Origin of the sequence: Streptomyces mashuensis (assembly GCF_014654785.1) — a bacterium.
GTDB classification, from domain to species: domain Bacteria; phylum Actinomycetota; class Actinomycetes; order Streptomycetales; family Streptomycetaceae; genus Streptomyces; species Streptomyces mashuensis.
Genome location: NZ_BNBD01000005.1, coordinates 331,355 through 385,561, shown reverse-complemented (window position 1 = coordinate 385,561; position 54,207 = coordinate 331,355). Strand labels below are relative to the sequence as shown.

60 protein-coding genes (2 of these 60 only partly in view) are annotated in these 54,207 nt (G+C 73.1%); 20 read left to right on the top strand and 40 right to left on the bottom strand.

What is annotated here, in order from left to right:
- The 4 genes from IE305_RS16030 to IE305_RS16015 all read right to left on the bottom strand — a co-directional run.
- Positions 1-480 carry the 5' portion of a DUF4328 domain-containing protein gene (locus IE305_RS16030; protein ID WP_229891053.1) on the bottom strand. Its footprint begins 432 nt before the window's first position, so the window shows 480 of its 912 coding nt (coding positions 1-480); it begins with the start codon at positions 478-480; the stop codon falls past the left edge of the window.
- 374 nt (positions 481-854) lie between these two features.
- Complete coding sequence (locus IE305_RS16025; protein ID WP_190130233.1) at positions 855-1,475, bottom strand: hypothetical protein; 621 nt, start codon at positions 1,473-1,475, stop codon at positions 855-857.
- A 31-nt stretch (positions 1,476-1,506) separates the two neighbouring features.
- Entirely contained in the window at positions 1,507-3,639 is a 2,133-nt protein-coding gene (locus IE305_RS16020) for a glycosyltransferase (protein ID WP_229891023.1), read from the bottom strand.
- A gap of 106 nt (positions 3,640-3,745) precedes the next feature.
- Positions 3,746-5,311, bottom strand: coding sequence for a beta-N-acetylhexosaminidase (locus IE305_RS16015; protein ID WP_229891052.1), 1,566 nt, complete (start codon positions 5,309-5,311; stop codon positions 3,746-3,748).
- A gap of 526 nt (positions 5,312-5,837) precedes the next feature.
- On the opposite strand from IE305_RS16015, the gene sdhC reads away from it, so the two are divergent.
- From sdhC to IE305_RS15990, 5 genes are all read left to right on the top strand, one after another.
- Positions 5,838-6,218 (top strand): succinate dehydrogenase, cytochrome b556 subunit, encoded by a 381-nt coding sequence (gene sdhC, locus IE305_RS16010; protein ID WP_190130232.1) that lies wholly within the window; start codon positions 5,838-5,840, stop codon positions 6,216-6,218.
- Between the two features lie 7 nt (positions 6,219-6,225).
- Complete coding sequence (locus IE305_RS16005) at positions 6,226-6,714, top strand: succinate dehydrogenase hydrophobic membrane anchor subunit (RefSeq protein ID WP_190130231.1); 489 nt, start codon at positions 6,226-6,228, stop codon at positions 6,712-6,714.
- A 23-nt stretch (positions 6,715-6,737) separates the two neighbouring features.
- Complete coding sequence (sdhA, locus tag IE305_RS16000; RefSeq protein ID WP_190130230.1) at positions 6,738-8,492, top strand: succinate dehydrogenase flavoprotein subunit; 1,755 nt, start codon at positions 6,738-6,740, stop codon at positions 8,490-8,492.
- Complete coding sequence (locus IE305_RS15995; RefSeq protein ID WP_190130229.1) at positions 8,492-9,256, top strand: succinate dehydrogenase iron-sulfur subunit; 765 nt, start codon at positions 8,492-8,494, stop codon at positions 9,254-9,256. Before sdhA ends, IE305_RS15995 begins: the two co-directional genes overlap by 1 nt.
- A 129-nt stretch (positions 9,257-9,385) precedes the next feature.
- The gene (locus IE305_RS15990) at positions 9,386-10,180 is read left to right on the top strand and encodes an alpha/beta fold hydrolase (protein ID WP_190130228.1); all 795 of its coding nucleotides are present in this window, start codon (positions 9,386-9,388) and stop codon (positions 10,178-10,180) included.
- Between the two features lie 6 nt (positions 10,181-10,186).
- Here IE305_RS15990 and IE305_RS15985 read toward each other — a convergent pair whose 3' ends face one another.
- The 13 genes from IE305_RS15985 to IE305_RS15925 form a co-directional block, all read right to left on the bottom strand.
- Positions 10,187-10,420, bottom strand: a complete 234-nt coding sequence (locus tag IE305_RS15985; protein ID WP_190130227.1) for a hypothetical protein — start codon at positions 10,418-10,420, stop codon at positions 10,187-10,189.
- A 20-nt stretch (positions 10,421-10,440) separates the two neighbouring features.
- Positions 10,441-11,418: a ribosome-inactivating family protein gene (locus IE305_RS15980; RefSeq protein ID WP_190130226.1), complete on the bottom strand. Its 978-nt coding sequence runs from the start codon at positions 11,416-11,418 to the stop codon at positions 10,441-10,443.
- A 10-nt stretch (positions 11,419-11,428) separates the two neighbouring features.
- Positions 11,429-11,893, bottom strand: coding sequence for a hypothetical protein (locus tag IE305_RS15975; protein ID WP_190130225.1), 465 nt, complete (start codon positions 11,891-11,893; stop codon positions 11,429-11,431).
- An 80-nt stretch (positions 11,894-11,973) separates the two neighbouring features.
- Positions 11,974-12,792 carry an ABC transporter permease gene (locus IE305_RS15970; RefSeq protein WP_229891021.1) on the bottom strand — a complete coding sequence of 273 codons (819 nt, stop codon included), beginning with the start codon at positions 12,790-12,792 and terminating at the stop codon, positions 11,974-11,976.
- A complete protein-coding gene (locus IE305_RS15965; RefSeq protein ID WP_190130224.1) occupies positions 12,789-13,799 on the bottom strand; it encodes an ATP-binding cassette domain-containing protein in 1,011 nt (336 codons plus the stop codon). Before IE305_RS15965 ends, IE305_RS15970 begins: the two co-directional genes overlap by 4 nt.
- Positions 13,800-13,813: 14 nt before the next feature.
- On the bottom strand, positions 13,814-13,951 hold the full coding sequence (locus IE305_RS15960) for a lasso RiPP family leader peptide-containing protein (protein ID WP_190130223.1): 138 nt from the start codon (positions 13,949-13,951) through the stop codon (positions 13,814-13,816).
- Between the two features lie 28 nt (positions 13,952-13,979).
- Positions 13,980-14,117 (bottom strand): lasso RiPP family leader peptide-containing protein, encoded by a 138-nt coding sequence (locus tag IE305_RS15955; RefSeq protein ID WP_190130222.1) that lies wholly within the window; start codon positions 14,115-14,117, stop codon positions 13,980-13,982.
- A gap of 38 nt (positions 14,118-14,155) precedes the next feature.
- Complete coding sequence (locus IE305_RS15950) at positions 14,156-14,296, bottom strand: keywimysin-related RiPP (protein WP_190130221.1); 141 nt, start codon at positions 14,294-14,296, stop codon at positions 14,156-14,158.
- Between the two features lie 11 nt (positions 14,297-14,307).
- Entirely contained in the window at positions 14,308-14,742 is a 435-nt protein-coding gene (locus IE305_RS15945) for a lasso peptide biosynthesis B2 protein (protein ID WP_190130220.1), read from the bottom strand.
- A complete protein-coding gene (locus tag IE305_RS15940) occupies positions 14,739-15,002 on the bottom strand; it encodes a lasso peptide biosynthesis PqqD family chaperone (RefSeq protein ID WP_190130219.1) in 264 nt (87 codons plus the stop codon). Before IE305_RS15940 ends, IE305_RS15945 begins: the two co-directional genes overlap by 4 nt.
- Positions 14,999-16,843, bottom strand: coding sequence for an asparagine synthase-related protein (locus IE305_RS15935; RefSeq protein ID WP_190130218.1), 1,845 nt, complete (start codon positions 16,841-16,843; stop codon positions 14,999-15,001). Before IE305_RS15935 ends, IE305_RS15940 begins: the two co-directional genes overlap by 4 nt.
- 194 nt (positions 16,844-17,037) lie before the next feature.
- Positions 17,038-18,597: an ABC transporter substrate-binding protein gene (locus tag IE305_RS15930; RefSeq protein WP_229891020.1), complete on the bottom strand. Its 1,560-nt coding sequence runs from the start codon at positions 18,595-18,597 to the stop codon at positions 17,038-17,040.
- A gap of 154 nt (positions 18,598-18,751) precedes the next feature.
- Positions 18,752-18,994, bottom strand: coding sequence for an SCO4848 family membrane protein (locus IE305_RS15925; protein ID WP_190130345.1), 243 nt, complete (start codon positions 18,992-18,994; stop codon positions 18,752-18,754).
- A 148-nt stretch (positions 18,995-19,142) separates the two neighbouring features.
- Here IE305_RS15925 and IE305_RS15920 point away from each other — a divergent pair, with 148 nt between their 5' ends.
- Entirely contained in the window at positions 19,143-20,522 is a 1,380-nt protein-coding gene (locus IE305_RS15920; protein ID WP_506005203.1) for a D-alanyl-D-alanine carboxypeptidase family protein, read from the top strand.
- Here the strand turns inward: IE305_RS15920 and IE305_RS15915 are convergent.
- The 3 genes from IE305_RS15915 to trpS form a co-directional block, all read right to left on the bottom strand.
- Positions 20,519-21,439 (bottom strand): YihY/virulence factor BrkB family protein, encoded by a 921-nt coding sequence (locus IE305_RS15915; RefSeq protein ID WP_190130216.1) that lies wholly within the window; start codon positions 21,437-21,439, stop codon positions 20,519-20,521. The two genes, IE305_RS15920 and IE305_RS15915, sit on opposite strands and share 4 nt — an antisense overlap.
- A gap of 55 nt (positions 21,440-21,494) precedes the next feature.
- The gene (locus tag IE305_RS15910; RefSeq protein WP_190130215.1) at positions 21,495-22,067 is read right to left on the bottom strand and encodes a 2'-5' RNA ligase family protein; all 573 of its coding nucleotides are present in this window, start codon (positions 22,065-22,067) and stop codon (positions 21,495-21,497) included.
- A gap of 86 nt (positions 22,068-22,153) precedes the next feature.
- A complete protein-coding gene (trpS, locus tag IE305_RS15905; RefSeq protein WP_190130214.1) occupies positions 22,154-23,167 on the bottom strand; it encodes a tryptophan--tRNA ligase in 1,014 nt (337 codons plus the stop codon).
- Between the two features lie 103 nt (positions 23,168-23,270).
- Between trpS and rocD the strand changes: the two genes are divergently transcribed.
- Positions 23,271-24,488: an ornithine--oxo-acid transaminase gene (gene rocD, locus IE305_RS15900; protein WP_190130213.1), complete on the top strand. Its 1,218-nt coding sequence runs from the start codon at positions 23,271-23,273 to the stop codon at positions 24,486-24,488.
- A gap of 19 nt (positions 24,489-24,507) precedes the next feature.
- Here the strand turns inward: rocD and IE305_RS15895 are convergent, their stop codons facing one another.
- Both IE305_RS15895 and IE305_RS15890 read right to left on the bottom strand, forming a co-directional pair.
- Positions 24,508-25,716 (bottom strand): glutathionylspermidine synthase family protein, encoded by a 1,209-nt coding sequence (locus IE305_RS15895; protein ID WP_190130212.1) that lies wholly within the window; start codon positions 25,714-25,716, stop codon positions 24,508-24,510.
- Positions 25,717-25,735: 19 nt separating this feature from the next.
- Positions 25,736-26,074 (bottom strand): hypothetical protein, encoded by a 339-nt coding sequence (locus IE305_RS15890; RefSeq protein WP_190130211.1) that lies wholly within the window; start codon positions 26,072-26,074, stop codon positions 25,736-25,738.
- 167 nt (positions 26,075-26,241) lie between these two features.
- Between IE305_RS15890 and IE305_RS15885 the strand changes: the two genes are divergently transcribed.
- On the top strand, positions 26,242-26,829 hold the full coding sequence (locus IE305_RS15885) for a YceI family protein (RefSeq protein ID WP_190130210.1): 588 nt from the start codon (positions 26,242-26,244) through the stop codon (positions 26,827-26,829).
- On the opposite strand, the gene IE305_RS15880 is transcribed toward IE305_RS15885, so the two are convergent.
- The gene (locus IE305_RS15880) at positions 26,826-28,085 is read right to left on the bottom strand and encodes a hypothetical protein (RefSeq protein WP_190130209.1); all 1,260 of its coding nucleotides are present in this window, start codon (positions 28,083-28,085) and stop codon (positions 26,826-26,828) included. The two genes, IE305_RS15885 and IE305_RS15880, sit on opposite strands and share 4 nt — an antisense overlap.
- 223 nt (positions 28,086-28,308) lie before the next feature.
- Between IE305_RS15880 and IE305_RS15875 the strand changes: the two genes are divergently transcribed.
- Positions 28,309-28,590, top strand: coding sequence for a hypothetical protein (locus IE305_RS15875; RefSeq protein WP_190130208.1), 282 nt, complete (start codon positions 28,309-28,311; stop codon positions 28,588-28,590).
- 10 nt (positions 28,591-28,600) lie between these two features.
- Here IE305_RS15875 and IE305_RS15870 read toward each other — a convergent pair whose 3' ends face one another.
- Entirely contained in the window at positions 28,601-29,089 is a 489-nt protein-coding gene (locus IE305_RS15870) for a carboxymuconolactone decarboxylase family protein (RefSeq protein ID WP_190130207.1), read from the bottom strand.
- Between the two features lie 137 nt (positions 29,090-29,226).
- Between IE305_RS15870 and IE305_RS15865 the strand changes: the two genes are divergently transcribed.
- The 3 genes from IE305_RS15865 to IE305_RS15855 all read left to right on the top strand — a co-directional run bounded on the left by IE305_RS15865 (position 29,227) and on the right by IE305_RS15855 (position 31,021).
- Entirely contained in the window at positions 29,227-30,153 is a 927-nt protein-coding gene (locus tag IE305_RS15865) for an RNA polymerase sigma-70 factor (RefSeq protein WP_229891018.1), read from the top strand.
- A gap of 58 nt (positions 30,154-30,211) precedes the next feature.
- Positions 30,212-30,532: a GatB/YqeY domain-containing protein gene (locus IE305_RS15860; protein WP_190130344.1), complete on the top strand. Its 321-nt coding sequence runs from the start codon at positions 30,212-30,214 to the stop codon at positions 30,530-30,532.
- 75 nt (positions 30,533-30,607) lie between these two features.
- Positions 30,608-31,021, top strand: coding sequence for a peptidase inhibitor family I36 protein (locus IE305_RS15855; protein WP_190130205.1), 414 nt, complete (start codon positions 30,608-30,610; stop codon positions 31,019-31,021).
- Between the two features lie 7 nt (positions 31,022-31,028).
- On the opposite strand, the gene IE305_RS15850 is transcribed toward IE305_RS15855, so the two are convergent.
- Both IE305_RS15850 and IE305_RS15845 read right to left on the bottom strand, forming a co-directional pair.
- Positions 31,029-31,556 carry a hypothetical protein gene (locus IE305_RS15850; RefSeq protein WP_190130204.1) on the bottom strand — a complete coding sequence of 176 codons (528 nt, stop codon included), beginning with the start codon at positions 31,554-31,556 and terminating at the stop codon, positions 31,029-31,031.
- A 169-nt stretch (positions 31,557-31,725) separates the two neighbouring features.
- On the bottom strand, positions 31,726-32,022 hold the full coding sequence (locus IE305_RS15845) for a MarR family winged helix-turn-helix transcriptional regulator (RefSeq protein WP_373311643.1): 297 nt from the start codon (positions 32,020-32,022) through the stop codon (positions 31,726-31,728).
- 44 nt (positions 32,023-32,066) lie between these two features.
- Here IE305_RS15845 and IE305_RS15840 point away from each other — a divergent pair, with 44 nt between their 5' ends.
- Positions 32,067-32,795, top strand: coding sequence for an alpha/beta fold hydrolase (locus tag IE305_RS15840; protein ID WP_229891016.1), 729 nt, complete (start codon positions 32,067-32,069; stop codon positions 32,793-32,795).
- Positions 32,796-32,811: 16 nt separating this feature from the next.
- Here the strand turns inward: IE305_RS15840 and IE305_RS15835 are convergent, their stop codons facing one another.
- Entirely contained in the window at positions 32,812-33,417 is a 606-nt protein-coding gene (locus tag IE305_RS15835) for a hypothetical protein (protein WP_190130202.1), read from the bottom strand.
- Positions 33,418-33,614: 197 nt separating this feature from the next.
- Here IE305_RS15835 and IE305_RS15830 point away from each other — a divergent pair, with 197 nt between their 5' ends.
- The 5 genes from IE305_RS15830 to IE305_RS15815 all read left to right on the top strand — a co-directional run bounded on the left by IE305_RS15830 (position 33,615) and on the right by IE305_RS15815 (position 37,558).
- Positions 33,615-34,664 carry an LAETG motif-containing sortase-dependent surface protein gene (locus IE305_RS15830; RefSeq protein WP_190130201.1) on the top strand — a complete coding sequence of 350 codons (1,050 nt, stop codon included), beginning with the start codon at positions 33,615-33,617 and terminating at the stop codon, positions 34,662-34,664.
- An 86-nt stretch (positions 34,665-34,750) separates the two neighbouring features.
- Positions 34,751-36,181 (top strand): WGR domain-containing protein, encoded by a 1,431-nt coding sequence (locus tag IE305_RS15825; RefSeq protein ID WP_190130200.1) that lies wholly within the window; start codon positions 34,751-34,753, stop codon positions 36,179-36,181.
- Positions 36,182-36,274: 93 nt separating this feature from the next.
- On the top strand, positions 36,275-36,403 hold the full coding sequence (locus IE305_RS33500) for a hypothetical protein (protein WP_268255931.1): 129 nt from the start codon (positions 36,275-36,277) through the stop codon (positions 36,401-36,403).
- Positions 36,400-36,651: a hypothetical protein gene (locus IE305_RS15820; RefSeq protein ID WP_190130199.1), complete on the top strand. Its 252-nt coding sequence runs from the start codon at positions 36,400-36,402 to the stop codon at positions 36,649-36,651. Before IE305_RS33500 ends, IE305_RS15820 begins: the two co-directional genes overlap by 4 nt.
- A gap of 52 nt (positions 36,652-36,703) precedes the next feature.
- A complete protein-coding gene (locus IE305_RS15815) occupies positions 36,704-37,558 on the top strand; it encodes an aminoglycoside 6-adenylyltransferase (protein ID WP_190130198.1) in 855 nt (284 codons plus the stop codon).
- A gap of 5 nt (positions 37,559-37,563) precedes the next feature.
- On the opposite strand, the gene pdxR is transcribed toward IE305_RS15815, so the two are convergent.
- Positions 37,564-38,988 (bottom strand): MocR-like pyridoxine biosynthesis transcription factor PdxR, encoded by a 1,425-nt coding sequence (gene pdxR, locus IE305_RS15810; protein ID WP_190130197.1) that lies wholly within the window; start codon positions 38,986-38,988, stop codon positions 37,564-37,566.
- A 47-nt stretch (positions 38,989-39,035) separates the two neighbouring features.
- Here pdxR and IE305_RS15805 point away from each other — a divergent pair, with 47 nt between their 5' ends.
- Together IE305_RS15805 and IE305_RS15800 are read left to right on the top strand one after the other, a co-directional pair.
- Positions 39,036-39,539 (top strand): carboxymuconolactone decarboxylase family protein, encoded by a 504-nt coding sequence (locus tag IE305_RS15805; RefSeq protein ID WP_190130196.1) that lies wholly within the window; start codon positions 39,036-39,038, stop codon positions 39,537-39,539.
- A 5-nt stretch (positions 39,540-39,544) separates the two neighbouring features.
- On the top strand, positions 39,545-40,333 hold the full coding sequence (locus IE305_RS15800) for an isocitrate lyase/PEP mutase family protein (RefSeq protein ID WP_190130195.1): 789 nt from the start codon (positions 39,545-39,547) through the stop codon (positions 40,331-40,333).
- Between the two features lie 12 nt (positions 40,334-40,345).
- Here the strand turns inward: IE305_RS15800 and IE305_RS15795 are convergent, their stop codons facing one another.
- The 12 genes from IE305_RS15795 to IE305_RS15740 all read right to left on the bottom strand — a co-directional run.
- Complete coding sequence (locus IE305_RS15795; RefSeq protein WP_190130194.1) at positions 40,346-41,323, bottom strand: ABC transporter substrate-binding protein; 978 nt, start codon at positions 41,321-41,323, stop codon at positions 40,346-40,348.
- A complete protein-coding gene (locus IE305_RS15790) occupies positions 41,323-43,266 on the bottom strand; it encodes an ABC transporter permease (RefSeq protein ID WP_190130193.1) in 1,944 nt (647 codons plus the stop codon). The genes IE305_RS15795 and IE305_RS15790 overlap by 1 nt, the downstream gene beginning before the upstream one ends.
- Positions 43,263-44,414: a quaternary amine ABC transporter ATP-binding protein gene (locus IE305_RS15785; RefSeq protein WP_190130342.1), complete on the bottom strand. Its 1,152-nt coding sequence runs from the start codon at positions 44,412-44,414 to the stop codon at positions 43,263-43,265. Before IE305_RS15785 ends, IE305_RS15790 begins: the two co-directional genes overlap by 4 nt.
- Positions 44,414-45,964 carry a GMC family oxidoreductase gene (locus tag IE305_RS15780; RefSeq protein WP_190130192.1) on the bottom strand — a complete coding sequence of 517 codons (1,551 nt, stop codon included), beginning with the start codon at positions 45,962-45,964 and terminating at the stop codon, positions 44,414-44,416. The genes IE305_RS15785 and IE305_RS15780 overlap by 1 nt, the downstream gene beginning before the upstream one ends.
- A gap of 89 nt (positions 45,965-46,053) precedes the next feature.
- The gene (locus IE305_RS15775) at positions 46,054-47,568 is read right to left on the bottom strand and encodes an aldehyde dehydrogenase family protein (RefSeq protein ID WP_190130191.1); all 1,515 of its coding nucleotides are present in this window, start codon (positions 47,566-47,568) and stop codon (positions 46,054-46,056) included.
- A 235-nt stretch (positions 47,569-47,803) separates the two neighbouring features.
- The gene (locus tag IE305_RS15770; RefSeq protein WP_190130190.1) at positions 47,804-48,154 is read right to left on the bottom strand and encodes a hypothetical protein; all 351 of its coding nucleotides are present in this window, start codon (positions 48,152-48,154) and stop codon (positions 47,804-47,806) included.
- A gap of 19 nt (positions 48,155-48,173) precedes the next feature.
- A complete protein-coding gene (locus IE305_RS15765; RefSeq protein WP_190130189.1) occupies positions 48,174-48,677 on the bottom strand; it encodes a hypothetical protein in 504 nt (167 codons plus the stop codon).
- Positions 48,670-50,301, bottom strand: coding sequence for an AbeC-like domain-containing protein (locus IE305_RS15760; protein WP_190130188.1), 1,632 nt, complete (start codon positions 50,299-50,301; stop codon positions 48,670-48,672). Before IE305_RS15760 ends, IE305_RS15765 begins: the two co-directional genes overlap by 8 nt.
- A gap of 238 nt (positions 50,302-50,539) precedes the next feature.
- On the bottom strand, positions 50,540-51,529 hold the full coding sequence (locus IE305_RS15755) for a malate dehydrogenase (RefSeq protein ID WP_190130187.1): 990 nt from the start codon (positions 51,527-51,529) through the stop codon (positions 50,540-50,542).
- 169 nt (positions 51,530-51,698) lie between these two features.
- Positions 51,699-52,760, bottom strand: a complete 1,062-nt coding sequence (locus IE305_RS15750; RefSeq protein WP_190130186.1) for a helix-turn-helix domain-containing protein — start codon at positions 52,758-52,760, stop codon at positions 51,699-51,701.
- A 318-nt stretch (positions 52,761-53,078) separates the two neighbouring features.
- Positions 53,079-54,005 (bottom strand): helix-turn-helix domain-containing protein, encoded by a 927-nt coding sequence (locus IE305_RS15745; protein WP_190130185.1) that lies wholly within the window; start codon positions 54,003-54,005, stop codon positions 53,079-53,081.
- Positions 54,002-54,207 carry the 3' portion of a helix-turn-helix domain-containing protein gene (locus tag IE305_RS15740; RefSeq protein ID WP_190130184.1) on the bottom strand. The gene runs 589 nt beyond the window's last position, so only the last 206 of its 795 coding nucleotides appear in the window; the start codon falls outside the window, past its right edge; it ends in the stop codon at positions 54,002-54,004. The genes IE305_RS15745 and IE305_RS15740 overlap by 4 nt, the downstream gene beginning before the upstream one ends.

The following is a 54,207-nucleotide window of genomic DNA, read 5'->3' as shown; positions in this document are numbered from 1 at the left end:
CGGGGCGCTGGCCCGGTAGATGTCGTTGGCGATCTGCTTGGGGAACCAGAAGTTCACCACCGGCGTGAACCAGGCGCCGCCGGCCCAGCCGCGGGCCAGCCGCTGCGTGCCCGGCGCGAAGACCTCGGCGTTCCTCCGCATCCGGTAGAACCACATCGTCCACAGGATGATCGTCGGCACCATCACGAGGAAGCTGACGAAGCCCAGGACGGAGCTGAGGGTGTCCGCGTCGTTGACCTTCGTCGTCCAGTCGGCGACGCTGCTCTGCCCCAGCAGGTCGTCGTAGACCTCGCGCGCCCTGGCGTTGCCGTAGATGCCCACGGGCGACAGGAGCGCGTACACGCCCAGCAGCACCATCAGCGTCGTCGGCATGCCGCGGCGCAGGTCGATGCCGCCGGCCGGCGCCGGCACGGCCATGCCGGCCGGGCCCGGGTACGGCGCCATCGGCTGCTGCGGATAGGGCTGCTGCGGGTACGGCATCTGCTGCAACTGCTGCTGATACGTACCGCACGCGGCGCAGCGCCCGTCGGGGCCCACGGCGGTTGCGCGGCACCGACCGCACGGATACATCGCTTCTGACTCCAAGGCTCGTGGTCCGGGGCGTTCCGGTGCACGAGGGTAGACGCCTATGAGCGGGTGATACTACGCGCTCGGTGCGCGGGCCCCCACGGCGCGGCGGGTGTGACGGTTTCGCGACGTCCGGCGCTGTAAGGAGTGCGTACCCCGCCAGGGTCCGCAACGGGCGGGCGGCCGGGGCCTCTCCTGTGGGGGGTGGCGGCCCCGGCCGCTCTCCGTCCGTATGCGCACCGCTTTCTTGAGCCGGCCATCTCAGCCGGCCTTCCCAGCCGGCCTCTTCAGCCCGCTTCCACCATGCCGAGCCGGGCCAGCAGTTGGCGGAAGAGGTCCTCCACGCCCGGTTCCGGGTCGGCGGCGAGGACGTCCGCCAGTTCCGTCGTGTCGGCCGGGTGGCCGGCGGCCGCCGCCCAGGCGGCGCAGTGGGCGGCCGCGGCCTCGGGGCTGGGGAAGAGGTCGTCGAGGGCGAGTCCGGTGTCGGCCAGGTAGCGGGCCAGCGGCGTGCGGCCCAGGCACGCCGACCAGCAGGTGCCGCCGGGGCTGGCGCCGCCGAGCAGGGCGCAGTCGCTCTCCATGACGTACGCGGCCAGGGCGGGGGCGGCGGTCTGGTCGGCGAGGGTGCTGACGAGGGCGTCGATGCCGCCGCCGAGTCCCGGCCGGGCGTCCGGTTCACGGTGGGCGGGGTGGGCCCACAGCTGCCAGCCGCCGGCGAAGGACCCGGCGGGCAGGAGGTGTTCCCGGTTCGCGGCGAGGACCGGGCACTCGGTGAGGTCCCGGTCCTCGCCGCGGCCGACGAGCAAGTAGCCCCAGAAGCCCATGGCGTTCCCCTTCATCCGGTGCGTCGCGTCGGACGGTTCTGCGACGTACAGCGCGGGGACCGCCCCGCGCGTCACACCGGTCACGGGGTGCGGCGGCCTGCTCCTCCTCGTCCGCCTACTCCTCCTCGCCCGCGCCCTCCCCCGCGCCCTCGATGTCCTTCACCGACACGGTGAGGTCGTTGGTGACCGTGAAGTACGGCCGCAGTCGCGCCGTGCCGCGGGTGGCCGCCGGGAAGGTGTCGATGCCCTTGCGGTCGGCGAAGTCCCCGGCGATGCGGCCGACGCGGACGAGCGCGGCGCCCGCGGCGGGGCGCACGTACAGGTCCCACAGGTCCTGCTCCGCGCCGGTGCGCCGGCTCATGGGCTCCAGCGGCAGCGTGCCGGTGCCGCCCTGCTCCCCGCGCTCCAGGGGGGCGCGGACGTCGGCGGCGGCGCCGTCGCCGTGGCGCAGCCGGGCGACGAGTTCGCCGCCGTCGCCGAGCGGCGCGCCGTACGTCGTCACGGTCACGGTCACGCCGTCGTCACCGACGCGCACCTCGGTGGCCTCGGCGTGGCGTTCGCGCAGCCAGGTGCGGACGGCGAGGAAGCCGTCGCTGGTCTCGTACGGGACCCAGGCCGTGACGCCGTCGGGGGTCTGCTGCAGGTCGAGGCCGAGGAGGGCCTTCTGTTCGACGAGCGTGCCGAGGAGCCGGCGGCGGGTCTTGTCGCCGGAGCGTTCGGTGTACGCGTCCCAGCGGCCCTCGGGCAGGGCGTGTGCGGCGCGGTCGACGCGGACCTCCAGCCACTCCCCCGCGTCGCGGCGCTGCTTGGGCAGCGGCACGCGCACGGCTTCCTTGCCCTTGCTGCCGCGGTGCCGCAGCAGCAGGTGGGTGTCGGCGGCGGTGAGCTGGCCGGTGCGCAGGCGTACGGCGAGGGAGCCGTCGGCGGTGACGGTGCAGCGGGCGTCGGGGTGGGCGGCGTCGGCGGCCGGGGCGGGGGCGGCGGTGGGCTTGCGGTCGGTGCGGGCGCCGCCGAAGAGGCCGCGGAGCAAGCCGCCCTTCTTGGGGCGGGCGGTGGTGCAGCCCGGCCGCAGCTCTTCGAACAGCTGCTCGTAGCGCTGGGCGATGGCTTCGGGTTCGTAGCGGCGGGCGGCGGTGCGGGCGGCGGCGCCGAGGCGGGCGCGCAGCTCGGCGTCGCCGGTGAGGCGGAGCAGGGCGTCGGCGTAGGCGTCGACGGCGTCGCCCTCGTCGAGGGGGACGAGCAGGCCGTCGGTGCCGTCGGTGAGGATCTCGCGGGGGCCGTGCGGGCAGTCGGTGGCGACGACGGGGAGGCCGGCGTGCATGGCCTCGACGATGGTCATGCCGAAGGACTCGGCGTCGGAGGCGACGGCGGCGATGGCGCCCTTGGCCCATTCGGTCTCGATGGGCGAGCGGGCGCCCATGAGGGTGATGCGCTCGGCGAGGCCGAGCTCCTCGATCTGGCGGCGCAGCTTGGCCTTGGCGGGGCCGCGGCCGTAGATGCGGAGCCGCCACTCGGGGCGCTCGGCGGCGATCTTGGCGAAGGCGGCGACGAGGCGGTCGTAGCGCTTGACGGCGACGAGGCGGCCGGCGGAGACGATGAGCTTCGTGGTGCCGTCGGAGGGCTCGGCGGCGGGGGCGGGCACGGCGTTGGGGACGGCGAGGATGCGGGCGTGGGCGTCGGGCAGGGCCTGCCGGTAGTTGCGGGCGTCGGCCTCGGAGACGGTGGTGAAGGCGTCGAGGGCGGCGATCGCGGGGTCCATCACCTCGTGCAGCTCGGGCACGTGCGCCTCGTGGGTGAGGTGTTCCTGGCCGAGCCGCAGGTAGGGCCGGTCGGCGCCGTACGCGGCGAGGTAGCCGATGAGCTTGGGGCGGGTGGCGATGACGACGTCGGCGTCGGTGGTGGTGAGGTGGGCCTTGACGCGTTCGTCGGTGAGGGCGGTGGCGGCCATCCGGCCGTTGTCGATGCGCTCGTCGCGGAAGAGTTCGCTGGGCCGCTGGTTGAGGGGCGTGTCGTACTCGTCGCCGGCGGTGCCCTCGCGCAGGTCGACGAGGGGGGTGAGGCGGACGCGCGGGTCGAGGACGATCTCGGGCTCGTCGACGGGGCGGTTGACGCTGATGACGCGCACGTCGTGGCCGCGGGCCGCGAGGGCGGTGGCGAGGTTGACGGTGGAGCGGATGGTGCCGCCGATGCCGTACGCGTTGTGCAGCAGGAATTCGATCTTCATGGTGCCCTCGGGGTGCGGTGCCATCTGTTCCGGCGAGGGTAACGCCCCTGCGGGGGGCGCCTCCTCCGCCCCGTCCGCCCCCGAGGGCCGGGCAGGCGGCCGGCCGAGCGGGGTCAGGCGCGCCGGGTGGTCAGCCGCGCGCCTTCGCCACCAGCGCCGTGAAGTCCGTCCACGACAGCCCCGGCGTTCCCGGCGCCCACAGCTTCTGCGCCACCGCGGCCAGCGGCAGCCGGATGCCGGCCGCGACCTGGTCGGGGGTCTGGGCGTCAGCCCGGTCGCACCAGACGGCCAGGCGGCCGCCGCGGACGCGGTCCGGGCCCGACGTGGACGCCGCCACGGAGGCGGTGCCGCGCAGCACGCCCGGGGACCAGCCGCGGTAGATGCGCTCCCCGGTGGGATAGCGGAACTGGTTGGGCTCGCCGAGGACGTAGTACAGGTACTCGTCGTTCAGGTTGACCAGGGTCCGTCCCCCGTTCAGGTAGTCCTGCGGCGGCCGGGCCCCGTTCTCCTTCCCCGTCCAGTACTCGACTTCGATGGATGTGGCGGGCTTGACGACCCCGTCCGGGAAGAACCCGTCGTTCCACGCCTTGGCCGTCTTGCCCAGGCCGCGCACGACCGCCGCCCGGTCGTTGAGCCAGGCCGTGGCCAGGTCCTGCACCTTGCCCTTCGCCCCGTACCGCTGCCGGGCGAGGGCCGCCAGCCCCGGGTAGCTCGCCTGCGGGTCGTGGGCCATCAGCGCGCGGTACTCGTCGGCACCCAGGTGGAACCAGCGGCCCGGGAACAGCCCCGCGTACTCGCGCAGCAGGTCGTCGACGATGCGGCCCGCCTCCGGGTTGCCCACGTCCACCGCGCCCCGCGCCGCCTCGCCGGAGGCGTTGCGCAGCTGGAGGCCGGGGTGGGCCTTGATGACGGCGCCCAGGTGGCCCGGCGAGTCGATCTCCGGGACGACGGTGACGTGCAGCGCGGACGCCACGTCGAGGAGGTGCCGCACCTCGGCCTTGGTCAGGTGCTGCGCCGACACGACCTCCGGGTGCGAGTCGCTCGCGATGCGGAACCCCTGGTCGTCGGAGAAGTGCAGGCCCAGCTGGTTGAGCTTGAGGTCGGCCATCTCGCGGACGCGCGCCTCGATCCAGTCGGCGGCGAAGTGCTTGCGGGCGATGTCGAGGTTGAGGCCGCGCTGCGCCCGGTCGGGCGCGTCCTTGGCGACACCCTCGGACAGGCCGCCGCCGGTGCGGACCGCCTGGAGGACGGTACGGGTGCCGTAGAAGGCGCCGGCCTCGTCGGGGGCGGTGACCGTGGCGCGGCCGTCCCGGACGGTGAGCTCGTACGACTCGGGGCCGCCGGCCTGGCCGGGGCGGAGGGCCAGCTCGACGTCCCCGGCGCGGGCGGGCCCGTCGGCGGTGGTCAGGTGCAGCTCACCGGCGAGCCGCCGGGCCTCGTCGGCCAGCGGCCCGTCCTGGTCGGTGACCACGCGTGCGCCGGCGCCGGGGCGCCAGCCGGGGCCCTGCGCCTGGGTCCAGGAGCGCACGGCGGGCACCGTGCGCGGGGCACCCGGGGGCACGGCGGGGGGCGCGGCAGCCGCGGAGGAGCCGTCGCCCGTGGTGCCCCCGGCGGAGGAGGGCGCGGAGGCATGGGCCGAGCGCCCGTCGGAGCCGGTGGGCGCGGCGCCGGGGCCGCCGCCGCGCGGACAGCCCATCAGCGTCATCGTCGCCAGGAGGACGAAGGTGGCGACGGTCCCCCGGACGGCGGCGGCCCGGCCCAGCCGGAACCGACCCAGCTGAAAGCGGCCCAGCCGGAACCGACCCAGCCGGAATCCACCCAGCCGGAATGAACCGATCCGCACCCCTCCGACCCGGAACCGACCGATCCGGAAGCCGTGCGTCCGCCCGGCCGCCCCGACCGGCCCAGCCGACCGCACAGACCTGACATATAGTCCCATTGGAGCAAAACCTCCCCTTGGGTGCCTCAAGGGTGAAGATAGTGTTTTTCACCCGAAGCTCACGTCTTCCACGGCCGGACACGCCGGTGCGTTTCGGACAAGCCGGGACTGGTTGCCCGTACGGCCTAGGCCGTACGTGCCTGTTTGATCACACCTGACATACCCCGGGGGCCCGAAGCCACAAGGCGTCGCTACGATGGCCAGGGCCGGTGGACCGTACCCGGCCGGGCCCGACCGACAGTGAAGCCGGCAGGCCCTGATCCCCGCTCCCGGAGGGTTTTCCGTGCCGGCTGGAACGCTGTATCGCGGCCGGGAAGGCATGTGGTCCTGGGTGGCTCACCGAGTCACCGGCGTCCTCATTTTCTTCTTCCTGTTCGTGCACGTCCTCGACACCGCTCTCGTCCGTGTCTCTCCCGAGGCCTACGACGACGTCGTTGCGACCTACAAGACGCCCATCGTCAACGTGATGGAGTACGGCCTGGTGGCCGCCATCCTCTTCCACGCGCTCAACGGCCTGCGGGTCATCGCGGTGGACTTCTGGTCCAAGGGCCCGCGGTACCAGAAGCAGATGCTGTGGACCGTCGTGGGCGTCTGGGTCGTGCTGATGCTGGGCGCCTTCTACCCCGTGCTCCAGCACACGCTGCGCACGCTGTTCGGGAGCTGAGTCGTAGATGTCCGCTGAATCCCCCACCGCCGCCGGCGCCGTCTCCGACGCCGTGCCGCAGACCTCCCTGTACGACGTGGACAACCCCGCGCCCGTCATCGAGCCGCCGCGCAAGCGCACCAAGAAGACGCCCAAGACGACCCGCACGAACTTCGAGCTGTACGGCTGGCTGTTCATGCGCCTGTCCGGCATCCTCCTGGTCGTCCTGGTCCTCGGCCACCTGCTGATCCAGCTCGTCCTGGACGGCGGCGTGACCAAGGTCGGCTTCGCCTTCGTGGCCGGCCGCTGGGCCTCCCCGTTCTGGCAGGCCTGGGACCTCATCATGCTGTGGCTGGCGATGCTGCACGGCGCCAACGGCCTGCGCACGGTCATCAACGACTACGCGGAGCGGGACACCACCCGCTTCTGGCTGAAGATGCTGCTGTACACCGCCACGGTGTTCACCGTCCTGCTGGGCACGCTGGTGATCTTCACCTTCGACCCGAACATCCGCTAGAGCCGGGGCTGAGGCGCTAACTCATGAAGATCCACAAGTACGACACCGTCATCGTCGGCGCCGGCGGCGCCGGCATGCGCGCCGCCATCGAGGCGACGAAGCGCAGCCGCACCGCCGTGCTGACGAAGCTCTACCCCACCCGCTCCCACACCGGTGCCGCCCAGGGCGGCATGGCCGCGGCCCTCGCCAACGTCGAGGAGGACAACTGGGAGTGGCACACCTTCGACACGGTCAAGGGCGGTGACTACCTGGTCGACCAGGACGCCGCCGAGATCCTGGCGAAGGAGGCCATCGACGCGGTCCTCGACCTCGAGAAGATGGGCCTGCCGTTCAACCGCACCAAGGACGGCACGATCGACCAGCGCCGCTTCGGCGGTCACAGCCGCAACCACGGCGAGGCCCCGGTCCGCCGGTCCTGCTACGCCGCGGACCGCACCGGCCACATGATCCTCCAGACGCTGTACCAGAACTGCGTCAAGGAGGGCGTGGAGTTCTTCAACGAGTTCTACGTCCTCGACCAGCTGATCACCGAGGTCGACGGCGTCAAGAAGTCGGCCGGTGTGGTCGCCTACGAGCTGGCCACCGGCGAGATCCACGTCTTCCAGGCCAAGTCGGTCATCTACGCCTCCGGCGGCACCGGCAAGTTCTTCAAGGTCACCTCCAACGCCCACACCCTCACCGGTGACGGCCAGGCCGCCTGCTTCCGCCGCGGCCTGCCGCTGGAGGACATGGAGTTCTTCCAGTTCCACCCGACCGGCATCTGGCGCATGGGCATCCTCCTCACCGAGGGCGCCCGCGGCGAGGGCGGCATCCTCCGCAACAAGGACGGCGAGCGCTTCATGGAGAAGTACGCGCCCGTCATGAAGGACCTCGCCTCCCGCGACGTCGTCTCCCGCTCGATCTACACCGAGATCCGCGAGGGCCGCGGCTGCGGCCCCGAGGGCGACCACGTCTACCTGGACCTGACCCACCTGCCGCCGGAGCAGCTGGACGCCAAGCTCCCGGACATCACCGAGTTCGCCCGGACGTACCTCGGCATCGAGCCCTACACGGACCCGATCCCGATCCAGCCCACCGCCCACTACGCGATGGGCGGCATCCCGACCAACGTCCAGGGCGAGGTCCTCGCCGACAACGACACGGTCGTGCCGGGCCTGTACGCCGCCGGCGAGGTCGCCTGCGTGTCCGTGCACGGCGCCAACCGCCTGGGCACCAACTCGCTCCTCGACATCAACGTCTTCGGCCGTCGCGCCGGCATCGCCGCCGCCGAGTACGCCCAGAAGGCCGACTACGTCGAGCTGCCGGAGAACCCGGCCGAGTTCGTGGCCCAGCAGGTCGAGCAGCTGCGCAACTCCACCGGCAGCGAGCGCGTCGCCGAGCTCCGCCGCGAGCTGCAGGAGACCATGGACGCCAACGTCATGGTCTTCCGCACCGAGCAGACCATCAAGACGGCCGTCGAGAAGATCGCCGAGCTGCGCGAGCGGTACAAGAACGTCTCCGTCCAGGACAAGGGCAAGCGCTTCAACACCGACCTGCTCGAGGCCATCGAGCTGGGCAACCTGCTCGACCTGGCCGAGGTCATGGCGGTCTCGGCGCTGGCGCGCAAGGAGTCCCGCGGCGGTCACTACCGCGAGGACTACCCCAACCGCGACGACGTGAACTTCATGCGCCACACCATGGCGTACCGCGAGGTCGACTCGGACGGCAAGGATTCCATCCGCCTCGACTACAAGCCGGTCGTCCAGACCCGCTACCAGCCGATGGAGCGTAAGTACTGATGAGCACCGCGACTCTCGACAAGCCCGGCAGCGGGTCGCAGCAGGACGCCTCCCCGTACATCACGGTCGTCTTCCGCATCCGCCGGTTCAACCCGGAGGTCTCGGACGAGGCCACCTGGCAGGACTTCCAGGTGGAGATCGACCCGAAGGAGCGCGTGCTCGACGGTCTCCACAAGATCAAGTGGGACCTGGACGGTTCGCTGACCTTCCGGCGTTCCTGCGCGCACGGCATCTGCGGCTCCGACGCGATGCGCATCAACGGCAAGAACCGCCTCGCGTGCAAGACGCTGATCAAGGACATCAACCCGCACAAGCCGATCACGGTCGAGCCCATCAAGGGCCTCACGGTCCTCAAGGACCTCGTGGTCGACATGGACCCGTTCTTCCAGGCGTACCGCGATGTGATGCCCTTCCTGATCACCAAGGGCAACGAGCCGACGCGCGAGCGTCTGCAGTCCGCCGAGGACCGCGAGCGCTTCGACGACACCACCAAGTGCATCCTGTGCGCCGCGTGCACCTCCTCGTGCCCGGTGTTCTGGAACGACGGCCAGTACTTCGGCCCGGCGGCGATCGTCAACGCGCACCGCTTCATCTTCGACTCGCGCGACGAGGCCGGTGAGCAGCGGCTGGAGATCCTCAACGACAAGGACGGCGTGTGGCGCTGCCGCACCACGTTCAACTGCACGGACGCCTGCCCGCGTGGCATCGAGGTCACCAAGGCGATCCAGGAGGTGAAGCGCGCGCTCATCACGCGCCGCTTCTGATCCGCCGGTAGGTTCGTACGGTTCCGGGCCCGGCCCGCGCCACCAGGCGCGGGCCGGGCCCGTCCGCGTTGCCGGGCCCGGCCTTCGGGACTTGACCTTCACACCGGTGTCAAGGGAGAGCCTGGGTCCATGGCGAACCTTCCCGAGGGCTACCCGCCCCTGCACACCACCGTCCACGGCTCCGGCCCCGGCGTCCTCCTCGCGCACGGCGCGAGCGGCAACGTCCGGGACAACTTCGCGCCGCTGATCCCGGCGCTGGCCGAACGCCACACCGTGGTCGCCCCCGACTTCCCGGGCTCCGGTGCCACGCCGCGCGCCACCGCCCCGCTCACCGTCGACGGCCTCGCCGACGCGCTGGTGGCCGCCGCGGACGAGGTGGGCCTGGAGACGTTCACGCTGCTCGGCTACTCCATGGGCACCCTGGTGGCCGTCCGAGCGGCCGCCCGGTACCCGGAGCGGGTGCGCGGCCTCGTCCTCACCGCCGGCCTGGCGAAGGCCGACAACCGCGTCCTCGCCTCCATGGACCTGTGGCGGAGCCTGCTGGCGGCCGGCGACCTCCAGAGCTTCGCGCGGGTCGTGGCCCTGACCGGCTTCGGCGAGACGTTCTTCAACTCCGTGCCGGAGCAGGACCTCCAGGCGCTCTACGACGGCATCGCCGCGGGCGTCCCGGCCGGCACGCCCGAGCAGGCCGCGGTGGTCGCGGAGAGCGACACCACCGGCGACCTGCCGGGCCTGGCCGTGCCCACGCTCGTCGTCGCCACCGTGCACGACCTGCTGGTCTCCCCCGCCCTCTCCCGCGAACTGGCCGCCGGCATTCCCGGCGCGGAGTACGCGGAGCTGGGGTCGGGGCACGTCCCGGCGGCCGAACGGCCCGAGGAGTGGCGGAAGCTGGTGCTGGACTTCATCGGCCGCCACGGCCTGTAGGTGGTTCTACGGCGCGTCCGGCGGGCTGTCGTACGCCACGGTGTTCGCCGCCAGCTCCTCGGCGGTGATCTCCGTGGCCCAGCCCTCGGGTGGCTCCTGGTACGGGCTGCAGGAGCCGCACGCGGCGCAGGTCCAGCGGCCGTGGATGCCGTGCACGACGGCACCGCAGCCCGCACAGGTGTCGGTGGTGCAGTACGGATCGCCCGGCGCGGGGGCCGGGCGCCACGCTGGCTGTTCCATGCGTCCAGACTGCCACGCCGTCAGCGCGGGCGGCGGTCCGGCTTGATGATGGCGAGGCGGTGCGAGAGGTCCAGGGCCGACAGCTGGATGCGGCGCCCGTTCCAGTCGCGGGCCTGTGTCTGGTTCCAGGCGGGGCCCCGGCCGTCCGGGGCGGCGTTGCGGGCCTGCACGACGGCGCCGGACAGCGCGTCCCAGCTGGTGATCTCGTCGGCGTGGTGGTTCACCGTCCACGCCGCCTGGCCGCGGTGCCGGCGCAGGGCCTGCGCGATCTGACCCGGGATCACCTGGAAGCGTGCCCCTTCGGCGAGGGCGACCGCGAGGCGTTCGACGTGCTCGCGCAGGGCGTGGTTGCGGTTGCCCGTGCCGTTGTTGCCCCGCCCGTTGTCGGCCGCGGTGTCGGGACGGTGCCTGACGACGGTGCGCACGGCGTCCTGGAGGCCCCGGCGGTTGATCTGGAGCGCCTGCAGGTTGGCGTAGTTGACGTTCCAGGTCAGGTACGCCCGGCGGACGCCGGGGAGCACGGTGTTGTCCAGCATGGGTACCCGTCGTCCGTTGGGCACCTGGCGGCCCTCCGCGTCCCGCTGCCCCTCGGTGAAGACGTACAGGACGGGATCACGCTCCGCCCCCGGCCGCTCCACGTAGAGGCCGACCAGGTAGAGGTTGTCCCGCCGGAACACGCCCCGGACCCTGCCGCCGCCGATGGCGGCGTCGTCGGCGAGCCGGCCGATGTTGACCTGCTGTGCGCGACGGGGGTCCGGGTCGCGGATCAGCCGGCCGGCGCCGTGGTCGTGGAGGACGGCCTCGCCGCCCATGGCGTTGCGGATCGCCGCGACCGTACGGCTGTAGAGGTCGGCGTACTCCCTGTCGGTACGGTCCTGGGCCTGGGCCTGGGTCGTCGGGCCGGCGAGCACCGTGGCTGCCGTACCCGTTGCGGCCAGCACCGCCGCGAGGACCAGGGTGGCGGGGCGGCGCCTCCAGCGCGTCATGAGGGTGGTCACGTCGGTCACCTCACGCCCAGAACTCGAAGGTGGCCCGGCGGGTGCCGTTGGTGACGCGTCCGCCGTTGCTCCAGTAGACGGCCGTGTACTTCTGTCCCCGCTGGGGGGTCATGGCGACCAGTGTGGAGCCCACCGCGTCGCAGTCGTTCTTGGGGCAGGCCCACTCCCATGTCACGCGCTTCCCGTCGGCGCCGCCCTTCTTGATCTCGATCCAGTCCCATTCCTTGTACGGGTTGCGGCCGGACGGGGTGATCCACTGCACGCTCACGCCGCGGCCGCCGCCGGACTGACCGGGCAGCACGTCGTTGATGAGGTAATCGGTGTTCAGCTCGTCGGCGGCCACGGCCGCCGGCTCCTGCTTCGGCGCCGGGTCGGCCTGGGAACTGGCCGCCGTCGTCAGCAGGAAGACGGTGGCCGCCCCCGCGGCCACCAGAGAAGTCGTGCGCAGACGCAGGCTCTTGCGTAAACCGGACAAGGTTTTGCCTCCTGTGTCACTCGGCTGCCTTCACGCTACGGGGGGCGTGTTGACGTTCGTTGAACGCCGCATCAACACCCTCAGCGCGGGCGCGCGAAGCGCCGTGCCGCCAGGACGAGCGCCGTCACGCCGAGCGCCGCCGTCACGGCGAGTTCGGCGGCCGTCGAGGGGTGCCAGGCGGTGGGCCAGGCGGCGGGGGCGGCGGGGACGTGCGCGAGGTGGCCGGCCACCGGGCGGCGCAACAGGTCGACGGCGTACGTCAGCGGGTCGGCCAGGCACAGCACCGTGAGCCACGGCGGCAGCCCGGCGAGCGGGAACATGGCGCCGGACAGGAACAGCATGGGCATCAGCGCGAACCCCAGTCCCGCCTGGAACGTCTGCTGCCGGCTGACGGACACGGCGGCCATCGCCGTCAGCGCCGTCAAGGCCAGGGAGACCACGGCCAGTTCGGCGGTGAGCGCGACGGCGAGCCCGGGGCTCAGCGGTACGTGGGCGGTGCCGGCGAGGGCCATGACGAGGACGCCCTGGCAGGTGGCGACGGTGGCGCCGCCCGCGCACTTGCCCAGCAGCAGGCTGCCGCGGCGGACGGGGGCGACGAGCATCTCGCGCAGGAAGCCGGCCTCCCGGTCCCAGACGATGGACGCGCCCACGCCGATCGCCGGCATCTGCACGGTCATCAGCAGCACGCCGGGGAAGAGGTACGTGCGGTAGTCGCCGGCGCCCGCCGAGTCGGGCACGAGCGCGGCCAGTCCCGTACCGACGACCAGCAGGTAGAGGACGGGCTGGAGGAGGGTGAGGGCCAGCCGGCCGCGGTTGCGGAGCACGTGCATCATCTCGCGCTGCCACACGACGCGTACGGCGCGCAGTTCGTGGCGGGCGCCCCCGGGGCCCGGGCTCACCGGGTGCCGTCCGCGTCGCGGATCGTACGGCCGGTGCAGTGCAGGAAGACGTCGTCGAGGCTGGGCCGGGTGACGGTGACGGACAGCACCGGCACGCCGAGGCGGGCGCACAGCACGGGGACGAACGCCGCCCCGTCGGGCACGTGCAGCAGCAGCCCCTCCGGGTCGCGGCGCGCCGCCAGGCCGAACCGTTCGCCCAGTGCGGTCCGGGCGGCGGCGTCGTCCGTGGTGTGCAGGACGACGCGGTCGGTGCCGATGGCGGCCTTGAGGGCGGCAGGGGTGCCCTCGGTGACGATGCGGCCGTCGTCGATGACGGCGATGCGGTCGCAGTGCTCCGCCTCCTCCAGGTGGTGGGTGGTGAGGAAGAGGGTGACGGCCCGCTGCTGCCGCACCCGGTGGAGGTGGTCCCAGACCTGGGCGCGGGTCTGCGGGTCGAGGCCGACGGTGGGCTCGTCGAGGAAGAGCACGCGGGGCGCGTGCAGCAGGCCGCGGGCGATCTCCAGGCGGCGCTTCATGCCGCCGGAGAACGTGCGGACGAGGCTGTGGCGGCGGCCGTGCAGGCCGACGAGGTCGAGCATCTCGGCGACGCGGCGGCGCGCGGTGCGGTGCGGCAGCCCGTAGAGGTCCGCGTGGAAGCGCAGGTTCTCGGCGGCGGTCAGGTCGCCGTCGACGGTGAGGTCCTGGAAGACCAGCCCGATGCGGCGGCGTACGGCGGCGGGGTCGGCGGTGACGTCGGCGCCGGCCACGGTCGCCCGGCCCGCGGTGGGCCGGGCGAGGGTGCACAGCATCGCGATCGTGGTGGACTTCCCCGCCCCGTTCGGGCCGAGGAACCCGAAGGTCTCCCCGGCCCGCACGGTCAGGTCCACGCCGCGGACGGCCTCCACACCGGGGTAGCTCTTGCGCAGCCCCCGGGCGAGGACGCTGACGGAGGGAGCGGTGAGGCCGGCCCCGGCTGCCCCGGGCGCATCGCGCACGGACAGGTCCGTGAACCGTGCCTCACCGCTCATGGATCAGCCGCCTCTCACCCGGCGAAGGGGGAGTAGTACGGGTACGGAGCCGATCCGTCCATCCAGGCGCCCGGCGGGTATCCGCGCGTCACGTCTGTGAATTCGCCGGCGTCGACGAGGGCGGGGGGCTCGTAGGTCTCGTGCAGTTCCATGACGGTTCTCCTTCGGGAATGGGGTTTTTCAGCCGGCGGCGTAGCAGTACCAGGGCCCCGCGCCGGCGTCCTCGAGGTTGTAGCCGTACGTGCAGCCGTGGGTGAGTTCGGCGAAGTCGCCGATTTCGCGCAGCGCGGGCGGCTCGTAGATCTCGTGCTGTTCCATGGCGTTGTCCTTTCGGTTTCTCGCGGGGACGCGCCGGCTCAACCGGCAGCCAGGATGTACCAGACGTAGGGGAAGACCCCGTTCTCCATGACGTTGCCGGAGGACAGGCCCCGGGTGAGTTCGGCGAAGTCGCCGACCGGCACGAGCGCCGGTGTCTCGTACCTCCCCTGTTGTTCCATGACGTGTCTCCTCACGTCCGGCCCGCGCGCCGGGATGGCGCGGGCACGATCATCAGCGGGCGGTAGTAACCGTCCGGGTGCGGTTCGCCGACCGGGCGGCCGTCCGCCTGCACCCATGCGTGGGCGCGGAAGGGCTCGGTGCGGATGCCGGTGCACCAGTCCGGCCAGGTGCCGCGCAGCCGGCACAGCAGCGCGGTGGCGATGGACCGCTGGAGGCAGCCCTCCCCGGCGCAGCGGCGGCTCACCGCCACGACCGCGCGGCGTGCCGCCAGGGCCTCGCCGGCGGTGGCGGGCCGGGCGCCGCGGCGTACGGCCGTGAGGACGCGGCGGATGCGGCGGGGCCGCAGTGCCGCCAGGAGGCGGGCCACGGCGACGACGGGGACGGCGGCGGCGCGCAGGCGCAGCGGGACGTCCTCGGGGGCGGTGGTGGCCATGGGGGTGCTCATGCGGTCACCACCAGGCGGGCCTCGGTCAGCGAGTGGATGAACGCGGCCACGTCACCGGCGGTGCGCTCGGGCGCGAGCGCCGGGTAGCTCTCGCCGAGGCGCTGCGCCGTCTGGGCGGGGGTGGCGCCTTCCAGCAGGGCGCGGAGGATGAGGGCACCGGTGCTGTTGAGCTGCCAGTAGCGGCCGTTGCTCTCGTCGAGCAGCACCATGCCGTAGTCGGTGTCGGTCGCCGAGACGTCGGGGCGCAGGGCGAACGTCATGGGGTGCCTCCGGTGGGGACGGCCGCGGTCCGCCGGGCGTGGCTGCGCAGCCAGACCTCGCAGCCGAGGGTGGCGTCCAGGTCGCGCAGGGCGGTGGGGTCGGGGTGCACGGTGAGGAGCCGGGCGCGGAGGACGGCCGGGTCGATCAGTCCGGCGCGGGCGAGGAGGGAGGAGTCGTCGAAGAGGTCCAGGAGGGTGGCGCGGTTGCGGCGCAGTCCTTCGTGGAACTCGGCGCTGTACTCGCCCTTGGTGGAGCGGCCGAGGATGGCGTCGGGCACGATGCCGCGCATGGCGTCGGCGAGGACGGGTTTGTAGCGGCCGGGGGCGAGGCGTTCGTGGACGCGGACGGCGAGGGCGGCGTCGAGGACGGCGTCGTCGAGGTAGGGGGCGGCGTACTCCAGGTCGTGGGCGGCCATGACCTGGGCGATCTGGTGGACGCCGCGTCCGCCGGCCAGGACGCAGGCGAGGGAGGCGTGCTGGCCGCGCTGCGGTGCCAGGGGCAGGGCGCCGGCCGCGGCTCTGCGCAGCCGGTGGCGGACGGTCCGGACGGCGTCGGGGGTGGCCCAGGAGGGCATCGGGTGGTCGTCGCCCCAGGCGACGGAGAAGGCGGAGTGCCGGCCGGCGGGCAGGGCGGCGGTGAGGCCGTCGGCGCGGGCGGCGAGCCACTGGGCGTAGGTGCTGCGGTCGGCGAGGCCCTTGAGGACGGGCCACAGGGGTACGGGCTGGAAGGCGAGCTGTCTGCGGAGCCGGGCGAGGGCGGCGAAGGGGTGGCTGCGGACGTAGTCGTGCAGGTGGGAGGGGAGCGCGAGGAAGAGCTCGTCGCCGCCCCCGCCCATCATGTGCAGCCGTGAGCCGCGGTCGGTCATCAGCCGGGCGAGGAGGTGCAGGCGCCTGGTGTCGCGCACCCAGGCGCCGGGCTCGGCGGCGGTGGCGGCGGCGGTCGCGTGGGCGAGGCCGCTGTACCAGGGGGCGTTCTGCCGTCCGGCGACGAGGTGGTCGGCGCGGGGCAGCCGTGCGGTGGCGCGGGCGGCCCAGGCGGGGTCGTCGTTGTCGGGGTCGCGGCTCTCCCACCGGAGGGTGACCAGGTGGGCGGCGTTGTCGCGGGCGGCCAGGAAGCACAGGCTGGTGGAGTCCATGCCGCCGGAGAGGTCGGAGCTGATGGTGCCGCCGCCCGCGGTGCAGGTGCGGACGGCGGCCTCCAGCGCCTGCCGTACGCCGTGAACCCCTTCTGCGGCGGGCAGGGCCGGTTCGGGGGGTGTCCACCACCGGCGGGTGCGGGCCCGGCCGTCGGCCTCGATCAGCAGGCTGTCGTGCGGCCGGAGGGACTCGACGCCCGCCCAGACGCAGGTGTCGTCCAGGGGGTGGAGGGGTGGTGAGTGGAGGAGGTGCACGGCGAGTTGGCGTTCGTCGGCGCCGGCGCCCGTGAGGGCCGCGAGGGTGTCGGGCCGGTCGGCGGCGACGACGGCCTCGCCGACGAGGGTGTGGAACACGCGCCGGACGCCGGAGGCGCTGCCTCTGATGCGGACGCGGCGGCCGAGGGAGGCGACGACGTGGTAGCTGCCGGGCAGCCCCTGCACGGCCCGTTCGACGTCCTCGACGCCGCGGACCCGTGCGGCCCTCGTCGCGAGGACGCCGGCGGTGACCGGGCAGCGGCCGATCACCGCGATGCGGGCGGTGCCCACCGTGGCGACCGTCACCGTGCCGTGCGGCCAGCGGCCCAGCAGCCACGGCCGGCCCGAGACGTGCTCGATCGCTTCGGTGGCGAGGGGGCGCAGCGCCCGGGCCGCGGTGCGGCCCGCCTCGCCGTCGGGGAGAACGGTGAACCAGCTGTCACCGGTCATGGCGGTCGACCGTCCTCTCCGGTACATTTCCCGTCGGCCCGCATGCGTGCCGTGTTCCGGAGATTCCCGTGCGTCAACTCGCCAATCCGCGCCGCCGAATTATCCACTCCGGCGAGTGGTAAGACGGATGGAATGTCAAGCGTACGGACAATTCCCGTGAGGGAATGGGGACATGGCGGCCACGGACGTATTCCTCACAGCCGCGCCAGTTCCCACAGCCGCCATATCCCGGTGCCGTCGGAGAGGTATTGTCCACCCGAAATCCCGGACGTGGTGAGCACGTAGTCCTTCTTCTGCCACAGCGGCACCAGCGGCACGTCCTCGGCGACGACCTCCTGGACGCCGCGGAAGGCCGCCGCGACGTGGTCCCGGCGTTCCTCGCGCCGGGTGGCGCGGATGAGGCGTTCCATGCGGGGGCTGGAGTAGCCGTTGTGCAGGGCGTTGTCCTCGCCGACGAGGGGGCTGGTGAACGTGTCGGGGTCGGGGTAGTCGGCGAGCCAGCTGAGGGCGTACGCGTCGTAGGCGCCGCGCGCGTAGCCCTGCTGGAACTCCTCCCAGGGGACGTGGCGCGTGGTCACCTGGAACAGTCCGGTGCGTTCCAGCTGGGCCTTGAGCGTCTCGGCCTCGGGGCCGGTGGCGGCGCCCCGCGAGTGGACGAGCGTGAAGCGCACCGGCAGCGCGATCCCGGCGTCCCGCAGCAGCTGCCGGGCCCGGTCGGGGTCGGGGACGGGGTACGCGTCGTAGAAGGGGTTGCTGTGGCCGGTGAGGCCCTGCGGGATGAGGGAGTACAGCGGGTCCACGGTGCGCAGGTGGACGTCGCGGGCGAGGGCGTCGCGGTCGACGACGGCGGCGATGGCGCGCCGCACGGCGAGGGGTTTGACGGGCGAGCCGTCGCGCAGGTTGAAGACGAGGGCGCGGGCGTTGGCGGAGGCCGTCTCGCTCACCCTGATACCTGAATCGGCGGCGGAGAGGCGCGCGAGGTCGGCGGGCGGGAGCTGGCGCGCGGCCACGTCGAGTTGCTTGCGCCGCCAGGCGGCGGAGAGCCCGGCCGGGTCGGCGTACCAGCGGACCGTGACGCTCCGGCGCGGCGCGCTGTGCGCGGCGCCCTGGTAGTGCGGGTTGGGCCGTAACGCGGCGCGGTCGCCGGGGGCGTAGGAGTCGAGGAGGTAGGGCCCGGAGCCGTCCACGGTGCGCCCGGTGCGTAAGCGGTCGGCGGGGTAGGTGGTGTGGTCGACGATCGAACCGGCCCCCGTTGCGATCTTGAACGGGAAGGTGGCGTCGGGGGCCTTGAGCCGGAAGGTGACCCGGTCGGGGCCGTCGGCGGCCACCGAGCCGAGGGTGTCGAGCAGCGACGACGGCCCCTGCGGGGAGTTGATCCTCAGCAGGCGCCGGAACGAGAACGTCACGTCCTCGGCGGTCAGCGGGTGCCCGTTGGAGAACGTCAGCCCCGGCCGTAACGCGCAGGTGTAGGACTGCAGGTCGTCGCCCTGGAAGCCGCACTGCCGGGCCGCGTCCGGCACCGGCCGGGACGAGCCGGGCGTGAGGGTCAGCAGCGACTGGTAGACGTTGCCGTACAGGGCCCAGGAGCCCGCGTCGTAGGCACCGGCGGGGTCGAGCTGCGCGACCGCCTCCGTGGTGCCGACCGCGATCGGTTCCTCCTCGCCGGTCCGCCCGCCCCAGCAGCCGCTCGCGCCCACCGCGAGCAACGCCAGGCACACCGCTCCCACCCGTATCCGGACTCTCCGCACACGCATCCGCGCGCCCCTCCCCGTTCCGTGACGCGCATCACGGTAAACATGCGAACGCGCGTACGTCCCGGGAATCGGCCAACTGATCGCGGAGAGCCTGGCGCAGAGCCTGGCGCAGAGCCTCGTGCACCGCCTCGCGCAGAGCCTCGCGCCGGTCCGGCTATGAGGTGCGCCGCAGCGCGCGGACCCCGCGCAACCCGATCACGCCGATGGCCGTCCCAAGGAGAAACGACGTGATCGCGAGCATCAGGTGGACCCAGAAGTAGCCGGTGGGGTTGCCCGCGTCGTCGAAGGCGAGACCGCTGCCGTCGTTCCACAGGTTCTTGACGAAAGTGATCCAGATGAACCAGCTCCACACCCCGAAGGCGAGCAGGAACCAGGACGTGCGGCGCGAGAGGGACAGCGGGGTTCGGGGGGCGGCGTCCCCGGAAGAATTCACCATGGGTTTCAGTATGCGTTCCGCCGCTCGCACTGGTCCTATCGGGTCCTCGGCGCCGCTCTCCCGTGAGGCAGCGTCACCGTTCACGGAGCGTGGAGGTACGTTCACCTCCGTGCCGACGATCACACCACCCGCACCGCGGTGCCCCGCGACACGGCGCCGCCGCGCACGGGCCACCACCGCCGCGCTGGCGGCGGGCGCCTCGCTGCTGCTCCCCCTGGCGACCGCGGCCCCCGCCCTCGCCACGCCGCCGTCCCCGGCGTCGTCCCCCGCCTCGTCCCCCGCCGCCACGCCGCCCGCCGGGCAGCAGGACGGCCACGACGCCACCGGCGACGGCAAGGGCCGCCCGCCCCGCAGGCCGCCCGCCAAGATGTCCACCCTCGGCGGCGCCCTGCTGGGCAGACCCGGCGTGCAGGTGCGGACCGAGCCGGGCGCGCCGCCGCTCCCCCGGGACCTCAGCGGCGACTCCTGGCTGATCGCCGACGCCGAGTCCGGCGACATCCTGGCCGCGAACAACGCCCACTGGGAGCTGCCCCCGGCCTCCACGCTGAAGATGCTCTTCGCCGACACCGTGCTGCCGAAGCTGCCCAAGAACCAGCAGCACCGGGTCGCGGCCGCCGAGCTGGAGGGCATGGGCGAGGGCAGCAGCGCCGTGGGCATCAAGGAGGGGTCGAGCTACTCGGTCCACGACATGTGGCTCGGCGTGTTCCTGCGCTCCGGCAACGACGCGGTGCACGTGCTGTCCGCGATGAACGGCGGCATCGCCAGGACCGTCCGCGACATGCAGGCGCACGCCGACGACCTCCAGGCCAACGACACGCACGTGGTCACGCCCGACGGCTACGACGCCGACGGGCAGGTCTCCAGCGCCTACGACCTCACCCTGTTCGCCCGGTCCGGTCTGCAGAAGGCCGACTTCCGCGAGTACTGCTCCACGGCCCACGCCCAGTTCCCCGACGAGGAGAAGCCCGGCAAGCCGCGCGGCTCGTTCCCCATCGCCAACACCAACCGGCTCCTCACCGGCCAGGGCGTGCCCGCGTACAAGGGCATGGCGGGCGTCAAGAACGGCTCGACGACCAACGCCGGCAACACCTTCACCGGCGTGGCCCAGCACGACGGGCGCAAGCTGCTGGTCACCGTCATGAACCCGTCGATCAAGGAGCCCAACCAGGTCTACCGCGAGTCCGCGGCCCTGCTGGACTGGGGCTTCGAGGTGGGCAGCCACTTCAAGCCGGTCGGGGTCCTCGTCCCGCCGAAGAGCACCGCGGGCGGCAAGGGCCGCGGCGGCGCGTCGTCGGGCTCCTCCGCGCAGTCCGCGGCCTCGGTCGGCGGCGGCGGGGGCGACGACGGGATGTGGACGGCGGTGGGCCTGACGGCGGGCGCGCTGCTGGTCCTGGGCGCGGCGGGCTACGTCGTGAACCGCCGCCACCCGCTGCCGGAGCGTGTGCGCCGCACGGCGAAGGAGGGACCGAAGGACCCGCCGGTGGCCTAGCGGGCGCCTCGGCCCCGGGGCGGGCCGGTCTTCGGGCCGGCCCGCCCCGCCTGCTCATCCGACGCCTCCGGCGCCTCCGGCGCGGCCGGCGTCGCCGACCACGCCGCGCAGAACAGCGTCAGCTTGGCCGTGAAGTTGATCCACAGCAGCAGTGCCACCGGCGTGCCGAACGCGCCGTACATGCTCTTGGCCGCCACGCCCTGCAGATAGCCGCTCAGGACGAGCTTGAGCACCTCGAAGCCCACCGCGCCGATCAGTGCCGCCTGCACCAGGCAGCGCCGCCCCGGCCACACCGACGGCAGCCGCGACAGCACGTAGAGCAGCAGCAGGAAGTCGGCCAGCACGGCCGCGCCGAAGCCCACGGCGGTCAGCAGTCCCCCGACGCCCGGCACGTCCGCCTGCTTCACCACCCAGCCGACGGCCGACGACGCGAACGCCGAGCAGCCGGCCGACAGCAGCACCGTCCCGCCCAGGCCCAGCAGCAGCGCCGCGTCCTTCAGCTTCAGCAGGAAAACGTTGCCGGGGCTCTCCTCCAGCTCCCACACCGCCCGCAGGCACTCCCGCAGCGCACCGACCCAGCTGACGCCCGTGACCAGCAGCAGGACGCCCGCGACGAGGCCGACCGTGCCCGCGTTCTCCGTCAGCGAGCGGATGTCCAGGCTCGACGAGATGCCCGGCACCTGCTCCGACAGCTTCTGCTCCAGCTCCCGGGTCCGCTCCTCGCTCAGCAGCGCCGCCGCCACCGCCGCGCCCAGCGTGAGCAGCGGGAACAGGGCGACGAAACTCGTGAAGGTGATCGTCGCGGCCAGCCGCGTCCACTTCACCCGGTCGAGGGTCTCGTACGACCGCCAGGCGTGGGTGCGGAAGAACCGTACGGCGAGGGGGCCGATCAGCGGCAGCCGGGTGAGCCAGTCCACACTCCACCCCTGTACCCCGGCGCCCGCCGGAAAAGCCACCCGGACGGATGAACGCTCAGGGCGCGCCCTCCTGCGCGAACGCCTCGTCGTGCGCGAAGCCGTCCCCCTGCGGGAAGGGGTACGCGCGGTCCAGCCGCCACACCCCGTCCTCGCCCTGCTCGTACAGCGCGAACCCGTCCGTGATCCACGCGGCCTCGTAGTCCGCGAGCTCCGCGAAGGCCCGGTCCATCGCCTCCTCGGCGATGCCGTGCGCCACCGTCACGTGCGGGTGGTACGGGAACTGGAGCTCCCGGGCCACCGGCCCGGACGCGTCCCGCACCCGCTGCTGGAGCCAGGCGCAGGCCGCGGCGCCCTCCACCACGTTGACGTAGACGACGGGCGACAGCGGGCGGAACGTGCCCGTCCCGCAGAGCCGCATCCGGAACGGCCGGCCGGCCGCGGCCACCTCCGCCAGGTGCGCCTCGACCGCCGGCACCAGCGCGGCGTCCACCTCGGTGGGCGGCAGCAGGGTCACATGCGTGGGAATGCCGTGGGCGTGCGGGTCGCCGAAGCCCTCACGGCGCTTCTGGAGGAAGCTGCCGTACGGCTCCGGGACCGCGATCGAAACGCCGAGCGTTACGGTCCCCACTGCGTTCTCCCTCCTGTGCGCCTCTGCGTCCGTGCGTCCCCGTGGCCAGTGTGGCGGCTGCGCCGCGCCCCCGGCCAGGGCACCCGTCAGTGCTTCGGGGGCAGGAAGCCCACCTTGTCGTACGCCCGCGCAAGCGTCTCCCCGGCCACGGCGCGCGCCTTCTCGGCACCCTTGGCCAGGACCGCGTCGAGCGCCGCGGGGTCGTCCAGGTACTCCTGCGTACGGGCGCGGAACGGCGTCACCCACTCCACCATCACCTCGGCGAGGTCGGTCTTGAGCGCACCGTAGCCCTTGCCCTCGTACTTGCGCTCAAGTTCCGCGATGGTGGTGCCGGTGAGCGTGGAGTAAATGGTCAGCAGGTTGCTGACGCCCGGCTTCTTCTCGGCGTCGAAGCGCACCACGGTGTCGGTGTCCGTCACCGCGCTCTTGATCTTCTTCGCCGAGACCTTGGGCTCGTCGAGCAGGTTGATCAGGCCCTTGGGGGTGGCCGCCGACTTGCTCATCTTGGCCGTCGGGTCCTGGAGGTCGTAGATCTTCGCCGTCTCGCGCACGATGTGCGGCGCGGGAATGCGGAACGTGTCGCCGTAGCGGCCGTTGAAGCGCTCCGCCAGGTCGCGGGTCAGCTCGATGTGCTGCCGCTGGTCCTCGCCGACGGGGACGGCGTCCGCCTGGTAGAGCAGGATGTCCGCGACCTGGAGGACGGGGTACGTGAACAGGCCGACGGTGGTGCGGTCGGCGCCCTGCTTGGCCGACTTGTCCTTGAACTGCGTCATCCGGGACGCCTCGCCGAAACCGGTCAGGCAGTTCATCACCCAGGCGAGCTGCGCGTGCTCGGGCACGTGGCTCTGCACGAACAGCGTGCAGCGGTCCGGGTCGAGGCCGGCCGCGAGCAGCTGAGCCGCGGCGGCCCGGGTGTTGGCGCGGAGCTCCGCCGGGTCCTGCGGCACCGTGATCGCGTGCAGGTCGACGACCATGTAGAAGGCGTCGTGGGACTCCTGCAGGGCCACGTACTGGCGGACGGCACCGAGGTAGTTCCCGAGGTGGAACGAGCCTGCGGTGGGCTGGATACCGGAGAGTGCGCGCGGACGATCAAGGGCCATGCCCTCATTCTCTCAGGTGCGGAACCGGACTCGGTTCAGCGGTGCGGGCGCGGGTGTAGAAAGGCGTCATCAGCATGCCCCGACTGTCTGAACGGAGCACACGTTGACCGCCACCCACACCGCCGCCTCCCGCGCCATCGCCGCCGCCGAGGAACACTGCGCACACACGTACCACCCGCTGCCGGTCGTGGTGGCGACCGCGGAGGGCGCGTGGATGACCGATGTCGAGGGGCGCCGTTACCTGGACATGCTCGCGGGCTACTCCGCGCTCAACTTCGGCCACGGCAACCGGCGCCTGATCGACGCCGCCAAGCAGCAGCTCGACCGCCTCACGCTCACCTCCCGCGCCTTCCACCACGACCGCTTCGGCGAGTTCTGCGCGGAGCTGGCGGACCTGTGCGGCATGGAGACGGTCCTGCCGATGAACACGGGCGCCGAGGCCGTCGAGACCGCCGTCAAGACGGCCCGCAAGTGGGGCTACCGCGTCAAGGGCGTGCCGGACGGCAAGGCGAAAATCGTCGTCGGCACCGACAACTTCCACGGCCGCACCACCACGATCGTCAGCTTCTCCACGGACCCGGAGGCCCGCGCCGACTTCGGTCCGTACACGCCCGGCTTCGAGATCGTCCCGTACGGCGACCTGGCCGCCCTGGAGGCCGCCGTCGACGAGCACACCGTGGCCGTCCTGCTGGAGCCCATCCAGGGCGAGGCGGGCGTCCTCGTCCCGCCGCCCGGCTACATGGCGGGCGTCCGCCGCCTCTGCACCGAGCGGAACGTCCTGTTCATGGCCGACGAGATCCAGTCGGGCCTCGGCCGCACGGGCCGGACCTTCGCCCTGGAGCACGAGGGCGTCGTCCCGGACCTCTACATCCTCGGCAAGGCCCTGGGCGGCGGCGTCGTACCGGTGTCGGCGGTGGTCTCGTCGCGGGACGTCCTGGGCGTCTTCCGGCCCGGCGAACACGGCTCCACCTTCGGCGGCAACCCGCTGGCCTGCGCGGTGGCCCTCGAAGTGATCGCCATCCTGCGCACCGGCACGTACCAGCGCCGGGCGGCCGAGCTGGGCGACCACCTGCACGCGGAGCTCGCCAAGCTGGCCGGCACGGGCGCGGTGACGGCCGTCCGCGGCCGCGGCCTCTGGGCGGGCGTCGACATCGCCCCGGCCTTCGGCACCGGCAGGGACGTCTCGGAGCGCCTGATGGAACGGGGCGTGCTGGTGAAGGACACGCACGGCCAGACGATCCGCATCGCCCCGCCGCTGGTGATCACCCGGGAGGACCTGGACTGGGGGCTGGAGCAGCTGAGGGAGGTGCTGGCGGGGTAGTTCCGGGCCGGGGGCCGCGCTACAGGATCACGTGCGGGACGAAACGCGCGTACTCGTCCGTGACGAGACCGGCCGACTCGCGGATGCCGAGTCCGGCCGGTTCCCCGTCGACGACCCACGCGCCCAGCACCACGTGGTTGCCGTCGAAGGACGGCAGCGGGGCCAGCTCCTGGTAGCAGCACGGCTCGTCACGGACGGCGGGCGGGCCGCCGGGCGGGTCGTCGGGCCGGTGCAGGGTCACGCCCGCGCCCTCCCGCCCGAACAGCGGCTTCGCGGCCCAGCCGGCCGTACCGGCCAGCTCGCGCGGCCCGTCGAGATAGGCGGGCAGCAGGTTGGGGTGGCCGGGGAAGAGCTCCCAGAGGACGGCCAGCAGGGCCTTGTTCGACAGCAGCATCTTCCACGCGGGCTCGATCCACAGGGTCGAGCCCGTGCCGCCGCCGTTGTCGAGCGTCTCCAGGGCGTACGGGCCGAACGCGTCCGTGGCCAGCCACTCCCACGGGTAGAGCTTGAAGCAGGCGCGGACGAACCGCAGCCGCGTGTCGACGAACCGGCCCGAGAGCCGGTCCCAGCCGATGTCCTCCATCGAGATCGCCTCGGTGGCGATGCCGGCCTGCTCGGCGGTCTCCCGCAGGTACGCCACCGTCATCAGGTCCTCGCCGAGCTCGTCCCCGGCGGAGTGCGCGAAGTGCAGGGGCGCGCCGGGCGGCAGCAGGGCGGCCTGGCGCCGCCAGGCGGCGACGAGCCGCTCGTGGAGGGAGTTCCACTGGTCGGCGTCCGGGACACCGGCGAAACGGTCCTCCATCCAGAACCACTGCGCGCTCGCCGCCTCCACGAGGGACGTGGGCGTGTCCGCGTTGTACTCCAGCAGCTTCGCGGGCCCGCCGCGCCCGTCGTAGTGCAGGTCGAACCGCCCGTAGAGCGACGGCAGCTCGGCGCGGCGCCGCCACGACTCGGCGACCAGCGCGGTGAGGCGCGGGTCGGTCAGACCAAGATCGGCGAAACGGTTCTCCTCGACGATGTGGCCGGCCGCTTCGAGGCACATGGCGTGCAGCTCGGCGACGACCTCCTCCAGCGCCTCCACCTCGGGCAGCGAGAACGCGTAGTAAGCGCTCTCGTCCCAGTACGGCCGCAGCGAGCCGTCCGGGTGGCGGGAGAGCGGGTAGATCAGGCCCTGCTCCTCGACGGTCTCCTGCCAGCCGGGGCGCGGGGTGGTGCGGTGGCGCTCCATGGTGTGCCGTGCCCGCCGCTCAGCCGCCGGACGAGGACGAACAGCCGAAGCCGCCGCGGTCGACGGCCTGGCTCTTGCTGAACGTACCGCGGTCGGCGAAGCCGCCGGAGCGGTTGGAGCCGTAGTACCAGCGCCCGGCGGTGCCCGTGCCGGAAGAGCTGCCACTGGAGCTGCCGCCGGAGCTCTTGCACGCCTTGGAGTCGAGGACCTTGTAGCCCCGGTTGAGGTCGTAGCTGTTCGGGTCGACGCACCGCTTGTCGGGCTCGGACCCGCAGGCGCTGAGCGCCGCGGCGAGCACACCCATGCCGCCGAGCATCACGGTGCTGGAACGCAGCCGTCGTCGTGTCGTCTCTGCCATGTGCGATCGCCCCCGTGCGATCAGTGCGAACTGAAGTGCGTACACCCTAATGGCGTGCGAAGGAGGGTACGCCTCCGGGCGGACCCGCCCGGGGTGCGCCGCACGGCGAACCGTGGTGCGCTGGACGGGGGCCGTACGGGGGCCGTTCGACAGAGGTGCCGACAGCCATGGTGACGACGAGGTGGTTCTTCGAGCCGGGTCACACCGGTGCGATGTTCCGCGCCCGGCACATGATGGTCACCCACGTGTGCGGCACGCTGAAGAACATCGAGGGGGCCGTCAGCTTCGACCCGGGCGCCCCCGAGAGGGCGCGCGTCGAGGCGACGGTGGACGCCGGCCAGGTCCACACGGGACAGCCCCAGCGCGACGCGCACCTCCGCAGCGCGGACTTCTTCGACGTCGAGAACCACCCCACCTGGTCGTTCACCAGCACCGCGATCCGGCAGCTCAGCCCGACCGAGTTCTCCCTGACGGGCAACCTGACGATCCGCGGCACCACCCGGCCGGTGACCTTCGACGTCACGTACCTCGGCCAGTGGGACACGCCGTGGTGGGAGGACGGCCGCGACCTCGGCCCCCGCCGCCGCGCCGGCTTCACGGCCCGCACCCGCCTCAACCGGCACGACTTCGGGGTCAGCTGGAACGACACGATGGACCGCGGCGGAGTGGTCGTCGGCGACATGATCGACGTGACGGTGGACGTCGAGGCGGTACAGGAGGCGGGGCAGGAGACGGGGCAGGAGGCGGCGGCTTAGTGGGCCGCCGTGGCCTGCTCGTTGTTCAGGCGGGCCCGCCACTCGCGGACGTCGTCGGGTGACATGGAGGCGAGGCGGGCTATCTCCTCGTCGCTGCGCCCGTCGGCCCAGGCCAGGACCCGGGCGACGGTGCGGTTCCGTCCGGCGCGGAAGTCCTTGAGCAGCTTTTCGAGCCGTTCGACCTCCTCGCCTTCGAACATGAGCTGCTGGTCGACGCCGGCCCGCTCCTCGGCACGCAACCGCCACAGATAGGCGGGCAGGCCCGTGAGGACCACCCCTTCCTCGTGCGCGGCGTTCTGGAAGCGTTCGGCCAGGCTGGCCAGGACGCAGTCCGTCACATCGGCGAGGGAGGCGCCGGGCGGCTTGGCCCCCTCCCAGGTGTTGCGGCCGATCTCGGTCGACTCCAGCCAGGCGGCCGCCTCCGTCGGCGTACGGTCGGCGCACGCCTGGGCGCGCCAGGCGTACAGGGCGGCGCGGTGCCCGTAGAAGGTGAAACCGTCCGCGATCTGCTTGTCGGCGACGTGGCACGCCCGCCCCGGTACGCCGCCGTAGCCCGAGTCGGGCCGGTAGGCGGCGTAGGCGTCCAGCTCGGCGTCGGTGGCCGTGCCCCAGGAGGGGTCGCACAGGTCGGGGTTGCGAGCGAGGAACGCGCCGACCTCGATGCGCCACGCGGGCACCGGGCTGATCCGGGGCCGGGGCCAGAGGACGGTTCCGACGGAGTCGGTGGCCCAGGTCGCGGCCTGCTCGATGTCGTCCCATGCGGTGGCGGCCTCGGCCGACCACTCCGGTTCACCGGCCGGCCCGACCCGGTGCAGGGAATTCACGAGCCGCTGCACGGAGGGCAGTACGCGCGACGCGAGAGCGTGCAGTTCCTCGGCGGTGAAAAACCGCCAGGAGTAGCCGCGCTCCTCGTCGTGGGACAGGTGGGTCAGCAGGTGCACCAGGACGCCGGGCTCGGGAATCGTCCCGTCGCCGAGCGCCCTGCGCGGGATGCCGGGCAGCCGGCCTTCGATGTTCTCGCGCGGGACCCGCCAGTCGACGTCCCCGAACCACACCGCGCCGGTCGTCACGTCGACGGCCAGCCACTGGTGGTACCCGACCCCCGGGCCGTGCCGCTCCTCCTCCTGCTCGGCGTCCTCGTCACGCCAGACGTACTCGGCCGGGGGCGGATTCAGCTCCACGGCCACGAAGCCGTCCTCCGGGCGGTAGCCGGTGAGGACATGGGCCTTGTGTGGCTCGTTCTCGGCAGCAGTCATGAGGGGTTTCCTCTCGGTGGAACAGCAACCGGCGGTAACCGTAGTGCTCCGTTCAGCCAATAGTTCAACTTTCAGCCAATCGGAAATGGCCTCGCGTGCGTGCGCACGCACGCAAGAGCTGGACCGCACACGAGGTCTACGCGCGTCGACGCATTCGCGTCAGGTTGGCCGCTTTCACACGGTCTCCACGGTCCGTTCACGTCTCGCGCGAGCGGCCCGCGAGTTGGCCGATGCCTTCAAGGCGCACGGCTGCGCCGTGGAGGTCGTGCCGCAGCCCGCCGAGGACGGGCGGATGTACCCGGGCATCCACGACCCCCTCACCGCGCACGAGGCGCAGCTGCTGACCGCCGCCCCCGGTGCGTACCCGAGGGCGGCGTTGCAGCCGTGCGAGGAGTGCTGTCGGATCAAGCGGCAGCGGTCGGACGCGTTGCGCGTCGGGGACCTGCGGCGGGCCGCGGAGATGGCGACCGCCATGGGTGTGCACCAGCGGCTGGCGCACACCTGAGCCGCTGCCGTCAGTGGTCGAGCGCGGCGGCGAACATGCCGGGCTCGTAGGAGCCGCCCCGCTGGTGGACGATGACGGCGAGGCGATTGGCCGCGTTGATGAGGGCGACCAGGGAGACGAGCGCGGCGATCTGGTCGTCGTCGTAGTGCTTGCGGACCTCGGCCCAGGTCTCGTCGGAGACGCCGACGTGGGCGTCGGCGAGCCGGGTGCCCTCCTCGGCGAGGGCGAGCGCGGCCCGCTCGGCCTCGGTGAAGACCGTGGACTCGCGCCACGCCGCGACGAGGTGGAGGCGGGTCGCGGACTCGCCCCTGGCCGTGGCCTCCTTGGTGTGCAGGTCGATGCACCAGCCGCAGCCGTTGATCTGGCTGGCACGGAGGGAGACGAGCTCCTGCGTGGACATCGGCAGCGACGACTGCTGGATCACCAGGCCGGCGTTGGCGAAGCGCTTGGCGAACTTCAGGCCGAGCTCGTTCTCGAAGAGGTTCATGCGGGCGTCCATGGCGGTGTCCTCTCGTGGTCATTGCTTGGGAACGCACAAGAGATGCCGGCGGGCCGCGCGCTGTGACAGGGCGGCGGCATGACGTACGCCACAGGGCGCCGGTGTCACAGAACCACGCCCACCGGCGTCTTGTGCGCGTGAAGAGCGAACACGCGCATACGCATGCACCTGCCGAGGACACCGCGACGGAGGTGTTCGTCGCGCACCGGAACCTGTTGTTCACGGTGGCGTACGAGATGCTGGGGTCGGCCGCGGACGCGGAGGACGTGCTGCAGGAGACGTGGCTGAAGTGGGCGGGGGTCGACCTCGACGCGGTGCGGGACCGGCGGGCGTATCTGGTGCGGATCACGACGCGGCAGGCGCTGAGCCGGTTGCGGACGCTGGGGCGCCGCAAGGAGTCGTACGTGGGCGAGTGGCTGCCGGAGCCGCTGCTGACGGCGCCCGACGTGGCGGAGGACGTCGAGCTGGCGGACAGCGTGTCGATGGCGATGATGCTGGTGCTGGAGACGCTGGCGCCGACCGAGCGGGCAGTGTTCGTGCTGCGCGAGGTGTTCGACCTGGGGTACGACGAGATTGCCGAGGCGGTCGGGAAGAGCGCGGCGGCGGTGCGGCAGATCGCGCACCGGGCGCGGGAGCACGTGGCGGCGCGCCGGCCGCGGGGGAGCGTTTCGCCGGCCGAGACGCGGCATGCGCTGGACGCGTTCCAGCGGGCGACGGAGACGGGTGATCTCCAGGGGCTGCTGGACATCCTGGCGCCGGACGTCGTCTTCGTGGGCGACGGCGGCGGGGTGAAGCAGGCGATTCTGCGGCCGGTCGTGGGCGCGGAGAAGGTGGGCCGGCTGCTGGCGGCGGGGCTCGGGAGGATCGCCGCGGAGGGCTGGTCGCTGGGGCCGGCGCTGGTGAACGGTCACCCGGCGCTGACGCTGCGCGTGGACGGCGGGATCGACACGGTGGTGGCGGTGCGCATGGACGAGGGCCGCATCACGGGGTTCTACGCGGTGCGCAACCCGGAGAAGCTCACGCACATGCAGCGGGAAACCCGGCTGAGCCGGGCCGGCGGCTGAGCGTACGATCGCGGGCATGTCACTACGAATACGGATGCGTGAGGCCCTGCCCGCTGCGATGCGTGCCCGCGACAAGGCGGCGGTGAGCGCGTTGCGTTCGGCGTTGGCGGCGCTGGACAACGCGGAGGCGGTACCGGTCGGGGAGGCCGGGCTGCGCGGTGTGGCGCTGGAACACGCACCGGTCGGGGCGGGCGCCACGGAGGCCGTACGACGGGAGCTGAGCGAGGAGGAAGTGGCGGTCGTCGTGCGCGCCGAGGCGGAGGAACGTCTCGTCGCGGCGGAGCAGTTGGCCGCGCCGGCGCACGCGGAGCGGGCCGCGCGGCTGCGCGCGGAGGCGGACGTGCTGCTGCGCCTGCTGGACGGCCGCGGCGACGGGTGAGGGCACGGTCCCGTGTGGGCGGGGTGCGGGTGGGGAAACCTCCGGTGACAGCCACCTCGTGAGGAGTCCCCACCGATGAGGAACACGTTCCGCGCCCTGCTCGTACCGGTGGCCGTGGCCGCCGCCGCGGCCGCCCTGCCGGTGTCGACGGCCCGGGCGGCCGACGGGTACGACCGCTGCCCGGCCGGCTACTACTGCATGTTCTCGGGCCTCGACGGCACGGGTGACATGGTCAAGCTGAGGGGCAGTGTGCCGGACCTGGCGGCCGTCGGCATGAGCGACCGGGCCAGGTCCGACTGGAACAGGACCTCGTCGACGATCCATCTGTGGTCGGATACGAACTACTCGGGCTGTACGGCGGTCACGTCGGCCGGCCCGACCGGGAAGGGCAACTTCTTCCCCGCCTACCGGGACTTCTTCAGCTCGGTGCAGTTCGACGGGCCGGGCGGCCCGAGCTGCGGCACGGCGCCGGGGGAAGGGGTGCACTGAGCCCGGCTCAGTGGTTGACGAACAGCTCCACGTCGTTGTGGCCGTCGCAGAAGATCCACTCGAACTGCTGGTTGACCAGCTCGTGCCAGTAGTTGTTGGTGTCGAGCCCCCAGATCCCGAACTTGTTCACGCTCACGCACTTCTGCCGGCCCTTGGGGGTGTTCGGCGTGGTGACGGTCAGCGTGAGGCTGGTGAGGTCCTTCCAGTACAGGTGCTGGCCCGGTTTCGGGCCGCCCAGCAGGTTCACGCTGCTGTGGGTGTTCTGGAAGTCGCCGAACTTCTGGAGGTGTTCGGGGTCGGTCTCGCAGCCGTTGTTGTTGGTGCGGACGAGCCGGGACCAGGTGTCGCTGCCGGAGACGGGGTCGCGGTAGCGCGCGGTGACCCATGAGGGGATGCATTCATTGGTGTTCGACAGCGAGGTGACGTCGAACCACATGTTGAACGCCTTGAACTCCTCGTTGCCGACGGCCGAGGCGGGCGTCGCCGCACCGAGCACGAGGGCGCCCAGCGCCATCGTCACCGGTATCGCCGACATTCTTCGCCAGGCCCTGAACGTACGTCTGCCCATGCGTGAGCCGTCCTTTCCCGCGTGCTCGCGGAGGCACGCGGAAAGTCGTGGAGGGTCGCGGAGAAGCCGGGCCCACTCTCCTGCCCCCCACCACTGACGACAAGCACGCGATCCGGCCGAACGCGGCGGCGCTCGGCTACGCGTCGGGAGTGGTGTCGGCGATGGCGTCGGTCATCGCCGTGAGGAAGCGCCCGGCGGTGTCGAGTTCGGCCGGGGTGAAGGCGTCCATCGCGGTGAGCAGGGTGCCGATGGCGGGGCCGAAGAACGACCAGCCGAGCTCGACCGCCCGGGGTTCGACGGTGAGCAGGACCCGCCGGCGGTCGGCGGTGTCGCGTTCGCGGCGGACCAGGCCGAGCCGCTCCAGCCGGTCGACGAGGGTGGTGGTGCCGGCGGAGTTGAGACGGAGCTGTTCGCCGAGCCGGCCGGGGGTCATGGGGCGTCCGGCCCGGGCGGCGCCCGCCGGACGGCCCGCCGCTGGTGCTGCTGCACGGCGGCGGGGCCACCGGCACGGCATGGTTCGCCAACGCCCCGGCGCTGGGGGCCCGGCACCGGCTGTACGCGGTCGACATCCTCGGCGACGTGGGCCGCAGCGAACGCGCGGGTCTGCCGTTGCGCACACCGCAGGACCTCACGTCGTGGCTGGATGCCGTGCTGGACGGGCTGGAGCTGCCGGCGGCCGCCCTGTGCGGGCACTCGTACGGCGCCTGGGTGGCCACCGCGTACGCGCTCCACGCACCGCGGCGGGTGCAGCGCCTCGCGCTGCTCGACCCGACCCAGGTGTTCGGCGGGTACCGGCCGGGCTACCTGCTGCGCGCGCTGCCGATGCTGCTGCGGCCCACCGAGCAGCGGGTCGGCGCGTTCCTCGACTGGGAGACGGCGGGAACAGGCGTGGACGAGGACTTCAAGCGCCTCTACGTGCGGGGCGCGACCCTACGGGGGCGGGGCCGGCCGGTGGTGGGACGGACACTCGACCCGGCGCCGCTCGCCATGCCGCTCCTGGCGCTGTTCGCCGGGGACAGCCGGGTCCACGACGCCGAAGCGGCGGCGTCCCGGGCCCGCCGGCTGCTGCCGCACGCCCGGGTCGACATACTGCCGGGCCTGGGCCACCACGCCCTGCCCATCGCCGGCGCCGCGGCGGTGGACGCGATGGTGCTGGAGTTCCTGGAGGCGTCGCCCGCCCCGCCGGACCCCCGTCCGGCCCGGTGACCGTGGGCGCCCCGCGCTACCAGGTCTGTTCCGCCGTCGTCTTCGCCGGGCCCAGGACCCGGACGTGGCCGTGGTCGCCGTACACCGTGCGGCGCCACTGGGTGAACGCCTTGGCCGTGCGGTCGGCGTCCTCCTGTTCGCCCACGCCGTAGTCGACGCGGACGACGGCCTCGACGCGGTCGGTGCCCGCGGGGGTGCGGACGTAGACGCGGGTGACGTGCGGGGCCACGGCGGCGTCCGGCTTCGGGGCCTTGGTGGTGAGGTGGGTGCGGAACTCCTGGAGCATCGGGAACCAGCGGTGCGGGCCCGCGGTCGGGACGCCGCCGTCGTCGTCCGCCGTGTCGCCCATGGGCGGGCCGTCGGGGTCCGGGTGGTCGTCCGACGTGGTGTCGGGCAGGTCCGTGTGCTGGTCGTCGGACGTGGTGTCCGGCAGGTCCGTGTGCTGGTCGTCCGACGTCGTGTCCGGCAGGTTCGTGTGCTGGTCGTCGCTGGTCCCGTCCGGCGCGGACGCCGCCGTTCCGGGCGTGCCGGCCCGTTCCGTGCCGCAGGCCGCCAGCGGTATGCACCCGCAGACGGCCACCGCGACGACGGCCACCCACCGGGCCCGGGTCCTCGAACGCACCTTTTCCCCCTCTGTGACCTCTGTGACCTCTGTGACCTCTGTGACGCGGATCATGCCGGATCGATCCATTCCGTATACAACCTTCCGGCGGCGTCCCCGGTCAACGTATCCAGTCCCGCCCGGATGCGCATGCCTGAAGCCGCATGGACCCCCGCCGTGGCCGGACCCCTTCGTTCCACGAGAGGTACGCGTACCCCATGAAGCTTCACCGCGCGCTGGCCGCCGCTGCCGTCACGGCCGTCGTCGGCCCCCTGGCCCTGTTCGCCGCTCCCTCCGCATCTGCGGCGAACGCGGCGGACGGGCAGCCCGCGCCCGCCTTCACCGGCGGCGTCGTCGGCAACGGGCAGCACCCCCAGCCGCCCACGCAGGAGCCGTCGAGCGCCAAGCCCTCCCCGGCTGCCCCGGGCTCCGCCTCCGCCTCCCCGGCCCCCTCCGCCAAGCCGACGCAGGAGCCTGGGAAGGGCACCGCGTCGCCCTCCGCCTCGCCCTCCCCCGTCCGCACCCGGCCGACGTTCTGCTCGCCCATCTTCGACGTCGACCGCGGCAAGACCGGGCTGCGCGGCCTGCCCAGCCGCATCGTGGCCGGCTCGGGCTGGCACGAGTTCACGTACCGGGTCACCAACGTCGCGAAGCTCAAGGTCATGGAGACCGACCTCAACATCGCCCTCGGCACGGCCGACCCCAAGCTCCAGGACGTCGCCGAGCTGGCCGTGACGGTCGAGTGGTACAACCCCGTCACCCACGCCTGGAAGCCCGTCGAGGGCGTGGGCGCCGACTTCATGGCCAGCGAGGACTTCGCCACCGTGAAGAACCTCAAGCCCGGCGAGTACGCCGACGCGCGCATGCGCATCAAGGCGGGCGAGAAGGCCAAGGCAGGCACCGGCTACTTCTTCACCAACGGCTACACCTGGGCCGAGGACGACAAGTGCGGCTTCGACGAGATCAGCCAGTTCGACTTCTCCGTCCTGCCCGCCGGCAGCAAGCCCGGCAAGGTGGATGACGCCAAGGGCAGGACCGGCTCCTCCGACGAGGCCAAGAAGCAGCAGCAGAAGCAGCACGACAAGGTCGGTCAGAAGCCGGCCGGCGGGGACGGCAAGCTGGCCGAGGTGCCGGTGAGCGGCAAGCTCGCCGAGACGGGCTCCTCCAGCATGCTGCCGGCCGCGGCCGGCATCGGTGGCGCGGCCGTCGTCGCGGGCGCCGCCGCCGTCTTCGTCGTGCGCCGCCGGAAGGCCGGCTCCGCCGGCTGAGCAACCGCCGTTGTCAGTGGGGCCCCCTAGCGTTTCCACCAGTCACCGCCGGTCGACGTGACCGGTGCGCGAGAGGGGGCCCTGCCATGTCCGCACACACCACGTACCTCGAGCTGTCGCAGGACGGCGGAGGCGCGCACAAGTTCTACGAGGTGACCGTCGACGGCACGGCCGTCACGGTCCGGTACGGACGGATCGGCGCGGCCGGGCAGACGCAGCGGTCGGTGTTCCCGACCGCCGCCAAGGCGCAGGCCGCCGCGGCGAAGAAGGTCGGCGAGAAGGTCCGCAAGGGCTACGAGCCGGCCGTGCCCGGCGGCCGTGCCGCCCGTCCGGTGACGCGCCGCCAGGTCACGTCGGCGCCGTCGACGGCGCGGGCCACGGCCCCGGTGCTGTGGCGGTTCCGCACCGGCACCCCCGCCTTCGGCATCCACATCGGCGAGGACCGCTGCTGGGTGGGCAACCAGGACGGCGACGTCTACACCCTCGGCCACGACGGCGAGGTGCTGGCCCGCTTCCAGCTGCCCGACGGCGTCAAGTGCCTGGTGGCGGACGACTTCTGGATCTACGCGGGCTGCGACGACGGCACGGTCTACGACCTGTCCTCCAAGCTGCCGTTCGCCGCCTACGAGATCGCCTCCGACGTCGACATCTTCTGGCTCGACATCCACGAGGGCGTCCTCAACGTCTCCGACCGGAACGGCGGGCTGACCGTCATCGACCACGAGGAGGAGCACCAGTGGTCGCGCAACAGCTCCGGCGCCGGCGGCTGGATGGTCCGCCGTGACGACCGCGCCGTCTACCACGGCCACTCCGCGGGCGTGACGGCCTACTCCGCCGACGGCGGCCGTCAGCTGTGGCACACGCCCACCAGCGGCGGCGTGCTCTTCGGCTGGCAGGAACGGTACGCGGTCTTCGCCGGCACCAGTCACAACGTCGTCCAGCGCCTCGCGAAGGCGGACGGCGCGGTCGAGGCGACGTACCGCTGCGACGGGTCGGTGTACTCCTGCGCCACCTCGCCCGACGGCCAGTACGTGTTCGCGGGCGACTCCGCCTCGTCGGTGTACTGCTTCGCCGCCGACGGCACGCGCCTGTGGAAGCTGCGCACGGGCGCCGGCTCGGCGCTGTCGATGCAGTACCGCGACGAGAAGCTGTACATGGTCACCACGGACGGCTCCCTGGTCTGCGTCGACGCCACCGCGTCCGCCATCGCCGCCGCCCAGGGCGGCACGGTGCCCACCCCCGTCGACATCAAGTCGGCCGCCGCGCTGCCCACGTACGCGCCGGCCACCACCGTCCGCACGGTGACGGCGGCCCCGGCCGGCGGCGTGGTCGTGGAGTGCGTGAACGAGGCCGGCCGGATGCGGGTGCACGTGGTGTCCGAGGGCTACGACCCGACGTGGAACGTGCAGTTCCCGCGGGGCATACGCGAGGCGGGCGCGCGCTACGTGGTCGAGTCGGTCGCCGCCTCGTCCGGCGGCTTCTACCGCGTGCGCGGCGAGATCAAGCGCCTCCTCTGAACACCTGCTTCACACCCGCTCCGGCGGAACGGCCCCCGCGCCGCGCCGTCCCGTGCCACTCTTGCTCCCACGCAGGATTGGAGGGGACCGCCCATGAGGAGCAGGCACCACCACACCACGTACGCCGCCGCCGTTCCGGCCGCCACGTGCAACGACTGCGGCGGCTCCGGCTGGATCGGGGACATCGTCTGCCCCGGCTGTGACGGAAAGGGCCAGAAATGAGCGAACCCGACCTGGTCGACACCGAGTACGTCCTGTTCCGCGCCATGAGCGAGACGACGGTGTACCGGCCGCTCTTCCCCGCCGACGAGTTCCCCACCGGCACCGAACTGTGCTGGTACTGCCGCGGGTCCCGCTGGTTCCTGGTCCGCATGCGCTGGGCGGGCTTCGACACCAAGACCCGCTGCGCCGAGTGCAACGGCACGGGCCGTGCCACGAGCACGCCCCGCAGCATCCACCCGGTGATCTAGCCGGTGATCCAGCCGGTGATCCAGCCGTCGCCGCCTGGGGCAGTATGGGCGCATGACTGGTGCAACCGACGTGACCCGTGAGGCCCTTGTCGAGCGGGTGATTGCGTGGGCGCGTTCCCGCCCCGACGTGCGCGCCGTGCTGCGCACCGGCTCGCGCGCCCGGCGCGACGGCACGGTGGACGCCGTCTCCGACCACGACATCGAGCTGTACACGACCGATCCGGAGCCGTACGCCGCGTCCGGCGCTTGGGCCGAGGCGTTCGGGCCGGTGCTGGTGTCGGTGGGGCTGGAGGGCCCGTGGGAGAACCCGGCGCGGCTCGTCCTGTTCGAGGACGGCGTCAAGGCGGACTTCCAGGTCGTACCGCTGGACAGGCTCGCCCTGATGGCCGAGGAGGGCCTCGACGACCTGCACGAACGCGGCTACGAGGTGCTCCACGACCCCGATGGGGCCGCCGCCCTGCTGCCCGCGCCGACCGGGAAGCCGCGGGCGGAGCTGCCGGACGCGGACGAGTTCGCCGACCTGTGCGCCGAGTTCTGGTTCGAGATCGCGCACCTGCCGGGCTGTCTCGCCCGGGGCGAGCTGTGGGTGGCCATGTCCCGGGACCGGACCACCAAGGAGCTGCTGGAGACCGTGATCGAGTGGCATGCCCTGACCCGGCACGGCACCGGCCACGACGTCTGGTACGGCGGCAGGCGCATGCGGCAGTGGGCGGCGCCGGGCGTGTGGGAGCGGCTGCCGGACACCTTCGCCGGCTTCACGGCCGAGGACATCCTGCGCGGCGCCCGCGCGACCGCCGCCCTCTTCGCCGAGCTCGCCCGCGAGGTGGCCGCGGAGCACGGCTTCCCGTATCCGGAGAAGGCCGAACACGCCGTACGGGCGGCCCTCGGCCGGCTGCCGGAGCTGTAGGGCCCTCACTCCCCCGGCGGCAACACCCTGAGCAGCGCCTCCAGCGCCTGTGACCAGGTGTGTTCCGGCGGGGCGCCGTACGCCACGATGAGGCCCTCGCGGGGTTCCTGCGTGGCCTCGGGGTGGCGGTAGCGGGAGAGGCCGTGCAGGGCCAGGCCCTGCACGGCGGCGGCCTGGACCGTGGGGCGTTCCGTGCCCGGCGGCAGGGTGAGGACGGCGTGCAGGCCCGCCGCGATGCCGGTGGCGCGGATGTGCGGGGCGTGCTCGGCCAGGGCCGCCACGAGCTGGTCGCGGCGGCGCCGGTAGCGCAGGCGCGTCGAGCGGATGTGCCGGTCGTAGGCGCCGGAGGTGATGAGTTCGGCGAGCGTGAGCTGGTCGAGCGTGCCGACGGACCACTCGCCGCCCGCCTTGAGCGCGAGGAACGCGTCGACCAGGTGCTCGGGCAGCACCAGCCACCCCAGGCGCAGCCCCGGCGCGAGGGACTTGCTGGCCGTGCCCATGTGGACGACGTGCTCGGGGGCCAGTCCCTGGAGGGCGCCGACCGGCTGCCGGTCGTACCGGAACTCGCCGTCGTAGTCGTCCTCCAGGACCAGCCCGCCCGTGCGGGACGCCCAGTCGACGACGGCGGACCGGCGTGCGGGGTGCAGCGGCACGCCCCACGGGTACTGGTGCGCGGGCGTGAGCAGCACGGCGCCCGCGTCGCCGTACGCGTCGAGGCCGGTGACGTCGGCGCCGTGGTCGTCCACGGCGAGTGGCCGGGTGCGCAGGCCCGCGCGTTCCAGGGACTCGCTGTGGAACCACAGGGTGTAGCCCTCGACGCCCGCCTCCCGTACGCCCATCCGGTGCAGCAGCCGGCCGAGCAGCGCGAGCCCCTGCTTGAAGCCCGCGCAGATCACGATGCGGTCGGGGTCGGCCCGTACGCCGCGGGCGCGGGCGAGGTAGCCGGCGAGCGCGGTGCGCAGCTCGGGGACGCCGAGGGGCAGGTCGTGGTAGCCGAACCGCTCGTACGGGGCGGTGGCCAGGGCGCGGCGCGTGGCGGCGATCCAGTCGGCGCGCGGGAAGGCGGAGGCGTCGGCGGTGCCGACGGCCAGGTCGTACGTGGGCCGGGGCGGGGTCCGGCGCGGCGGCGTGGCCCGCCGGGCGGGGCCGGTGGGCGGCGCGGGGCGGGGCGCGACGCGGGTGCCGGAGCCCTGCCGGGCGGTGAGCCGGCCCTCGGCGACGAGCTCGGCGTACGCCTCGGCGACGGTGTTGCGGGCCAGCCCCAGGTCGGCGGCGAGGGCGCGGGAGGACGGCAGCCGGGTGCCGGGCGCGAGCCGCCCGGACCGTACGGCCTCGCGCAGGGCGTGGACCAGGGCGGCCCGCACGCCGCGGGTGCCGGCGGCGGGCACGTCGAGGTGCAGGTCGAGCGAAGTGGCCCACGTTTTCTCCATGGAAATGGACCATACAGGTGGGCTGATCCGGCCCTAGGGTCGATGCCATGACCACGGAGAACAGCACCGCCACCACCGCCGCCACCGCCAAGCCGACCCACGGCCGCTTCAACCTCGCCGAGGCCGCCCCCGCCGTCTACAAGGCCATGATCGGCCTGGAGATCGCCTCCCGTCAGGGCATGGACCCGGCCCTGCTGGAGCTCGTCAAGATCCGCGTCTCGCAGATCAACCACTGTGCGTTCTGCATCGACATGCACACCAAGGACGCGCGCAAGGCCGGCGAGTCGGAGGACCGCATCTACCTGCTCAACGCGTGGGAGGAGGCCACCGGCTACTACACCGAGAAGGAGCGGGCGGCCCTCGCCCTGGCCGAGGCGATCACCGTCCTGACGGACGGGTTCGTGCCGGACGCCGTGTACGAGCGGGCGGCGCGCCACTTCGAGGAGAAGGAGCTGGCCCAGCTCATCGCGGCGATCATCGCGATCAACTCCTGGAACCGGATCAGCGTCACGACCCGCGCGATCCCCGGCTCGTACCAGCCGCAGGGCTGACCGCGATGACGACCACCACCGACGTGGGCGGGGACGCCGCCGCGTTCCGTGCCCTGCACCACGACCGGCCCGCCGGCCGCCCCCTCGTCCTGCCCGGCCCGTGGGACGCCGCGGCCGCCCGCGCCTTCGCCGAGGCCGGGTTCCGCGCGCTGGCCACGCCCAGCGCGGGCATCGCCGCCACGCTCGGGTACGCCGACGGCAGTACCCCCGCGGACGAGATGTTCGCCGCGGTCGGCCGCGTCGTGCGGGCCGTCGCGGCCGACGGCGTGCTGGTCTCCGCCGACCTGGAGGACGGCTACGGGCTGCCGGCCGCCGAACTCGTCGAACGGCTCCTGGAGACCGGCGCGGTCGGCTGCAACCTGGAGGACAGCGCCCGTTCCGGCGGCCCCCTCAAGGACGCGGACGAGCACGCGGCGTGGCTGGCCGAGGTCCGGGCCGCGGCCGGCGACCGGCTGGTGATCAACGCGCGCGTCGACACGTTCCTGCGCGCCGACGGCGACCGGGCCCGCCCGGACGTCGTAGCGGCGGCCGTCGGCCGCGCCCGCCGCTACGTCGCGGCCGGCGCCGACTGCGTGTACCCGATCCTGGCACCGGCCGACGTGCTCCCCGAGCTCGCCGCCGCCATCGAAGCGCCGCTCAACGCGATCGCCGTGCCGGACGGCCCCTCGCCGCGCGAACTGGGCGCGCTGGGCGCCGCCCGCGTCACGTTCGGCGGCGGGCTGCACCGGCGCACGATGGCGGGCGTGGCGGGGATGGCGTCCCTGCTGTGGGAGGAGGCCGGCGGCGCCGCGTGAGCTGCCCGGACCTTACGGGAGCCACGCCTTCCAGACGTCCGGGTGGCGCTTCACCCAGCGCTTCGCGGCCTCGTCCGCGCTCAGCCGGTCCTCGGCCATCAGCTGCGCGACCTCGTTCTGGTCGGCCTTCGACCAGCGGAAGTTGCGCAGCAGGGCCGCCGCCTTGCCGCCCTTCTGCGCGAACTGCGCGTTGAGGTACTTGCGCAGCGGCGTCGTCGGGTACGCGCAGTCGACCGTGGAGGGGTCCGCCGCGCCCTTCTCGGCGCACGCGTCGGTGTGCTCGGGCAGCTTCACCTCCACCATCGGCACCTCGTTGAACAGCCACTGCGGCTCGTACCAGTAGGTGAGGAACGGCTTCCGGTCCTTGGCGAACTGCTTGATCTGCGTGATCTGCGCCGCTTCGGAACCGGCGAACACGACCTGGTAGTCCAGGTTCAGGTTCTTCACCAGCGCCTTGTCGTTGGTGACGTACGACGGCGAACCGCCGAGCAGCTGGCCCTTGCCGCCGCTCTCGGCGGTGCGCAGCTGCGACGCGTACCGGTTGAGGTTCTTCCAGTCGAGGACGTCGGGGTGGGCGTCGGCGAAGTACTTCGGCACCCACCAGCCGATGTGGCCGGTGACACCGAGCTCGCCGCCGTCGGTGACCGTCTTCTTGTCACGGACGTACCGCTTCTCCTGGTCGGGGTGGCCCCAGTCCTCCAGGATGGCGTCCACCCGGCCCTGGCTGAGGGCGTCCCAGGCGGGGATCTCGTCGACCTGCACGGTGTCGACGCGGTAGCCGAGCTCGTGCTCCAGCAGGTACTGGGCGACGGCCTCGTTGGCGCGCGCGCCGACCCACGACTGCACGGACAGCGTCACGGTCTTCGCGCCGGCGGCGTTGGCGTACGGGGACGCCTGCCGCGTCATGTCGGCGGCGCCGCAGCCGGTCACGGCCACGGTGAGCAGGCCGAGTGCGGCCGTGGCGACGGCCGTCTTCCTGCGGAACGTCATCACGCGTCCTCCTTGTGAGCGGGCGCCTTCGTCGGCTGCGTCACCCGGTCGAGCATCAGCCCCAGGCAGGCGATGGCGGTGCCCGCCGTCAGGCCGGTGGCCAGGTCGCCCTGGGCCAGGCCGAACACCACCTCGTAGCCGAGCGCGCCGCCGCCGACGAGACCGCCGATGATGACGACCGACAGGACGAGCACCACGGCCTGGTTGACGGCCAGCAGCAGTTCGGCGCGGGCCAGCGGGAACTGCACCTGCCGCAGCTGCTGCCCGCCGGTCGCGCCCAGCGAGCGCGCCGACTCCAGCGCGGCCGGGTCGGCCTGCCGCAGCCCCTGGCTGACGATGCGGACGACGGCCGGCAGCGCGTAGACGACCGCCGCGGCGGCGGCCGGTGCCCGCCCGACGCCGAACAGCGCGACGACGGGGATGAGATACACGAACTGCGGCATCGTCTGGAACACGTCCAGCACGGGCCTCAGCACACGCTCGACGCGCCGGCTGCGCGCCGCGGCCACCGCAATGGCGATGCCGAGCACCAGGGTGACGGCCACGGCCGCCAGGACCTGGGAGAGCGTGTCCATCGCCGGTTCCCAGCGGCCCAGCACGCCGATGAGGGCGAGGGAGACCGCCGAGGTCAGGGCGGTGCGCCAGGTGCCGATCGCCCACGCGAGGGCGGCGACGACGAAGGGCGCGGCCCACCACGGGGTGCTCTGGAGGGCGGTGCGCAGGGGGTCGAGGACCCAGCCGGTGTAGTGGGCGGCCCAGTCGGCGGTGCCACCGATGCCGGGGATGCCGTGGGAAAGGTGGTCGACCAGCCAGTCCTTGGCGCGGTTCGTCGCGCTCTCGATGTGCACGGTCAGGCCGTGCGGCCAGGTCTTGCCGTGGGCCGCCCACGCGGCGGCTGCCGTTGCGGCAGCGGCCGTCGCCCACTCTGCCGTCGCCCGGGTGCGGGTCCGGTTGTGCCCCTCCTGCCCCAGACCGGACGTGGTCCGGTCCAGCGTGATCGCCAGCAGCACGATCGGTACGCCCGCTGCCAGGGCCGCGCCCACGTCGACCGTCGACAGGGCCTGGTAGACGCGGTCGCCCAGGCCGTCGGCGCCGATGACCGAGGCGATCACGGCCATCGACAGGGCCATCATGATGCTCTGGTTGACACCCAGCAGCAGTTCGCGGCGGGCCAGGGGCAGGCGGGCGGTCAGCAGGCGCTGGCGGGGGGTCGTGCCGAGCGACGTGACGGCCTCCAGCACACCCTTGTCCGTGCCGCGCAGGCCCAGTGCCGTGAGGCGGGCCATGGGCGGGGCAGCGTAGACGACCGTGGCCAGGACGGCCGGGGCCACGCCGATGCCGAAGACCAGCACCACGGGCAGCAGGTACGCGAAGGCCGGCAGCGCCTGCATCGTGTCGAGGACGGGCCGCAGCGCCCGGAACGTACGGTCGGACAGGCCGGCCGCGAGGCCCAGCAGCGCGCCGACGGCGACGGAGACCGCCACCGCGACGACCATCAGCGCGAGCGTGCGCATCGTCGGCACCCACATGCCGAGCAGCCCGCACACGGCGAACGACGCGAGGGCCGTCACCGCCGCCCGTACGCCCGCCAGCCGCCAGGCCAGCAGCGAGGCGCCGGCGGTCACGCCGGCCCAGCCCAGGGCGAGCAGCACCACGTACACGGCGCGCACCGCGCCCACGACGGCGTTGCTGATGTGGCCGAAGAAGTAGAGGAACAGCCAGTGGCTGTCGCGGTTGTCGATGATCCAGTCGTTGACCCGGCCCAGCGGCCCGTCGAGGTGGACGGTGAGGGCGCCGGGCCACATGCCGCTGCCCCAGTGGGCCGCGGCGAACGGCGCCACCGCCGCCATGGCCGCCGCGACCAGCAGGACCCGGCGCGCGGCGGGGCTCAGGCGCGGCCGGCGCGGGGCGGTGGCGGTGGCTGCCGTCGTTGCGGTGCTCATGCTGCGGCCTTCTCCAGACGGGTCTCCGGGCCGGGCTCGGGTCCGGGCTCGGGTCCCGGCTCCTGCTGCGTCCCGTCCAGGCCCGCGACGACGTTCAGCAGGCCCTGGAAGTCGACGATGCCCAGGCAGCGGCCCTGGTCGACGACGCGGGCGGGGGTGCCGGTGCGGGCGACGGCCTCGATGGCGTCGGCGACGGTGGTGGCCGGGGCGAGCGCCGCGCCGGTCTCCGTCTCGTGCAGGCCGCCGACGGGCCGCATGGCGCGGCGCACGGTCAGGACCTGCTCGCGGGGCACGTCGCGGACGAAGTCCCGTACGTAGTCGTCGGCCGGCGAGCCCACGATCTCCTCCGGCGTACCGCACTGCACCACGCGTCCCGCGCGCATCAGCGCGATGCGGTCGCCGACGCGCAGGGCCTCGCCGAGGTCGTGCGTGATGAAGACCATGGTGCGGCCCTCGTCGCGGTTGAGGCGGACGACCTCGTCCTGCATCTCGCGGCGGATCAGCGGGTCGAGGGCGCTGAACGGCTCGTCGAACAGCAGCACTTCGGGGTCGGCGGCGAGTGCGCGGGCCAGGCCGACGCGCTGCTGCTGGCCACCGGAGAGCTGGCCCGGACGGCGGCCCTCCAGGCCGGCCAGGCCCACCTTCTCCACCATCTCGGCGGCCTTGGCGCGGCGCTCGGCACGGGCCACGCCCTGGATCTCCAGGCCGTAGGCGACGTTGTCGAGGACGGAACGGTGCGGCAGCAGGCCGAAGTGCTGGAAGACCATGGCGGCGCGGTGCCGGCGCAGGCTGCGCAGCGCGCCCTTGTCCATGCCGCACACGTCCTCGCCGTCGATGGCGATGGTGCCGCTGGTGGGCTCGATCAGCCGGGTGAGGCAGCGGACGAGCGTGGACTTGCCGGAGCCGGAGAGGCCCATGACGACGAAGCACTCGCCGGGCCGGACGTCGAAGGACACGTCGCGCACGGCGACGGTGCAGCCGGTGCGCTCGCGCAGCTCCTCGGGCGACAGCGCCGCGAGCTTCTCGTCCGCCGGGACGCGTCCGGCCTTCGGCCCGAAGACCTTCCACAGGTTGCGGACGGAGAAGACGGGCGGCTGAGCGGGCGTGCGGGCCTGCGTGCGGGTCGTACTACTGCCGGCGTTCGTCATCACGCCTCACCCCCTTCGGCCGGGGACTGGACAAGCAGCTCGGCGCACTTCTCCCCCACCATCAGCACGCCGATCATCGGGTTCACGGCCGGCATCGTCGGGAAGACGGAGGCGTCGGCGATGCGGATGCCCTCCAGGCCGCGGACGCGCAGCGCCGGGTCGACGACGGCGAGTTCGTCGTCGGCGGCACCCATCCGGCAGGTGCCGGCGGGGTGGTAGACGGTGTGCGCCGCCTTGCGGGCGTACTCGCTGATCTCCTCGTCCGAGGTGATCTCCGGGCCGGGGCACACCTCGCGCTTGAGCCAGCCGGCCAGCGGCTCCGTCCTCGCTATCTCGCGGGCGATGCGGATGCCGTCGACGAGCGTGCGGGCGTCGTAGTCCTCCTCGTCCGTGAAGTAGCGGAAGTCGAGGGCGGGCTTGACGGACGGGTCGGCGCTGGTGAGGTAGAGCCGGCCGCGGCTGCGCGGCTTGGGGATGTTGGGCGTCATCGACACGCCGTGCTCGGGCTTCTCGTAGCCCAGCCGCTCGGGGTTGTCGGTGAACGGGATCTGGTAGAAGTGGAACATCAGGTCGGGGCCGTTGGCCGCCGGGTCGCGCTGCACGAAGAGGCCCGCGTCGGAGTCCATCGCCGAGTTCTCGGGGATCGGCCCGTCGGTCTCCCAGACGATGACCGACTCGGGGTGGTCGAGCAGGTTCTCGCCGACGCCCGGCAGGTCGTGCACGACCGGGATGCCCAGCTCCTCCAGGTCGGCCTTGGGGCCGATGCCGGAGAGCAGCAGCAGCCGCGGCGTGTCGACGGCACCGGCGCACACGAGCACCTCGCGCCCGGCCTCGACGTACACCTCCTCGCCGTCCTTGGTGCGCACGTGCACGCCGCGCGCCCGGCCGGCCTCGATCTCCAGCCGGTGCGCCCAGGTCTCCAGCATGAGGTGGAGGTTGGGGCGGTCGAGGAAGGGGTGCAGGTAGGCGACGGAGGCGGAGGAGCGCTTGTTGTTCTCCGGGTGGTACGCGAGGTCGAAGAAGCCCACGCCCTCGTGGAACGGCGCCTTGTTGAAGCCCTCGACGCGCGGCACGCCGGTGGCCTTGCGGGCGGCGTCGACGAAGTCGCGGGCGATGGCGTTCCGGTCCTTCTCGTCGACCGGGACGATGTTGTTCAGCAGCCGGCCGAAGTACGGGTCCATCGACGCGGCGTCCCAGCCCTCGGCGCCGGCCTCGGCCCACTCGTCCCAGTCGCCGGGCAGCGGCTTGAAGGAGATGAGGGTGTTGTGGGAGGAGCAGCCGCCGAGGACACGGGCGCGGCTGTGCCGGATGTGGGAGTTGCCGCGCGGCTGCTCGGTGGTCGGGTAGTCGTAGTCGAGGTCGCCGCCGAGCAGGCCGAGCCAGCGACGCAGGGTGAGGACGTCGTCGCGGCCGACGTCCGACGGCCCGCCCTCGACGACCACGACGGTCACGGCGGGGTCCTCGGTCAGGCGGGAGGCGATGACCGATCCCGCGGTTCCGCCGCCGACGACGACGTAGTCGGCGCTGACGGTCTTCCGGGCAGGGGGCATGGGGGTGAACTCCTTGTCGGGCGGACGGCGGGACGGGGGTGGGGCGTACGGGCTGTGGCGTACGGGTACGGGGGCGGGCCTGGGGTGGCTCAGCCGGCGAACCAGCGCACCGGCTTCGGCGCGAGGTTCTGGTACACGTGCTTGGTCTCGCGGTACTCGGCGAGCCCGGCGGGGCCCAGTTCGCGCCCGGTGCCGGAGCGGCCGAAGCCGCCCCACTCGGCCTGCGGCAGGTAGGGGTGGTAGTCGTTGATCCAGACGGTGCCGTGGCGCATCCGCCGCGCGACGCGGCGGGCCCGGCCCGCGTCCTTGGTCCACACCGCGCCGGCGAGCCCGTACTCGGTGTCGTTGGCGAGGGCCACGGCCTCGTCCTCGGTGCGGAACGTCTCGACCGTGAGGATCGGCCCGAAGGTCTCCTCGCGCACCACCTTCATCTTGCGGTGGCAGCGGTCCAGGACGGTCGGGGAGTAGAAGTAGCCCTCGGCGGGCCGGGTCTTCGCGTCGGGTTCGGGCCGGGCGCCGCCGCAGCGCAGCACCGCGCCCTCGGAGAGCGCGGAGGCGACGTACGCCTCGACCTTGGCGAGCTGCTGCGCGGAGACGAGGGGGCCGCACTCCACGCCCGGCTCGGTGCCGCGGCCGAGGCGGATGCGCTCGGCGCGGCGGGCGAGTTCGGCGACGAATCGTTCCCGCACGGACTCCTCGACGATGAGCCGGGCACCGGCCGAGCAGACCTGGCCGCTGTGGATGAACGCGGCGTTGAGGGCCTGGTCGACGGCGGTGTCGAAGCCGGCGTCGGTGGCGCAGGCATCGGCGAAGACCACGTTGGGGTTCTTGCCGCCGAGTTCGAGCGCGACCTTCTTCACAGTGGGCGCGGCGGCCTGCGCCACCTTGACGCCGCTGGTCAGGCCGCCGGTGAAGGAGACGAGGTCGACGTCGGGGTGCTCGGCGAGGCGGGCGCCCACGGGGTCGCCGGCGCCGGTGACGAGGTTGGCCACACCGGCCGGCAGACCGGCCTCGGCCAGCAGCCGCACCAGGTGCACGGTGGACAGCGGCGTGACCTCGCTCGGCTTGATCACGAAGGTGTTGCCGGCGGCGAGAGCCGGGGCGATCTTCCAGCTGGCCTGGAGCAGCGGGTAGTTCCAGGGCGTGATGAGCGCGCAGACGCCGACGGGCTCGTGCACGACGACGCTGTGCACGTCGTCGGAGCCGGCGTCGACGACCCGGCCGGGGCCCTCGCCCAGGACGAGGTCGGCGAAGTAGCGGAAGGCGGCGGTCACGTCGTCGACGTCGACGCGGCCCTCCTCCAGGGTCTTGCCGGTATCGCGGCTCTCGGTGAGCGCGATGGCCTCGCGGTCGCGCTGGAGCAGGCCGGCGACGCGACGCAGCAGCGCGGCGCGCTCGGCGACGGGCGTGCGGGGCCAGGCGCCCTCGCCGCCGGCGAAGGCGCGGTGGGCCGCGGCGACGGCGGCGTCGGTGTCGGCGACACCGCCCTCGGCGACGACCGCGAGGACGGTGGCGTCGGCCGGGTCGAGCACCTCCCGTCGTGCGTGGGACGCGGCGGCGCGCCACACTCCGTCCACGTGGATGGTCTCGACTGACGACGACATGACGGTTGCTGCCTTTACCTTCCGGTGACGACGGACCGCCGCCGGCCGCGAGTCGGTCATTGCCGGACGAGTCGGGCACGACCGGATCAGGTCCGGCGACGGGACGCCCCTAACCAGAAGCGCTGAACGTATGCCTCCTGCTTCACAAAGAGTGACCCGAGTCACTAACCGTGGCGGATTTTGCGGGTTTCCGTGGGGTGACGGTCACGAGCAGTAGCCGGTGACCGGGTGCCGCCTAGCCGAAGGTGGGGTAGCTGAAGGTCGGGTAGCCGAAGGTCGGATAGGCGGGCGCCGGGTACCCGAAGGTCGGGTAGCCCGGGGTCGGGTATGCGGGCGTGGAGTACCCCGGCAGTTCGGTGCCGGGGCTGCTGGTGCCGCTGTCGTTGCCGCCGAGCAGCAGCCAGAGGCCCACACCGAGCCCGACGGCCAGCAGCAGACCGGCCACGGCACCGGCGACGAGGGAGGTGTGGGAGGGGCCGGTGGGCAGATCCCACACGGGCTCGCCCACGGCCCTTGCCTGCTCGCTTCTCTGACGGTCCGTCGACGGATCGACCCAGCGCTGGAGATCGGGATCCCAATGGCTCATGTCGTCGTCCTCGCCGCTGTCAGGACAGTAACTGGCTGATGCCGTCGACGACGGCGACGGCGGACGCGAGTCCGCCGGCGGCCGTGGCGCCGCTGTTCAGCAACGTGCGCAGGCGCGCGAGGCGCCCGCGCCGGGCGCGGCCGGTACGCCGCACCTCCTCCTGGAGATCGGCGAGTTCGCCGTCCACCTCGTCGATCCCGTCGCCGTGCGCACGCGGCCGGTCGGCCATCTCCCTGCGCAACAGACCGATGGCATCGAGGAGTTCGTCCGGTACGGCGAGCAGCCGGCGCGACGCGTCGACGGCGGCCGCGCGGTCGCCCTGGGCGACGGCGCCGCCCGCCATCGTATGGACGGCGATCCCGCCGTCGGCGGCCTGCGGTACGGGCCCATGGGCGGCGCCCGCCGGCTCCGAACCGATGCGCTCGGACCGGTCCTCGGCGTGCGAACCGTCGCCCTGGGAGACGGCACCGCCGGTCAGCGACCCGATCGAAATGCCGCCCTGCTCTTTCCCTGTGTCAGTCATCGTCCCCCGCTCCTGTGGAGTGCTTCGCCGAGTGCTTGGCCTCGGCGCCGGCGCCCTGGGCGACGGCGCCGCCGCTCATCGAGCCGATGTAGATGCCGCCCTTGCTGACCTGCACGATCTGCTGCTCGAACTCGTCGGTCCGGTAGCCGCGGGAACGCAGTGCCTCGCGCACGCCGCTGCTGATGCGGTCCTGGACGGTCTTCACGTACCGGCTCGCGTCGAACTTCTGGAACAGCGAGATCTCCGGCACCGCCGCGAGTTCCCGCACCGACGTCACCGGCCCGTCGGGCGCGGCACGGCGCGGGTCGGCGAGCCAGGTGCGGAAGCCGGAGACCGCGGAGTGGATGCCGGCCACGCCGGCGGCGAACCCGGCACCGGGGGCGGTCAGCAGCGCCCGTACGCCGTCGCGCAACTGGTCGTCCGTGCCGCGGGCGGCGATCACGTCGACGGCACGGAACTCGGGGCGGACCGGCAGCAGCAGGTGGGGCGCCACTTCGAGGACGAGCATGCCGCCCTGGGTGTGCACCCGGACCAGCACGGAGACCACGAGCTGCTCGTCCCAGGCGCCGACCCGTACGCGCAGGAAGTAGCGGCGCGCCTCGCCGCCCTCGTCGACGGCCTCGGCCACGTGCCGCAGGACGGTGCCCTCGTCGTACGGCACGCGGGGGCGGGCCGGGCCGACGGGCAGGTACACCAGCTCCTCGATCTCCAGGTCCTTGAGCCGGTCGCGGCTGGTGGCCGCGGCGGCGGCACGCAGCCCTTCGAGGCGGGGCCGGATGAGATCGACGACGCTACGGGCCGTGAGGGCCCCGGTGGCCTCCCCCTCCGTCCCCTCCGCCCCCTCGCGCCGCTTGAGCTCCACGGCGAAGGACCAGGGCTCGAAGGGCAGGCCCAGACCGAGGAAGGGCCGCGACGGGTCGTAGATCGTCAGGTGGGCGTACTGCTCACGGTCGATGGCGCGGGCGATGTCCTTGTAGTACTCCCCGCCGGGCACGGCACGGCCGCCGCTCTCGAAGGGCACGCGGGCGAGCTCGTCGCACATGACGGCCGCCACGCGGGTGCGGTGGGCCCACACGGGCAGCACGAGGAGCAGCGGGAAGATCACCGCCTGCCAGTTGCCGGCGCCCTGGGCGAGGACCCAGAAGGCGAAGACCCAGTAGGCGAGGGTCATCACGGGCAGCCCGACGGGCAGCAGCACCCGCAGCGCCCGCGAGGCGCCGCTGCCGCGCAGCGCCTGGCGCAGCGTCCTCTTGTCGACGACGTAGACGGCCGCCCCGCGCCCGGCGGCATGCGCGGACCAGTGCACGAAGCACAGGAAGGCGTACAGCCCCGACCACAGCGGCAGAGGAAAGGGCGCCCCTTCGGGCGTGGCGGCGGCATCGACCCCGATGAAGGCCGCCCACAGCACGAGCAGCAGCACCGCGGTCACGGTGTCCTGCGCCCGGGCCCGCAGCGCGTGGGCGAGCACGGGCACCACGTCGACGCCCAGCGAGGGCGCGACGGGTCGTTCCTGGTGTTCCACCAGCTCTTCGATGACACGGCGGCGGAACTCGATGTCGAGGTAGGTCCCCGCGCAGAGTAACCGCGTGGCCTCCGACCGCGAGTCCCGGGCGGACTGACTCATCTCTGTCCCCCGTTCCGTCCCCCCGCGAGCCCCGCAGGGATCATGAACTCCCCTGCGCACTACACGAGTTGACGAGTTTTAGGAAGCACCCAGAATAAGCCACCAAGCCCCCTCCGCACCCCGCAAGTGCGCCGGATGTGCGCTGGATCGTGACCCCGCCGCAACGCAACCGGGCGCACGACGAGGGGCCCCCGGCGGCTCGTGCCGCCGGGGGCCCCTCGGGGGTGCGGGTGATCCGTCAGATCAGGCCGAGGGCGCGGACCGCGTCGCGCTCTTCCTTGAGCTCGTCGACCGAGGCGTCGATGCGGGTGCGGGAGAAGTCGTTGATCTCCAGGCCCTGGACGATCTCGTACTTGCCGTCCTTGCAGACGACCGGGAACGAGGAGATCAGGCCCTCGGGGACGCCGTAGGAGCCGTCCGACGGGATGGCCATGGAGGTCCAGTCGCCCTCGGCGGTGCCGTTGACCCAGGTGTGGACGTGGTCGATGGCGGCGTTGGCGGCCGAGGCGGCCGAGGACGCGCCGCGGGCCTCGATGATGGCGGCGCCGCGCTTGGCGACGGTCGGGATGAAGTCGTCCGCGAGCCACTGCTCGTCGTTGACGACCTCGGCGGCGTTCTTGCCGGCGATCTCCGCGTGGAAGATGTCCGGGTACTGGGTGGCCGAGTGGTTGCCCCAGATCGTGAGCTTGCGGATGTCGGACACGGAGGCGCCGGTCTTCTTCGCCAGCTGCGACAGCGCGCGGTTGTGGTCCAGACGGGTCATCGCCGTGAAGCGCTCCGCCGGCACGTCCGGCGCCGCGGCCTGGGCGATCAGCGCGTTCGTGTTGGCCGGGTTGCCGACGACCAGGACGCGGATGTCGTCCGCGGCGTGCGCGTTGATGGCCTCGCCCTGCGGCTTGAAGATGCCGCCGTTGGCCTCCAGCAGGTCACCGCGCTCCATGCCCTTGGTGCGGGGGCGGGCACCGACCAGCAGCGCCACGTTCGCACCGTCGAACGCCACGTTCGGGTCGTCCGTGATCTCGATGCCGCGCAGCAGCGGGAACGCGCAGTCGTCGAGCTCCATGGCGGTGCCCTCGGCGGCCTTCAGGCCCTGCGGGATCTCCAGCAGGCGCAGCTTGACCGGCACGTCCGCGCCGAGGAGGTGACCGGAGGCGATGCGGAAGAGCAGCGCGTAGCCGATCTGACCGGCCGCGCCGGTGACGGTGACATTGACGGGAGTGCGGGTCATGGCGATCTCCTGCTGCGAACTGGCGGTGGGTGTCCCTGCCCAATGCGTGGTGGATCTCTCTCGGTGTCAAGAGATCCGGCGTCAGGCTATCCGACCCTGCCCGGCCCGGTGCCCCGACCCGGTGTGGGACGCCTCACCGTCACTCGCCCACCCCGTTCCTGCCCCGTCCCTACCCCGTCGGCCCCGGCTCCGCCGTGCGCGGCGTCGTACAGCCCTTCCGCCCCGACACCAGCGTCGCGCAGGCGCTCGCCTGCCGCGCGCCGGTCACCGCGATCATGCGCGTATGGCCGTCCGCGCCCCGGTCGACCCGCCCGCTCTGCTGGGCTCCCGTCGCGCTTATCCGCAGGGAGTCGCCGGGCACCGCCTGCGTGATGCGGGCCCAGGCGGTCCCGCAGGCCTTGCTGTACCGGACCTCCAGGTACGACGTGCCCACCGTGGCCGAACCGGCCGTCGTGGCGTGCAGCCCGCCGCACCCCATCGCCTCGGGGTCCTGTCCGGCGCAGGCGGAGCCCGTGCACTTCACCCCGGTGGGTGCCGGCGACTGCGCGGACTGCGAGCCGCTCGGGCCGGGCGCCGCCGCGGCAGGCGCCGGCGCCGGCGCGTCGTCCTCGCCGCCCCACAGCAGCACGGCCGCCGCGGCCACCAGCAGCGCCCCGGCCGCCCCCACCGCGAACAGCACGACGTTGCGCCGCCGCCGGGCCTTCGGGCGCGGCCCGCCGCCGGCCGGGGCGCGGAGGGGGATGGCCTTGTCGCGGACGTCCGCCGCCTCGGGCGAGCGGGGCAGGCCGGTGTTCACCCGGTCGGGCTCCCGGTCCCCGTGTTCCGGACCGGTGCCCTCGGCCCGTAGGGCGGAGCGCACCTTGCTGCGCGCGCCCCGGGGCGGCGCCGCCTCCGCCTCGCTCAGTGCGGCCCGCGCCTCCGCGACGCGCACCGCCTCCATCGTCTCGTCGTGCCGCAGCTCCGCGCGGCTCCAGGCGCGCTCGGCCAGCTCCCACAGCGTGCCGAGGTGCCGCGGGTCCGTCCCCGTGACCTCGGCCAGCGCCTCGACCGCGCCGCGCGGCGGCAGCAAGCGGCCGTTCAGGTACCGCTCCCACGACGTCTTGCTGTAGCCGGTGCGATCGGCCACGGCGCCGATGCCCAGCCCGCTCCGCTCCACGAGTCTGCGCAGATGCTCGGCGAACTCCCGCACCTGCGGGTCGAGTTCCTCCGGTAGCGCCCTCCAACGCGGCATTTCCCTCCCCTGTCCCCCGGTCCGTACGCCCTTGCTCCGTCGTTCCCCCGTGGACGCTTCCGCGGCACCGCCCCGCGCCTACCCATGGGGATGCCCCCGGGCAGCTTGTCAGTTCCCCGGAGGGCGGCGCACGGTGGCGTTCGGGGGTGATCGGACCCCGTGGGGCGCACGCCCCTGGCGGACCGGCGGACGCTCTGCCCGGCACCGCTGCCGTCCATCCCTACCCGGACGGCGGCCGCCACATGCGCCCCAGGCGCCAAGACATACAACAACGGCATATGACAAGCAGCCTGTTGCCTCAGCTGCCCCAGTTGCCTCCTACACGGTGAAGCACTCGGGGCCGCCGCCCGCGGCCGGCCGCAGGCACACCCGCGCGGCCCGCGGGTCCCGGGTCGCCGTCATGGCCGTGGCCAAGTACACCTCCGTGTCGCGCTGTGTCGCGGCCCTGACCTCCTTGGGGTCGGCGCCCGGCAGGGACACCTCGACCCGGTCGCCCAGCCGCAGGTTCATGGTCCGCACCCACACCGCGCCGCACTTCTCCGCGTACCGCAGCTCCACGCGCTGCCCGCCGGCCGCCACGCGCCGCAGCAACGTCTCCACCATGCCCTGCGCGCCGCACCCCATCTGCTGCGGGTCGGCGCCCTCGCAGTCCTGCCCCTTGCACCCGGGCTCGTACGACTGCGGGTACGGCTGCGAGGCGGCGGGCGCGTCCCCGAGCGGCCCCTGACCCCCGGACGCCTGCTCTCCGGTGGTCAGGACCAGCGGCACGACGACGGCCGCGACGACGGCGACGACCCCCGAGGCCAGAAAGGCGGCACGGGGCCGGCCCCGCCGGACCCACCGGCCCTGACGGCCCTGACGGACGTGAGCCGGGGCCGGGTCCGGGTCCGGAGCGTCCCCTACGGCCCGTACGGCCTCTACGGCACCTACGGCCCGTACGGGCCCTGCGTCCCCTACGGGCACCCGCACCCCGGAACCCTCCGCCGCCCGGCCGCTCCACACCGGCTCCGCCAGTTCCCACAGCGCCAGCAGCCGGTCCGGCGGCTCGTCCGCGAGGCGGCACAGCTCCGCGACCGCCTGCCGCGGCGGCAGCTTCTTGCCGTTGAGGTAGCGCTCCCACGACGACTTGCTGTACGGCGTGCGCCCGGCGAGCGCGGCCAGGCTCAGACCCGTACGGTCCCGCAGCCCGCGCAGCCCGGCGGCCAGCCGCGCGCACTCCGGCGGCAGCGTCCGGCCGGCGGTCACTTCCGCAACTCCTTCCACGTGTCCGGTCCGACGATCCCGTCGACGACCAGGCCGCGGTCCTTCTGGAAGCGCCGGGCCGCCTCCTTGCTCCGCTCGCCGTACGCGCCGTCGGTCAGGCCCGGGTCGAAGCCGTGGTGCTTGAGCAGGCACTGGGCCTCCAGCACCTCCCAGCCGGAGCTCTTGAGGTCCATCAGCGCGGTGC

What these genes read in the sequence shown, in the direction of transcription:
- IE305_RS15850 (WP_190130204.1), bottom strand. Translation starts at nt 31,556, where the DNA reads ATGTCGGCGATACCGGTGACGATGGCGCTGGGCGCCCTCGTGCTCGGT.
- IE305_RS15825 (WP_190130200.1), top strand. Translation starts at nt 34,751, where the DNA reads ATGTCCGCACACACCACGTACCTCGAGCTGTCGCAGGACGGCGGAGGC.
- IE305_RS15950 (WP_190130221.1), bottom strand. Translation starts at nt 14,296, where the DNA reads ATGGAACAACAGGGGAGGTACGAGACACCGGCGCTCGTGCCGGTCGGC.
- IE305_RS15845 (WP_373311643.1), bottom strand. Translation starts at nt 32,022, where the DNA reads ATGACCCCCGGCCGGCTCGGCGAACAGCTCCGTCTCAACTCCGCCGGC.
- IE305_RS15805 (WP_190130196.1), top strand. Translation starts at nt 39,036, where the DNA reads ATGACCACGGAGAACAGCACCGCCACCACCGCCGCCACCGCCAAGCCG.
- IE305_RS15960 (WP_190130223.1), bottom strand. Translation starts at nt 13,951, where the DNA reads ATGGAACTGCACGAGACCTACGAGCCCCCCGCCCTCGTCGACGCCGGC.
- IE305_RS15770 (WP_190130190.1), bottom strand. Translation starts at nt 48,154, where the DNA reads ATGAGCCATTGGGATCCCGATCTCCAGCGCTGGGTCGATCCGTCGACG.
- IE305_RS15860 (WP_190130344.1), top strand. Translation starts at nt 30,212, where the DNA reads ATGCGTGCCCGCGACAAGGCGGCGGTGAGCGCGTTGCGTTCGGCGTTG.
- IE305_RS15880 (WP_190130209.1), bottom strand. Translation starts at nt 28,085, where the DNA reads ATGACTGCTGCCGAGAACGAGCCACACAAGGCCCATGTCCTCACCGGC.
- IE305_RS15760 (WP_190130188.1), bottom strand. Translation starts at nt 50,301, where the DNA reads ATGAGTCAGTCCGCCCGGGACTCGCGGTCGGAGGCCACGCGGTTACTC.
- IE305_RS15895 (WP_190130212.1), bottom strand. Translation starts at nt 25,716, where the DNA reads ATGGAGCGCCACCGCACCACCCCGCGCCCCGGCTGGCAGGAGACCGTC.
- IE305_RS15965 (WP_190130224.1), bottom strand. Translation starts at nt 13,799, where the DNA reads ATGAGCGGTGAGGCACGGTTCACGGACCTGTCCGTGCGCGATGCGCCC.
- IE305_RS15955 (WP_190130222.1), bottom strand. Translation starts at nt 14,117, where the DNA reads ATGGAACAGCACGAGATCTACGAGCCGCCCGCGCTGCGCGAAATCGGC.
- IE305_RS15755 (WP_190130187.1), bottom strand. Translation starts at nt 51,529, where the DNA reads ATGACCCGCACTCCCGTCAATGTCACCGTCACCGGCGCGGCCGGTCAG.
- IE305_RS15945 (WP_190130220.1), bottom strand. Translation starts at nt 14,742, where the DNA reads ATGAGCACCCCCATGGCCACCACCGCCCCCGAGGACGTCCCGCTGCGC.
- IE305_RS15795 (WP_190130194.1), bottom strand. Translation starts at nt 41,323, where the DNA reads ATGACGTTCCGCAGGAAGACGGCCGTCGCCACGGCCGCACTCGGCCTG.
- IE305_RS16015 (WP_229891052.1), bottom strand. Translation starts at nt 5,311, where the DNA reads ATGGGCTGTCCGCGCGGCGGCGGCCCCGGCGCCGCGCCCACCGGCTCC.
- IE305_RS15885 (WP_190130210.1), top strand. Translation starts at nt 26,242, where the DNA reads ATGGTGACGACGAGGTGGTTCTTCGAGCCGGGTCACACCGGTGCGATG.
- IE305_RS15820 (WP_190130199.1), top strand. Translation starts at nt 36,400, where the DNA reads ATGAGCGAACCCGACCTGGTCGACACCGAGTACGTCCTGTTCCGCGCC.
- IE305_RS15890 (WP_190130211.1), bottom strand. Translation starts at nt 26,074, where the DNA reads ATGGCAGAGACGACACGACGACGGCTGCGTTCCAGCACCGTGATGCTC.
- sdhA (WP_190130230.1), top strand. Translation starts at nt 6,738, where the DNA reads ATGAAGATCCACAAGTACGACACCGTCATCGTCGGCGCCGGCGGCGCC.
- IE305_RS15785 (WP_190130342.1), bottom strand. Translation starts at nt 44,414, where the DNA reads ATGACGAACGCCGGCAGTAGTACGACCCGCACGCAGGCCCGCACGCCC.
- IE305_RS15940 (WP_190130219.1), bottom strand. Translation starts at nt 15,002, where the DNA reads ATGACGTTCGCCCTGCGCCCCGACGTCTCGGCGACCGACACCGACTAC.
- IE305_RS16005 (WP_190130231.1), top strand. Translation starts at nt 6,226, where the DNA reads ATGTCCGCTGAATCCCCCACCGCCGCCGGCGCCGTCTCCGACGCCGTG.
- IE305_RS15995 (WP_190130229.1), top strand. Translation starts at nt 8,492, where the DNA reads ATGAGCACCGCGACTCTCGACAAGCCCGGCAGCGGGTCGCAGCAGGAC.
- IE305_RS15985 (WP_190130227.1), bottom strand. Translation starts at nt 10,420, where the DNA reads ATGGAACAGCCAGCGTGGCGCCCGGCCCCCGCGCCGGGCGATCCGTAC.
- IE305_RS33500 (WP_268255931.1), top strand. Translation starts at nt 36,275, where the DNA reads ATGAGGAGCAGGCACCACCACACCACGTACGCCGCCGCCGTTCCGGCC.
- trpS (WP_190130214.1), bottom strand. Translation starts at nt 23,167, where the DNA reads ATGGCCCTTGATCGTCCGCGCGCACTCTCCGGTATCCAGCCCACCGCA.
- IE305_RS15830 (WP_190130201.1), top strand. Translation starts at nt 33,615, where the DNA reads ATGAAGCTTCACCGCGCGCTGGCCGCCGCTGCCGTCACGGCCGTCGTC.
- IE305_RS15780 (WP_190130192.1), bottom strand. Translation starts at nt 45,964, where the DNA reads ATGCCCCCTGCCCGGAAGACCGTCAGCGCCGACTACGTCGTCGTCGGC.
- IE305_RS16020 (WP_229891023.1), bottom strand. Translation starts at nt 3,639, where the DNA reads ATGGCACCGCACCCCGAGGGCACCATGAAGATCGAATTCCTGCTGCAC.
- IE305_RS15765 (WP_190130189.1), bottom strand. Translation starts at nt 48,677, where the DNA reads ATGACTGACACAGGGAAAGAGCAGGGCGGCATTTCGATCGGGTCGCTG.
- pdxR (WP_190130197.1), bottom strand. Translation starts at nt 38,988, where the DNA reads ATGGAGAAAACGTGGGCCACTTCGCTCGACCTGCACCTCGACGTGCCC.
- IE305_RS15990 (WP_190130228.1), top strand. Translation starts at nt 9,386, where the DNA reads ATGGCGAACCTTCCCGAGGGCTACCCGCCCCTGCACACCACCGTCCAC.
- IE305_RS15800 (WP_190130195.1), top strand. Translation starts at nt 39,545, where the DNA reads ATGACGACCACCACCGACGTGGGCGGGGACGCCGCCGCGTTCCGTGCC.
- IE305_RS15930 (WP_229891020.1), bottom strand. Translation starts at nt 18,597, where the DNA reads ATGCGTGTGCGGAGAGTCCGGATACGGGTGGGAGCGGTGTGCCTGGCG.
- IE305_RS15790 (WP_190130193.1), bottom strand. Translation starts at nt 43,266, where the DNA reads ATGAGCACCGCAACGACGGCAGCCACCGCCACCGCCCCGCGCCGGCCG.
- IE305_RS15750 (WP_190130186.1), bottom strand. Translation starts at nt 52,760, where the DNA reads ATGCCGCGTTGGAGGGCGCTACCGGAGGAACTCGACCCGCAGGTGCGG.
- IE305_RS15855 (WP_190130205.1), top strand. Translation starts at nt 30,608, where the DNA reads ATGAGGAACACGTTCCGCGCCCTGCTCGTACCGGTGGCCGTGGCCGCC.
- IE305_RS15935 (WP_190130218.1), bottom strand. Translation starts at nt 16,843, where the DNA reads ATGACCGGTGACAGCTGGTTCACCGTTCTCCCCGACGGCGAGGCGGGC.
- IE305_RS15775 (WP_190130191.1), bottom strand. Translation starts at nt 47,568, where the DNA reads ATGTCGTCGTCAGTCGAGACCATCCACGTGGACGGAGTGTGGCGCGCC.
- IE305_RS15815 (WP_190130198.1), top strand. Translation starts at nt 36,704, where the DNA reads ATGACTGGTGCAACCGACGTGACCCGTGAGGCCCTTGTCGAGCGGGTG.
- IE305_RS15870 (WP_190130207.1), bottom strand. Translation starts at nt 29,089, where the DNA reads ATGGACGCCCGCATGAACCTCTTCGAGAACGAGCTCGGCCTGAAGTTC.